Source organism: Micromonospora sp. NPDC051924, from assembly GCF_055586005.1.
Map to the genome: position 1 here is coordinate 114,735 of NZ_JBVJJA010000010.1, position 55,155 is coordinate 169,889.

Genomic DNA, 55,155 nt, shown 5'->3' on the forward strand with positions numbered 1-55,155 from the left:
TTCCTCCGTCGACCGGGCCGCCGCGCGGGTCAGCGACCCTGGAGGGCGTCCAGGCCGACGGCCATGGCGATCACCAGTCGCCGGTCGATCTGCGGGTTCTGGATCTCGACGACGTACCGGTCGCGCAGGCCCCACTTCTTGACGACCGAGAACACCGGCTGGCCGCCGGCGACGAAGTCGAAGTGGTACGGCAGCCAGGAGAGCGAGTCGACGAACCGGCGCAGCAGCGCCACCGGCAGGCTGCGCTCCTGCCCGGTGATCTGGGGCAGGCCGGCCTGCTCGACGTGCCAGGTCGATCGCAGCAGCGACTGGGCGAAGTCCTTGCGGAACAGGCCGATCGGGTTCCCGGCGTGGTCGGTCACGTCGTACGTGGCGCCGAGGTCGAGCCGCTGGCGGGCCTTGAAACCGAGCAGCGGGTACTGCTTGGAGTCGTCGGTGTAGATGGTCACCTGCTCCTTGAACGCGAGGCGCTTCTGCTGCGCGAACGCGAGCAGCGGGCCCTCGGTGCCGTCGGGCGCCACCGCGCGGACCTCGTACTGGTTGACCATCATCCGGATCCGCTGCCGGACGAAGAACTGGTGCTGGGTCTGCAGGCTGTCGAGCTGCATGGGATCTCCTTCAAGGGGTGAACGCCGGAGTCTCGCACAGCTCGACCCTCGGCGTCCGCCCCCGCAGGCCGGTGTCCCATCGATCGACACCGACGCCGGCGCTGACACCGGCGGGCCCGGTCAGCGTCCGCCGTCGACGGTCGCCTTCATCGCCCAGGCGTTGAGCACCTGGTGGATGCCACGCAGGCGTTCGTTATCTGCTCCAGGCGCTCGGCCTGGGCAAGGTTGGCCAGTGCGCTGCCCAGCGCGATCAACTGATCGGGGGTGAGGTTCTCGGGAAAGGATCTCAAGGTCGTCTCTCCGGGGAGAGGCGGGGGGTTCGGGAGACGCGGCCCCGTCGGATTCAGTCGGTGACGATGCCGTCGGGGGTGGTTAGTCCCGACACCCGCCCGTCCTGTCGGGGCAGCGGTGCCCGCGCCGACCCGTCCGCCACCAGATCGGCGGAGCGACGGGGCGTGGCGCCGGGGACCGCCGCGGTGCCACCCGAGCCCGAGGGAGGGGTGGCGGTGTCGGGCAGGTTGGCGAGCACCACGTCCAGGACCTTGACCGCGTCCGGCTTGGAGAGCGGGTTGTTGCCGTTGCCGCACTTCGGGGACTGGACGCAGGACGGGCAGCCGGTCTCGCAGCCGCACTCGGCAATCGCGTCGCGGGTGGCGCGCAGCCAGGCCGCCGCCGTCCGGTACGCCCGCTCGGCGAAGCCCGCCCCGCCGGGATGGCCGTCGTAGACGAAGACGGTGGGCGCCTCGGTGTCCGGGTGCAGCGCGGTGGAGAGCCCGCCGATGTCCCAGCGGTCGCAGGTGGCCATCAGCGGCAGCAGGCCGATCCCGGCGTGCTCGGCGGCGTGCAGCGCCCCCGGGATGTCCGCCGCCTCGATCCCGGCCGCCGCCAGCGACCCGGGGGAGACGGTGAACCAGACCGCGACGGTCCGCAGCTCCCGCGCCGGCAGGTCCAGCGGCCGGGTGTCGATCACCTCGCCGGTGGCGATCCGCCGCCGCTGGTACGACACCACCTGGCTGGTCACGTCCACCTCGCCGAGGAAGAGCCCGACCGGGCCGGCGTCCATGTACGAGCGGACCGACACCACGGACAGCGAGGTGACGTCCCGGGCGTGGGTGGACCAGTCCGGTTCCTCGGCGTGCACCAGCGCGCACCCGTCCGCCAGGTCCAGCGAGTCGACCACGTACGAGACGCCCTGGTGCAGGTAGACCGCGCCGGGGTGGAGCAGGAAGTGCGACGAGCCGCCGTCGACGGTGCCGAGCAGCCGGCCGGTGGACGCCTCCACCACGCAGACCGGTGCCCCGTCCTCACCGCGCAGGTCGACCTCGGGGCGTTCCCGGTGCCGCCAGTACCAGCCGGTGGGCCGCTGCCGCAGCGCCCCGGCCGCCACCAGCGAGTCGACCGCCTCCTTCGCGCCCTCGCCGAAGAGTTCGAGGTCGGCCGGGGTGAGCGGGGCCTCGTGCGCGGCGCAGGCGAGCTGCGGGGCGAGCACGTACGGGTTGGCCGGGTCGAGCACGGTCGCCTCGACCGGCCGCCCGAACAGCGCCTCCGGATGGTGCACCAGGTAGGTGTCCAGCGGATCGTCCCGGGCGACCAGCACCGCGAGGGCCTCGTCACCGGAGCGGCCGGCCCGGCCGGCCTGCTGCCAGAGCGACGCCCGGGTGCCGGGCCAGCCGCAGATCAGCACCGCGTCCAGCCCGACCAGGTCGACGCCCAGCTCCAGAGCATTGGTGGAGGCGAGCCCGAGCAGGTCGCCGTGCAGCAGGGCGCGTTCCAGCTCGCGCCGCTCCTCGCGCAGGTAGCCGGCCCGGTAGGCGGCCACCCGGTCACCCAACCCGGGCACCGCCTCGTCCAGCGCCCGCCGGGCGTTCGCGGCGACCACCTCGGCCCCGCGCCGGGACCGGACGAAGGCCAGCGTGCGGACCCCCTCGACGACGCTGTCGGTGAGCAGGTCGGCGGTCTCCCGCAGTGCCGACCGCCGGACCTGGAGAAGATCGGCATCGGGGGAAGGGGCATCGGAGGGAGGGGGCAGCAGTGGCGGCTCCCAGAGCGCGAAGGTCACTCCGCCGCGCGGCGAGGTGTCCTCGGTGACGGCGGTGACCGGCAGGCCGGTGAGCCGCCCGGCCGCCGTCGCCGGGTCGCCCGACGTCGCCGAGGCCAGCACCAAGACCGGGGTACGTCCGTATTTCGCGCACTGCCGGCGCAGCCGGCGCAGCACGTGAGCCACGTGCGAGCCGAACACCCCCCGGTAGGTGTGGCACTCGTCGATCACCACGTACGCGAGCCGGCGCAGGAAGCCGGACCAGTGCGCGTGCCCGGGCAGGATGCCGTGGTGCAGCATGTCCGGGTTGGTCAGCACGAACCGGGAGTGCCGGCGGATCCACTCGCGCTCGGTGCGGGGGGTGTCCCCGTCGTAGGTGGCGGGGCGTACCCCGTCGAGTTCCAGTCCGGCGACGGCGCGCAGCTGGTCGGCGGCCAGCGCCTTGGTCGGGGCCAGGTAGAGCACGGTCGCGCGCGGGTCGGCGAGCAGCGTGGCCAGCGCCGGCAGCTGGTACGCGAGGGACTTGCCGGAGGCCGTCCCGGTGGCGACCACCACGTGCTCACCGGCGTACGCCAGCTCGGCGGCCTCGGCCTGGTGCCGCCACGGGGCGACCACGCCGCGCCGCGCGAACGCCGCCCGCAGCTCCTCCGGGGCCCAGTCGGGCCACGGCGCGGGCTCCCCGGCGCGGGCCGGCACCCGCTCGACGTGGGTGACCGGGTCGGCGGCGTGCCGGGCCCGGAGCCGGCGCAGCAGCTCGGCCGGCGGGCGGGCGGGCGCTTTGCGCGCCGGTACGGTGGCGGCGGACGACGGCTTCCGGTCGTGCGACAGTTGCGCCGAGCTGGAGTCGTCGAACGTCACGTCCTGCACTCTCGCACTGGTGTTCGGAATTGGGAACCCGGGGGCCGGGGTATGGGGAAGCCTCCGCCGGTGACCCGGAAGGGTCGCGCGTGGAGATGGTTAGATGCCCAGGAGAGCCTACCGAGGAGGGACCGATGGAGCTGTCGCTGGCGACCCGCACCGTGGGGGAGCACACGGTGCTCGAGGTCGGCGGTGAGGTGGACGTCTACACCGCGCCGCGCCTGCGGGAACGGCTCCTCGAACTGATCGACGGCGGTGCCCGCCGGGTCGTGGTCGACCTGGGTCGGGTGGACTTCCTCGACTCGACCGGCCTCGGCGTGCTGGTGGGCGCGCTCAAGCGGCTCCGCTCGGCCGGTGGTTCCTTCGCCCTGGTCTGCGACAAGGAGCCGCTGCTCAAGATCTTCCGGATCACCGCGCTGGACCAGGTCTTCCCGCTGCACCCCACGGTCGATGCGGCGATCAGCGCCGACCCGACCGGCACCGGCGCGTGATGGCGACCGTCAAGCTGTCCTTCTCGCCGGCGCCGGTGCACGTCCGCACCGCGCGCCTGGTCGGCGTGGCGGTGGCCCGCCGGGCCGGGGTGCGCGAGGACCTGCTCGACGAGGTGCGCCTGGCGATCGGTGAGGCGTGCACCCGGGCGGTGGCCCTGCACCGGCAGTACGGGCTGGCCGATCCGGTGTACGTGGAGATGTCCGACAGCGGGGCGTACACGGTGCGGGTGGTGGACCGGGCCCCGATCGAGGCGAGCATCGGGCTGGCCGCCCTGCCCCCGGACGAGCTGGCCAAGGAGTCGCTCAGCGAGGACGCGCTGACCACCGGCGTGGGCTTCGCCCTGCTCGCCGGCTTCGTCGAGGACCTCCAGGTGCGCCCGGTCGAGGAGGGCGTCGGCACCGAGGTCCGGATGGTGTGGCCGGTCCGCCGCTGACCTGACGAACACCCGCCCAGGCCGCGTTTCCCGTCGGGGAGCGCGGCCTGATCGTGTTGGCCGCCCTATATATCAGATTTCTTCGCATAGCACAGCGACGAAGATCATCGAGGCCGGGTGCCCCCTCGGTGTGACCCTCAACACGTCAGAGGGCTACAGTACGCGAGTTGTCAGCAAGTGACCCGTCCCGTAGCCAGCGGGAACGGGTGTTCATCGCTGGTCCGCCGGGGTGGGTTGGCGCGCGCTTGCGAGTTCGCATCCAGGCGTCGGCCCGTGCGTCTCCACGGACCGGCGCGAGTTGTTCGGTACAGGAGGACATAGATGTCCGGGACCTTGGCCGCCGACGGCGGCGCACTGTCCCTTACCGGAGCCAACGTGACGTACGTCGTCATCGCCGCGGTCATCGCGCTGGTGGCGCTCGTCTTCGCCGCCGCCTTGACCAGGGCGGTGCTGGCAGCCGGTACGGGAACCACCAACATGCAGGAGATCTCCGGGGCGGTGCAGGAGGGCGCGTCCGCGTACCTGCTGCGGCAGTTCCGTACCCTGGCGATCTTCGTGGTCATCGCCGTCGTGCTGCTCTTCCTGCTGCCGGTGCACGACACCGACGGCAGCGTGCTGCTGGTGAAGATCGGCCGCTCGGCGTTCTTCGTGGTGGGCGCCCTGTTCAGCGCCTTCATCGGGGGCGCCGGCATGTGGCTGGCCACCCGCGCCAACCTGCGGGTCGCCGCGGCCGCCCGGGAGCGGGAAGGCGGGCGCGAGGGCGCCATGAAGATCGCCTTCCGGACCGGTGGCGTGGTCGGCTTCCTCACCGTGGGCCTCGGCCTGTTCGGTGCGGCGCTGGTCGTCCTGCTCTTCAAGGGCGACGCCCCGACCGTGCTGGAGGGCTTCGGCTTCGGCGCCGCGCTGCTCGCCATGTTCATGCGGGTCGGCGGCGGCATCTTCACCAAGGCCGCCGACGTCGGCGCCGACCTGGTCGGCAAGGTCGAGCAGGGCATCCCGGAGGACGACCCGCGCAACGCCGCCACCATCGCCGACAACGTGGGCGACAACGTCGGTGACTGCGCCGGCATGGCCGCCGACCTCTTCGAGTCGTACGCCGTCACCCTGGTCGCCGCGCTGATCCTGGGCCGCGCCGCGTTCGGCGAGACCGGTCTGGTCTTCCCGCTGATCATCTCCACCATCGGGGTGCTCGTCGCGATCGTCGGCGTCTTCATCACCCGGCTGCGCGCCTCCGACCGCAACGGTCTGACCGCGATCAACCGGGCCTTCTACCTCTCCGCGGCGATCGCCGCGGTGCTGGTGGCGATCGCGGCGTTCGCGTACCTGCCGGCGACCTTCGCCGAGCTGGAGGGCGGGCTGACCGACGTCGACCGCAACCCGCGGCTGGTGGCCATCGGCGCGGTGGTCATCGGCATCGTGCTGGCCGCCGCGATCCAGGCGCTGACCGGCTACTTCACCGAGACCAACCGGCGCCCGGTGCAGGACATCGGCAAGAGCTCGCAGACCGGTGCGGCCACGGTCATCCTCGCCGGCATCAGCGTCGGCCTGGAGTCGGCGGTCTACTCGGCGCTGCTGATCGGCGCCGGCGTCTTCGGCGCGTTCCTGCTCGGCGGCAGCTCCATCACGCTGTCGCTGTTCGCGGTCGCGCTGGCCGGCACCGGCCTGCTGACCACCGTCGGCGTCATCGTCGCGATGGACACCTTCGGCCCGATCTCCGACAACGCCCAGGGCGTCGCGGAGATGTCCGGCGATATCGACGAGCACGGCGCGCGGACGCTGACCGAGCTGGACGCCGTCGGCAACACCACCAAGGCGATCACCAAGGGCATCGCGATCGCCACCGCGGTGCTCGCCGCGACCGCGCTGTTCGGTTCCTACACCGACACGCTGCGCTCCTCGTACGCGGACGCGGGCGTGGGCGACGTCGGCCAGGAGATCCTCAACGCGCTGAACGTGGCCAACCCGCGCAACCTGGTCGGCCTGATCGTCGGCGCGGCGGTGGTCTTCCTCTTCTCCGGCCTGGCCATCAACGCGGTCTCCCGCTCGGCCGGCGCGGTGGTCATGGAGGTCCGTCGGCAGTTCCGCGAGCTGCCCGGGATCATGGACCGCACCCAGCGCCCCGAGTACGGCAAGGTGGTCGACATCTGCACCCGGGACGCGCAGCGCGAGCTGATGACCCCCGGCCTGCTGGCCATCATGGCGCCGATCGCGGTCGGCTTCGGCCTCGGCCCCGGCGCGCTGGCGTCGTACCTGGCCGGTGCGATCGGGGCGGGCACCCTGATGGCGGTCTTCCTGGCCAACTCCGGTGGCGCCTGGGACAACGGTAAGAAGCTGGTCGAGGACGGCGCGTTCGGCGGCAAGGGCTCCGACTCGCACGCCGCGACCGTCATCGGCGACACCGTCGGTGACCCGTTCAAGGACACCGCCGGCCCGGCGATCAACCCGCTGATCAAGGTGATGAACCTGGTCTCGCTGCTGATCGCGCCGGCCGTGGTGGCCTGGAGCGTGGGCGACGACAAGAACAATGCGCTGCGCATCACGATCGCCGTCGTGGCCGCGCTGGTCATCGTGGCGGCCGTGGTGTTCAGCAAGCGCAAGGGCGTGGCGATGGCCGAGTCCGACAGCGACGCCGGCACGCCCGACAAGGAGGCGGAGCCGGTCAACGCCTGACGTGTCCGGTAGCACGGTTCCCGGTCGGCGGCTCGCCGGCCGGGAACCGTGCCGTCCGGGGGGACGGCTCCAGGTCGTGGCGCGGCGTCAGACGCGCCGAGCTGGAGTTGTCGCACGTGCACGAAACCTGACCGGTGGCACTTCCACCGCGAGGCCGTACGCTGCTTCGCATGCGTACGCGGGGGGCGGGAACCGCCGGAAAGCTCACGGTGGTCCTGGCCACGCTCGTTCTCCTGGTCGCCGGCTGTGGCGGTCCCAGCCCCCGGGCCTGGGCCGCGTCGGTCTGCGAGGCGCTCACCCCGTGGCGCGCCGAGATCAACAAGCTGACCAGCAGCACCCAGCAGCAGATGACCGCGCAGACCACCCCGGCGCAGGCCAAGGAGAACCTCGTCCGTCTCTTCGCCGGGGCCGAGCAGGCCAGCGAGACCGCTCGGCGCAGGATCGAGGAGGCCGGCGTGCCGGAGACCGACCACGGCGAGGAGATCTCCGCCGGGTTCCGCGCCTCGCTGAGCAAGGTGCGGGACGCGTACGGTCGAGCCCGGGACACCATCGACGGGCTGGACACCGCCCAGGCCGGCCCCTTCTACGACGGGGTGCGGGCCGCGGTGGACACCCTGAACAAGGAGTACGACGCGAGCTCGCTGGACACCAGCCGGCTCAACTCACCCGAACTCAAAGAGGCCTTCGACGAGGTCCCGGAGTGTCGCTGACGCCCCCTTCCCCGCATCCGGTCCGCCAGCCCTCGCTGTTCTCCACCGAGGCGGCCGATCCGTCGTTGGCGGACCTGGCCGGCCTGCTGGCCGGGCCGGGGGAGGTGGTGCGGATGGGCGGCACGGCCCGGCTCGCGGTGGTGGTCGACGCCGCCTGGCGGGTGCACGTGCTGGTGGCCGAGCTGGCCGACCGGGGGGTCCCGGCGAGCTGGGAGCCGACTGAGGACGGCCAGCACCTGGTCCGCACCGCGTACGCGACCACGCTGGCCCCGCTCGCCCGGACGTGGCTGCGGGGCACGGCGAAGCGGCCCCCGGCCGGGTTCCACCTGAACGGGCGGCGGCTGCGGCTCTGGGTCGCCGCCGCCGGGGCGGCCGATCCGGCCGGCTTCCTGCTCCGGCTCGGCGCCGGCGACGAGGACTGCTGGCCGGCGGTGCGGGCGGCGCTGGCCGTGGTGGGGCTGCCGGGGGCGTTCGTGGAGCCGGCCGAGGGCGGGCCGGCGTACCGGATCGGGGGCCGGCGGCGGCTGGCCCGGCTGGCGGAGCTGGTGGGCGAGCGCCCGACCGCCGCCCCGGCCGCGGGGTGGCCGGGCGCAGAAGGCTGACCGGGCGGGGCGCAACCCCACCGGCTGTCCGATCCCGGACACCTCCGGGCGGTGGTTTGCCCAAGAAAACGGACCGGCGGCGCTCGGCCGTGGGTGTGTGATCGTCACAGTGACCCGCTCGGTGCCCTACTCACGGTGTACGGTGGCGCCGTCCGGCGGGTGTCGCCGCGCGCACCGGCCGGGTGGTCGCCGAAACTGATCGTTTGCCGCCCACGAAACCCGGAACGCGGACGGCGCGTTACGTTGGACATCCGGACCGCCGATGGCCCGGCAGGTGAAACACGGCCCGAAACGGGCATTGGTGTAGGAGTGAGGTCGGAGAGAGACGTGCCGAGCAACGCTGGAACCACCCGTCTGGTCATCGTCGAGTCACCGGCGAAGGCCAAGACGATCTCGGGCTACCTCGGCCCGGGGTACGTCGTGGAGGCCAGCTTCGGCCACGTCCGGGACCTGCCCCGCAACGCGGCCGACGTGCCGGCCCGGTACAAGGGCGAGCCGTGGGCGCGGCTCGGGGTGGACGTCGACAACGGCTTCCACGCCCTCTACGTGGTCTCGGCCGACCGCAAGCAGCAGATCAGCAAGCTGACCAAGCTGGCCAAGGAGGTCGACGAGATCTTCCTGGCGACGGACGAGGACCGCGAGGGCGAGGCGATCGCCTGGCACCTGGTGGAGACGCTCAAGCCCAAGGTGCCGGTCAAGCGGATGGTCTTCCACGAGATCACCAAGCCGGCCATCCAGGCCGCGGTGGCCAACCCGCGCGAGATCGACCGGGACCTGGTCGACGCGCAGGAGGCCCGGCGCATCCTCGACCGGCTGTACGGCTACGAGGTCTCCCCGGTGCTGTGGAAGAAGGTCATGCCGAAGCTCTCGGCAGGCCGGGTGCAGTCCGTGGCGACCCGGATCGTGGTCGAGCGGGAGCGGCAGCGGATGGCCTTCCGCACCGCCGAGTACTGGGACATCCTGGCCACCCTCGCGGTGGTGAACCCGGGCGAGGGGCCGCGCAGCTTCAACGCCACCCTGATCGCGCTGAACGGCGACCGGATCGCCACCGGCAAGGACTTCGAGCCGACCACCGGCCGGGTGCGGGCCGGCGCGGGCGTGGTGCACCTGGACGAGAGCGGTGCCCGGGGGCTGGCCGCCCGCCTGGAGGGGCGGCCGTTCACCGTCACCCGGGTCGAGGAGAAGCCCTACCGCCGCCGCCCGTACGCGCCGTTCATCACCTCCACGCTCCAGCAGGAGGCGGCCCGCAAGCTGCGGTTCTCGTCGCAGCAGACGATGCGCACCGCGCAGCGGCTGTACGAGAACGGCTACATCACCTACATGCGTACCGACTCGGTGAACCTGTCGGAGACCGCCATCGCGGCGGCCCGCCGGCAGATCGTCGAGCTGTACGGCGAGCGCAGCGTGCCGCCGGAGCCGCGCCGCTACACCGGCAAGGTGAAGAACGCGCAGGAGGCACACGAGGCGATCCGCCCGGCGGGCGACAACTTCCGCACCCCGGGCGAGGTGGCCAAGGAGCTCTCCGCCGAGGAGTTCAAGCTCTACGAGCTGATCTGGCGGCGCACCATCGCCTCGCAGATGACCGACGCGGTCGGCTCCAGCGTCTCGGTGCGCATCCGGGCGCTCACCTCCGCCCAGGAGGAGGCCGACTTCGGGGCGACCGGCAAGACCATCACCGACCCGGGCTTCCTGCGGGCGTACGTCGAGTCGAGCGACGACGAGAACGCCGAGGCGGAGGACGCCGAGCGGCGGCTGCCCACCCTGGTCAAGGACCAGCCGCTGACCGCCGAGGAGTTGGCCGCGCAGGGGCACCACACCCAGCCGCCGGCGCGCTACACGGAGGCCTCGCTGGTCAAGGCCCTGGAGGAGCTGGGCATCGGCCGCCCGTCGACGTACGCGTCGATCATGCAGACCATCCAGGACCGCGGCTACGTGTCCAAGCGCGGCCAGGCGATGATCCCGTCGTTCCTGGCGTTCGCGGTGATCGGGCTGCTGGAACGCCACTACCCGCGCCTGATCGACTACGACTTCACCGCCAGCATGGAGAACGAGCTGGACGAGATCGCCGGCGGCGACCACGCCGCGGTCGACTTCCTCACCTCCTTCTACTTCGGCAGCGCCAACGGCACCGGCGACCAGGCGATCGCGCACGCCGGCGGCCTGAAGAAGCTGGTGACCGAGAACCTCAGTGACATCGACGCGCGCAGCGTCAACTCGATCCCGCTCTTCACCGACGACGAGGGGCGCGAGGTCGTGGTCCGGGTCGGCCGGTACGGGCCGTACCTGCAGCGGGCCCTGCCGGGCGAGCAGCCGGCGCCCGCCGGCGAGGGCGAGGAGGGCGGCGCGCCGGGCGACCGGGCGCCGATCCCCGAGGGGCTGGCGCCGGACGAGCTGACCCCGGAGAAGGTGCACGAGCTGTTCCTCGGCGGCGGCGGCGAGCGCAAGCTCGGCGACGACCCGGCCACCGGCGAGCCGATCGTGCTCAAGTCCGGCCGGTTCGGCCCGTACGTGGCCAGTGGCGAGCGGAAGTCCTCGCTGCTGCGGTCGCAGTCGCCGGACTCGCTCACCCTGGACGAGGCGCTGAAGCTGCTCAGCCTGCCCCGGGTGATCGGCACCGACCCGGAGGGCAACGAGGTCGTCGCCAACAACGGCCGCTACGGCCCGTACGTCAAGCGCGGTGACGAGTTCCGCTCGCTGGACTCGGAAGACAAGATGTTCACCGTCACGCTGGATGAGGCGCTCGCCCTGCTGGCCGCCCCGAAGACCCGGCAGCGCCGGGCCGCCGCGCCGCCGTTGCGGGAGATGGGCGCCGACCCGCTGACCGAGAAGCCGCTGGTGATCAAGGACGGCCGGTTCGGGCCGTACGTCACCGACGGCGAGACCAACGCGTCGCTGCGGCGCGCGCAGACCCCGGAGGCGCTGACCCTGGAGGAGGCCTCCGAGATGCTCGCCGAGAAGCGGGCGAAGGGTCCGGCCCCGAAGAAGGCGGCGGCGAAGAAGGCCGCCCCGGCCAAGAAGACGGCGGCGAAGAAGACCGCCGCCGCCAAGTCGACGGCCGCCAAGAAGACCACCACGGCCAAGGCGACGACCGCGAAGAAGGCCCCGGCGAAGAAGGCGGCCCCGAAGAAGGCGAGCAGCACGGCCGAGTGACGGTCGGTGGCGCGCCACCCCGAACGGGCTAATCGTCCCTTTCGGGGGCCGCCGGCTCGGCGGCTGCCACCTAACGTGAGGGCATGTCGGTACGCGCAGTGCCGCGTCGGGTGCTCCTCGGCGTCGGCGTGGCCCTCGTGCTGCTGGTGGCCGCCGTGCTCGGCGCGTGGGCGCTGGGCCCGGCCGACCCGGTGGCCCGAAACGCGGGGCCGTCGTCCGGGCCCGCCACCGCGGCCGCGCCCAGGCCGACCAGGGAGACTCCGCACCCGCGGGTGCTGCGCCTGGTGGCCGCCGGCGACGTGCTGGTCCATCCGGAGGTGACCGCGCAGGCGCGCCGGGACGCCGGCCGCTCCGGCCGGCCCGGCGGCCTGGACTTCGCGCCGATGTTCGCCGGGGTGGCGCCGGTCGTCGGTGGCGCCGACCTCGCGCTCTGCCACCTGGAGACACCGCTGGCCGACCCGGCCGGTCCGTTCTCCGGCTATCCATCGTTCAACGCGCCGCCGCAGGTGCTCGACGGGGTGCGGCAGGCCGGCTTCGACGGTTGCTCGACCGCCTCGAACCACACCCTCGACCAGGGGCCGGACGGGGTGACCCGGACGCTGCGGGCGCTGGACGCGGCGGGTCTCGGGCACACCGGCAGCGCCCGGAGCGCCGCCGAGGCGGCCACCGCGCGGATCTACCAGGTCGGCGGGGTCCGCGTCGCGCACCTGGCGTACAGCCTGAACTTCAACGGGCTGGCCCGCCCGCCCGGCCGGGAGTGGCTGGCCAACCTGATCGACCCGCCGGAGATCCTCGCCGCGGCCCACCGGGCGCGGGCCGCCGGCGCCGACATCGTCGTGCTCAGCCTGCACTGGGGTACGGAGTACCAGCACCTGCCCGACGCCGACCAGCAGGATTGGGCCCGGCAGCTCATCTCCTCGCCCGACGTGGACCTGATCCTGGGGCACCACGCCCACGCGGTGCAGCCGTTCCAGCGGTTCGGGGACAAGTGGGTGGTCTTCGGGATGGGCAACGAGTTGGCGCGGCACGCCGAGCCGGTCGCGGACAACCGCGAGGGGGTGATGGCCCGGGCCACCTTCACCGAGGTGCGCCCCGGGCACTGGACGGTGACCCGGATGGAGGCGTTGCCGACCTGGACCGACCTCGCGCCGGACCTGCGGCTGGTCGACCTGACGGCGGCACTGACCCGGCCCGGCGCCGCCGCCCGGCCCGACTACCGGGCGGCGTACGACCGGGTGATGGGGTACGTGGGGGCGCTCGGGGCCGGCACTCAGGCGGTCGCGCCGGACGGCGCCCCGCCGAGCACCCGGTCGAGGTAGGCGTTGGCGAAGACCCGCCCCGGGTCGAGGCGGTCCCGGACGGCGAGGAAGTCGCCGAACCTCGGGTACGCGGGGGCGAGCGAGGCCGCGTCGCGGTAGTGCAGCTTGCCCCAGTGCGGCCGGCCGCCCAGGTCCGCCGCCACCTCCTCGAACGCCCGGAAGTACGGCTCGTACGGCGCGCCGACGTACTGGTGGATCGCGATGTACGCGGAGTCCCGCCCGTATCCGTGGGAGAGCCAGATGTCGTCGGCGGCGGTGAACCGCACCTCGACCGGGAACTGCACCTTGAACGGCAGGCCGTCCACGATCCGGCGCAGCTCCTCCAGCGCGGTGGGCAGGGCGGCGCGGGGGAGGCCGTACTCCATCTCGACGAAACGGACCCGGCGCGGGGTGCAGAACACGCGGTCGGAGCGGCCGGTGTAGGTGCGTTCGGTGAGCGCCCGGGCGGAGACCGCGCTGATCCCCGGGACGAGCGCGGGCACCGCCCGGCCTAGCCGGCAGGCGCCCGCGAAGACGGTGTTGGCCAGGAACTCGTCGTCCAGCCAGCCGCGCCAGCGGGGCAGCGGCCGGTTGTCGGCGGCCACCCGGTCGTTGGTCTTGACCTGCACCCGCGCGGTGTACGGGAACCAGTAGAACTCGACGTGGTCGTGCCGATCGACCAGCTCCGGCAGCTCGCCGAGGACCTCGGCGAGCGCCGCCGGCCGTTCGTGCGCCCGGAGCACGAAGGCGTCGACGCAGCGCAGGGTCAGCTCGACCAGGACCCCGACCGCGCCGAGCCCGACCCGGGCGGCGGCGAACACGTCCCGGTGCTCGTCGGCGGAGCAGCGCAGCACCTCGCCGGTCCCGGTCACCAGGGTCAGCCCCACCACGAAGGTGGAGAGGCAGCCGAGCCGCCCGCCGGTGCCGTGGGTGCCGGTGGAGAGCGCCCCGGCCACCGTCTGGGCGTCGATGTCGCCGAGGTTGGGTAGCGCCAGGCCGTGCTGGGTGAGCAGTTCGTTGAGCGCGTGCAGAGTCATCCCAGCCGGTACGGTGACCAGTCGACGGGTGGTGTCGACGTGGACACCGGTGTCCAGGTCGGTCAGGTCGATCCGGTGCCCGTCGGTGAGGGCCGCCCCGGTGAACGAGTGCCCGCTGCCCGCCGCCCGGATCGTCCGGCCGGCGTCGGCGGCGGCGCGGACCGCCTCGGCGACCTCCTCGACGGTCCGGGGCCGGACCACGAGGGCGGCGGTGCTGCGCTGGTTACCGGCCCAGTTGGACCACACTGCTGGCGTACCGGACATGCACGCTCCTCGACATGAATATGAACTGACTTCATATCAGGAACGTTGTGCCTGGTAAATACCGCAATCGGTGCCCGCTCGTTGTACCGGTAGTCACGGTCTCGTGACGTGCAGATATGTTCATCCGTCGAGAGGGGGTGCGCTGAGTGTCCACACCAGCCGCCACGACCGGGCCGCTGCGCCGGGTGCCGGTGCAGGGTCGAAGTGTCGCGCGCGTCCAGCGGATGCTGGACGCCTGTGCCGAGCTGGTCGACGAGGTGGGGTACGAGGGGCTGACCACGACTCTGCTCGCCGAGCGCGCCGAGGTGGCGATCGGGTCGGTCTATCAGTTCTTTCCGGACAAGCGGGCGATCGTGCAGGCGCTGACCCTGCGCACGATGGAGTCCTACCTCCAGCGGCTCGACGAGCGGTTCGCCTCGGACGACCTGACCCACTGGTGGGACGGCGTCGACGCGGCGATCGACGAGTACATCTCGATGCATCGCACCGTCCCGGGGTTCCGTACCCTGCACTTCGGCGACGTGGTCGACATGCACCTGCTCGATGAGCAGCGGGACAACAACGGGGTCATCGCCGACCAGCTCGCCCGGGTGCTCACCGAGCGCTTCGGTCTGGCCGGCGTGCCGGACCTCCGGTTCCATCTGGAAATCGCCGTGGAGGCGGCGGACGCCCTGATCAAGCTGGCGTTCCGGCGCACGCCGGACGGCGACGAGCGGGTGCTGGTCGAGGCGAAGGCGCTGATCCGGGAGTACCTGCACCGGCAGGTCGACGACCGGACCGAGGTCGCCCGGCCGAGTTGAGCGGTGCGGTCGCCGCCGTGGTGCCGGCGGCGACGAAGGAAAGGTGCGATGCCCGGGGTGCGACCGGGGCAGGACGACGAGCGGCGGGTTCCCGAGGTGCGCCGGGGCCCGCCGTCACCGTTTCCTACAGAAAGGCGTGGCCCTCGCCGCGGTAGGTCGGCACGGTGGCGACCACCGACTCCCCGTCGACCAGGTGCAGCTCGTTGACCCGCTCGCACAGCTCGCCGGCCTTGGCGTGCCGGAACCAGACCCGGTCGCCGACCCGCAGAGCCGTCGCCGCCGCGCCGGCGAGCGGGGTCTGCACCTCGCCCGCGCCCTCGGCCCCGAGCAGCTTCAGGCCCGCCGGCAGCCACGGCCGGGGCAGCCGGCTGTCGGCGGCCGGGCCGGAGGCGATCCAGCCGCCGCCGAGCACCGTGGCCAGCCCGGGCCCCGGCCGGCGGACCACCGCGCAGGCGAAGAACGCCGCCGGGGTCGGGCGCCAGGCCCGGTACGCGTCGAAGAGCGTCGGCCCGTACAGGCCCGATCCGGCGGTCACCTCGGTGACCGCCGGGTCGGCGCTGGTGGCGGCCACGCTGCCGGTGCCGCCGCCGTTGACGAACTCCAGGTCGGCGTGCTCGCGTACCGCGTCGACCGCCGCCGCGCGCCGGGCCAGCAGTTCCCGGTACGACCCGCGCTGGGCGACCCGGATCGCGGTGCCGAGCACCGCCTGGCCGGGCGGGGCGTCGCCCAGCCCGGCGATCTGTGCCTCGTACGACATCAGCCCGACCAGCCGGAAGCCCGGCCGGCCGGCGACGGCGGCGGCGAACGCGCCGGCCGCCCGGGGGCTGTGCACCGGGGACCGCCGGACGCCCACGTGCACCCGGCCGCCCATCGGCCGCCAGGAGGCGTCCAGGTCGAGGCAGACCCGCAGCGGTGGCCGTCGACCGGGTGGGCACACCCGGTCGACCAGGTCGAGCTGGGCGGTGTCGTCGACCATCAGGGTCACCGCGCCGGCGAGCGCCGGGTCGGCGGCCAACTCGGCGAGCGCGTTCCGGTCGGCGGTCGGGTACGCGACCAGCACGTCGTCGCTGACGCCGGTGCGGGCCAGCCAGACCGCCTCGGGCAGGGTGAACGCCATCACGCCGCGCCAACCGGGGCGGTCCAGCACCCGGGTCAGCAGGTCGCGTACCCGGACGGACTTGCTGGCGACCCGTACCGGCTTGTCGGCGGCCCGGTTGACCAGCGCGTCCGCATTGGCGTCGAAGGCGGCGAGATCGACCACGGCGTACGGCGGGTCGAGGTGAGCGGTCGCCCGTTCGAGGCGATCGCGAAGTTTGTCACTGTCGGTGGCCACGTTTGCACGCTAACTGTCTGGGCGTCAATGCGAAATACCCTCGCGTCTGTCCGGGCTGCGGCCGGTGGTGCCGGCGGCCTAGGCTCAGCGAGCAGGCGAATGTCGCGGAGGGGGACGCTTCTCGCCGCGACTAGAGTGTTCCACCGGAGAGGCCCAACGCTGGGCCGGCACGTGGAGGTACCGCCATCGAAAGCCAGAAGAACGGCGAGTCGTCCGGCGTGTCGGCGTCCGGGGCCCAGGCCGACCGGTCCGGCGCCGCCGCCATCCGCTCGGTGCTGCGCATCCGGCCGTTCCGTCGGCTCTGGATCGTGCTCGGCGCGGCCTCCTTCGGCGACTGGCTCGGCCTGCTCGCCACCTCGGTCTTCGCCGCCGCCCAGGTCTCCGGCAGCACCGCCAAGGGTGCCGCCTTCGGCAGCCTGATCGCGGTCCGGCTGCTGCCCGCGCTGCTGCTCGGCCCGGTGGCCGGCGTCCTCGCCGACCGGTTCGACCGGCGCTGGACGATGGTCATCTGCGACCTGCTGCGCTTCCTGCTCTTCGCCTCCATCCCGCTGCTCGCGCTCACCGGCGCCAGCGGCGGCGTGGTGGTCAGCTGGGCGGCGATCGCCACCTTCCTGATCGAGACGATCACCCTGCTCTGGATCCCGGCCAAGGAGGCCGCGGTCCCCAACCTGATCCCGCGTGCCCGGCTGGAGACGGCCAACCAGCTCACCCTCATCACCACGTACGGCCTCACCCCGGTGCTCGCCGCGGTCAGCCTCTCCGTGCTGGACCGCAGCGTGCGCGGGCTGACCGGCGGGGAGATCCCCAACTGGGCCGAGCCGGCCCAGCTCGCGCTCTGGTTCAACGCGTTCTCCCGGCTCGCCACCGCGATCGTGGTGGCCTTCGGGATCAAGGAGATCAGCCAGGGCCAGGCGGACGAACGCGAGCGCACCGAGCAGAGCATGATGCGCCAGTTCACCGAGGGTTGGACGTTCATCCGGCAGACGCCGCTGGTCCGCGGCCTGGTGCTCGGCATCTTCGGGGCGTTCGCCGGCGGCGGCATCGTCATCGGCACGGCCAAGTTCTTCGCCGCCTCGCTCGGCGCCGGTGACGCCGCCTTCTACCTGCTCTTCGGCGCGATCTTCATCGGTCTCGCGGTCGGCATCGGGGCCGGTCCGCTGATCGTCCGGGACATGTCCCGGCGGCGCTGGTTCGGCATGAGCATCGTGTTGGCCAGCGCCTCGGTGCTGGTGCTCGCCTTCGCTATCCACCTCTCCATGGCGATGGTCGGCGCGATCCTGGTCGGCGCGGGCGCCGGCATGGCCTTCCTGGCCGGCACCACGCTGCTCGGCGGCGAGGTCGCCGACGAGGTGCGCGGCCGGGTCTTCGCGGTGGTGCAGATCGGCACCCGGCTGGTGCTGATCCTCGCCATCGCGCTCAGCAGTCTCCTGGTCGGCGTCGGCGGCTCGCGCAAGCTGACCATCGCCGACCTCGGCATCTCGGTCTCCTCGACCCGCCTGCTGCTGCTCGCCGCCGGAGCGGCCGGCATCTTCGCCGGGATCAGCGCGTTCGGCCAGATGGACGACAAGAAGGGCGTGCCGGTCCTGGCCGACCTCTGGGGCTCGATCCGCGGTCGTCCGCTGATGCCGGCCGAGCACTTCGTCTCCAGCGGGCTCTTCGTGGTCTTCGAGGGGGGCGAGGGTGCCGGCAAGTCCACCCAGTTGACCGCGCTCGCCGACCGGCTGCGCGAGCAGGGCCGGGACGTGGTGGTCACCCGGGAACCGGGCGCCACGCCGGTCGGCGAGCGGATCCGTTCGCTGGTGCTGGAGAACGCCGGCGACGAGGCCCCGTCACCGCGCGCCGAGGCGCTGCTCTACGCGGCCGACCGGGCACACCACGTCGCCACCGTGGTCCGGCCGGCGCTGGTCCGCGGCGCGGTGGTGGTCAGCGACCGGTACGTCGACTCGTCCCTGGCCTACCAGGGGGCCGGCCGTACCCTGCCGGTGCAGGAGGTCTCCTGGCTCTCCTCGTGGGCCACCGGCGGTCTCAAGCCCGACCTGGTGGTCCTCCTCGACGTCGACCCGCACACCGGGCTGTCCCGCGTCGAGTCCCGCAACCAGGGCGCCGACCGCCTGGAAGCCGAGTCGATCGCGTTCCACGAGCGGGTCCGGTACGCCTTCCTCGACCTGGCCGCCGCCGACCCCAAGCGTTACCTGGTGCTCGACGCCTCCCGGCCGGCCGAGGAGATCGCCGAGGCGGTGGCCCGGCGGGTGGAGGAGTTCCTGGTCGACCCGGCCGGCATCGTGCATCCCCGCCCGGCCCAGGGGCCGGACACCACGGTCCAGCCGGAGTTATCCGACGCGGAGCTGGTGACCATGGAACGCCCCAACTGATGGCGGACGTCTTCGTCGACCTGGTCGGACAGGACGAGGCGGTGGCGACGCTGCGCCGGGCCGCCGCCTCGGCCGGCGCCCTGCTGCGCGCCGCCGCCGGCGCGCCGGTCGGCCGGCCCGCCGGCCCGGCCGACGGCGGGAACGACGCCTACGACGAGCTGAACGCGCTGGCCGAGGAGTTCGACGCCGAGTCGGCCGCCGGCCCGGGAACGGCGGGCGCGGCCCCGCCCGAGGCGACGAGCGCGGGTGGCGACCCCGGCGCGGGCATGACCCACGCCTGGATCTTCACCGGCCCGCCGGGCTCGGGCCGCTCGGTCGCCGCCCGGGCCTTCGCCGCCGCGTTGCAGTGCGTGCACGGCACCGGCTGTGGCACCTGCCCCGGCTGCCACACCACGATGACCGGCACCCACGCCGACGTCCGGCTGGTGGTGCCCGAGGGGCTCTCCATCGGCGTCGGCGAGATGCGCGCCCTGGTGCTGCGGGCGGCCAGCACGCCGTCCGGCGGGCGCTGGCAGATCGTCATCATCGAGGACGCCGACCGGCTCACCGAGGCGGCCGGCAACGCACTGCTCAAGGCGATCGAGGAACCGCCGCCGCGGACCGTCTTCCTGCTCTGCGCCCCGTCCACCCACCCGGACGACATCTCGGTGACGATCCGGTCGCGCTGCCGGGTCGTACCCCTGCGGCAGCCGCCGGCCGGCGCGGTGGCCGAGGTGCTCGTCCGCCGCGACGGCGTCGCACCCGACGTGGCCGGCTGGGCCGCGGCGGCCGCGCAGGGGCACGTGGGTCGGGCCCGGCGGCTGGCCCGCGACCCGGAGGCCCGGCAGCGCCGGGACGCGGTGCTCGCCGTGCCGCGCCGGCTGAGCGGGGTGGGTGCCGCGTTCGACGCCGCGTCCGCGCTGATCGAGGCGGCTGAGGCGGAGGCCGCCGCCTCGGTCGCCGAGGTCGACGAGGCGGAGCGGACCGCGTTGCAGACCGCGCTCGGGGCGGGCGGCACCGGCCGGGGCGCGGCGGGTGCCATGCGCGGCGCCGCCGGCCAGCTCAAGGACCTGGAGAAACGGCAGAAGTCGCGGGCCACCAGGGCCCAGCGGGACGCGCTCGACCGGGCCCTGGTCGACCTCGCCGGCTTCTACCGGGACGCGCTGACCATGGCGCTGCGGGCGCCGGTCGCCCCGGTGCACACCGACACCGCGGCGCTGGCCGAGGCCGGCGCGCAGCGATGGGACGCCGAGGGGGCGCTGCGCCGGCTGGAAGCCGTGCTGGAGTGCCGGGCGGCGATCGAGGCGAACGTCAAGCCGCGGATCGCGGTGGAGGCGATGATGCTCGCCCTCTGGCGAGGCTGACCACCGCCCTCCGGGGTTGTGCACAGGGCATCGACATGCGTTTTGACGTGCGGTACGGTCCGGTGTGCCGCGGTGACGGCGGCAGCACGCTCAGTGAGGGGCCAGCCGGGAGGAGACCGCCGATGCCGCGCGGGGAGATCGACGAGGCCTGGATCGAGGAGGCGGTGCGGCGCTACCGGCGCATCGAGACCCTGCAGGCCGAGTTCGACCAGGCGGTGGCGACGGTCGAGGTCACCGTCCGTTCGCCGGACGGGTTGGTCGAGGTGGTGGTGACGGCCGGCGGCCGGATCACCGACGTGCGTTTCCTCGGCCCGCTGCACCAGCGCAGCCCGCGTGACGTCGCCGGATCGGTGCAGGCCGCGGTCACCGCCGCCGCCGACGCGGCCCAGTGGGCCCGGGAAAAGCTGCACAACGAGACCTTCGCGGCGTACCGGCCGCTGGCGGGAGCCTGACATGGAGACGCTCCGCGCCCTGGCCGCGCGCCTCGACGAGGCCAGCCTCGCCCTCGCCATGTTGTCCCGCACGGTGACCGCCACCGACCCGGCCCACCCCGCCTTCGGCACCCACGCCGCCGGCCGGCCCGGCGAGGTCGGCCGGGCGCTACACCGGCAGTGGGCCACCGCCACCGGCGACCGGGCCCGCGAGGCCGGCGCCGCCGCCGCCCGGCTGGCGGCCGCCGCGGCCGCCGTGCGCAGCGCCGCCGACCGCTACGCGGCGTCCGACGAGTCCGCCCGGCTCCGGTTGCTCCGGGAGGCGTGATGGACGCCCTGGACCGCCTCGCCGAACCGGGGCTCGACCTGCTCGCCCGGGTCGACACGCTGCTCGCCGCCGGCGCGCCCGAGGGGCACCGGTTCTGGCCGCTGCTGCGCCGCATGCAGGTGCTGCCCGGCGAGGCGGTGGGCGAGTTCCTCGAGCTGCATCCGGCACCGCTGGCCGGCGCCGGCCACGCGGTGCGCCAGCTCGTCCGGGGATACGACGACACCTGCGCGATGCTCGCCGAGCCGGTGTCCTGGTCCGGCCCGGCCGCCTCGGCGTACGACGAGGCCCGGGGCGCGCTGCTCCGGCACCTCGACGAGGGGCCGGAGAGCCTCGTCGGGCGGCTGGAGTCGACCGCCGGCTACGCGGACGCGCTGGCCGACTGGGTGGAGGGCAGCCGGCTCGCGCTGGCCCGGGCGCTGGCCGACGTGCTGCGCTCGGCCGAGGCGGTCACCGTGCACGCCGCCACGCGGCCCGGGTCCGAGGCCGGGCGGGCCGGAGGGCTGGCAGCGGCCGAGATCGCCACCCGGGTGCTGGGGACCCTCGGCGTGGCGTACGACGGGGCGGAGAACCTGCTGCGCCAGTGGGCACCCAGCCTGGCGGAGACGACCTGGCGGGACCGGCCGGTGGCCGGCGCGCCCCACCTGGGCGGGGCCACCCGGATCGGCCACTGACTCCCCGGGCGCCCGCGCGCCGGCGACCGGGCCCGATACGGGCCACGGCGTCGCGCCGAACCGGCCGTGGCCGGGCTCCGGCGGCGACGCCGTGGCCTTTCCCTGCACCCCCCGCAGGTCTGTCTTCACTCAACGCGGTCGGCCGCCGTTTGTCCTGCGGCTCGCTCAGGTTTCAGCCGTCCGGGCGAGGGTCAACGGCACGCCGGGCCGGAAATGGTTCGGTCGAGTCGACAAACATGGATTGCTGCGCCGGGTGACCGGACGGCGACGGCCGGCAGGCCCGGAACCGCTCGAAGGTCGTAGGGTGAAGGGCATGGGCATGCTCTGCGCGGTCAGTTTCAACCGGTACGGGCGCCTCTACTACCTCGACCCGGGCGAGCTGCGCCCGCAGGTGGGCGACAAGGTGCTGGTGCCCACCGACGAGGGCCCGGAGGTGGCCGAGTGCGTCTGGGCCGCGCAGTGGGTCAGCGAGGACACCGCCGGCTTCGCCCGGCTGGCCGGGCTGGCCGAGGAGGAGGACCTGCGCCGCGATGAGCTGCTGCGCCGGCGCAAGGCGGACGCCAAGGTCGCCGCCAAGCGGCTGATCCGCGAGCACGGGCTGCCGATGAAGGTGGTGGCCGTCGACCACGTCCTCGCCACGCCGGAGACCGGCAGCGACCGCACCACCATCTACTTCACCGCGCCGCACCGGGTGGACTTCCGCTCCCTGGTCCGCGACCTGGGGGCGACGCTGCACTGCCGGGTCGAGCTGCGGCAGCTCTCCGCCCGCGACTCGGCCCGGGTGCAGGGTGGGATCGGCTCCTGCGGCCGGGACCTGTGCTGCGCCACCTTCCTGAACGACTTCGAGCCGGTCACCATCCGGATGGCGAAGGACCAGGACCTTCCGCTGAACCCGCTGCGCATCTCCGGTGCCTGCGGCCGGCTGATGTGCTGCCTGAAGTACGAGCATCCCCTGTACTCCAGGTTCCAGGAGTCCGCCCCGGCGATCGGCGCCCGCGTCACCACGCCGGAAGGGGAGGGCCGCGTGGTCGGCCACAGCGTCCCCAGAGACGCGGTGACCGTCCGCCTGGACGCCGACGGCTCGCGCTCCATGTGCTCCCGCGCCGACGTCTGCGGCTCCCGCCGCGCTTACGAAAGCCGTGACCAGTCGGGCCCGGAGGGTGCAGCGCGGTGATCGGCTTGCCTCGTCGCTCACGGCTGTGATCCCGCCTCAGGCGGCCGCGCCTCAGCTCCGGTCAGCGGAGGACGATGGGGGGTTCGGCCAGGCGGGGGGTCAGGGGGGTCTTGGGGAGCAGCCAGGAGGCGGTGGGGGAGTTGTCGGGGTTCAGCTGCCAGGCGTGGGAGACCTTGTCGAGGGCGATCGGGTAGATGGTCAGGCTGCCGTCGGGGTCGAACCGGAAGCGGAGGAACGCCTTCGAGTCCTCGATGCCCTGGGCGGCGAACAGCTCGTTGAGGTTCACCCCGAACGAGCCCGCCACCAGCAGGTAGAGCGCGACGAGCTGGCTGGAGACCAAGCCGATCACCGGGCCGTACAGCACCGCGGCGGCGGCCGCGGGGAGCGGCCACGGCCAGTCGTAGAAGGGCAGCTCCAGCCAGAGCCAGGTGCCGGCGGCGGCCAGCGCCACGTGCGCCAGGCCGTGCGAGACGCCGAGGAGCCAGTGCCGGACGTGCCGTTTCCCCCCGGCGCTGGGCGGCTTGGCGAAGAACGCGGCGCTCAACATGGTCACCACCACCATGATCACCAGGGGGACGCTGAGCAGCCGTTGTTCGGTGGTGCCCACGTGATTCGCCGTTACCCCGGCCATGGCCAGCATCAGCAGCGTGTGCAGGGTGCCGAGCAGCGTGGTGAAGCCCGGGTTGCGGAACGGCAGCCGGGCGAAGATCCCCCAGCCGTAGCGGCGCGAGCGGGCCTTGTCCGGGTAGCGGGCCGCGAGGGCGTACTCCTGGGTGCGGCTGGCGCGGCGGGCCAGCGTGTCGCGCGGCGGCACCTCCAGCCGCTCCGGCAGCTCATGCGTCGGGTAGAGGTAGGCGCCGCCGCCTCCGCAGGTGATGAGCTGCCGCTCCGGGCCGGTGTAGCGGGCGTAGTGGTGCAGGTCGCCGGAGATCAGCAGCCGCACCTGCGCGCCGGTGGGGGCGATGATCGTACGGATGAAGTAGTCGATCGAGTCGTACGCGGTCGGGTGGTCGACGGCCTTGACCCAGGTGGGCGCCGGCACGGCGAGAATGACCTTCGCGTGCGGGGTGAGCTTGCGGGCGACCTCGTCGAAGTAGGTGAGCTGCGGGTCGTCCAGGTACGACCCGGACTGGTCGTCGAGGCCGAGCAGCCACCAGTCGGCGGGCAGCTCCACCGCGAAGTACGAGCGGGACTGGCCGGTGCCCCAGCCGGCGAAGTGCCGGTCCCGGGAACGGACGAAGAGCCGCAGGAACGCGGTCAGGCCGTCGTACCAGTCGTGGTTGCCGGGGACCGCGAAAAGGGTCGGCCGCTCGGGCGGCGACAGCGGCAGTGCCGCCTGGTACGGCCCCTTGCACCGGTCCTCGTACGCCTCGTAGGACGCCGACGGGTAGACCTCGTCGCCCCCCATCACCAGGGTCTGTGCCCGGGGCAGCCGGTGCCCGTTGATCTCCAGCTCCGGCTGGGCTAGCAGGTACGCGACCGAGTAGGTGGCGTCGAAGCCGTCGCCCAGGTCGGCCACGTAGTCCAGCCACAGCCCGCCGTCCGGCCCGACCTGCCGGAATGTGCCGTCCCCGAAGGCGTTCTGCAGCTCCCGCTTGTCCAGGTACGCCCCGAACAGCATCGCCAGCAATGTCCGCAGGCCGGTCTGGATCAGCAGCAGTGGCGCGAGCCAGGGGACCGGTTTCCGTGGGGTGAATCCCAGCTCCAGGGGGTCCAGGCTGCGCGGCCGCCGGGAGGCCCGCTCGCCGGGGTGCGCCTCGGGGATCGACTGCGGTGGTGGCACGTGGTCGTCGCTCACCCGCCGCAGGGTAGTCGTCCCCGAACGCGAACGCCCTCCCCGGAACGTATGGGACCGGCCTTGATGTCCGGATCCCGTGGTAGGGGGATCCCGTTCGGCTTCCGGCGGGCGGTGCCGTACACTTGACGATCGTTGCCGCCTTAGCTCAGTCGGCTAGAGCGACGCACTCGTAATGCGTAGGTCGACGGTTCGATTCCGTCAGGCGGCTCGGTACAGAAGCCCAGGTCAGTGGCCTGGGCTTCGCCGTTTCCCGAGGTCGACAACACCGCCGCCGGCCGTGCCAGTCCGCAAATAGTCCGCATCCCGCGCCGCGAACGCCTCATCCAGCCGGGTGGCGACCGCGTCCAGGTCGTCACCGAAGAGGCCGGCGTACACGTCCAGCGTCATCGACGCCGAGGCGTGCCCGAGCATGCGCTGCACCGCCTTGACGTTGGCCCCCGCCGCCACGGCCAGGCTCGCCGCCGTGTGCCGCAGATCGTGCGGAGTCAGCCCCGCCAGCCCAACCGACACCGCAGCCGGCGCGAAGACGCGAGCCCGGAAGTTGGTGTTGCGGAGCGTCCCGTCTATCAGATCAAGGCGGCCCGCAAAGCGGGCCGCGCCGGCCCGGCCCCGGCCTGCTGGCGACCCCCGGCCGGCATCGGCTGGGCCGGCCGGCCACACTGCGGGGAGTCATGAACGAGAGGCTGAGGCGGGACGATCGCCATCGGGGTTGCTCTCCATGGAGGTAGGGGTGATCGCTGCCGCGCAGCAGAGCTGCTTGCCCCCGAGTCTTGCGGGCGCTGTCGGCGGCCGGATGAGACGAGGACCAGGGCGTGACCCATCCCCCTGCTGCCCGATCCTCTACGCCACCCGGACGGCGTCAAGGGCGCTGCGCGTCGGCACGCCGATGGCCTACGGCCACCCTTGACCCCGACCGGGCGCCGCAGTCTTTGGCACCTATCCGGGGGATGGGAGCAGTGTGGCGGAACCTGCCGCGGCAGGGGGCAGTCGACCTCACAGCTTGAGCCGTCGAGGCGTCCCGGCCACCAGATCCTCAGCGCGTCTGCGACGGAACTCCATTAGGGTCAACGCCGTGGCGATCAGCGGTCCCAGGGGCAACACGATCGCAAGGTAGATGGCCCACGGCCTCTCTCCCAGGAGGAGGCCCGCAAGGAGCGGCACAATCCAAGACCAAGCCAGCAGGCCCGGTCCCCAGAGCCGCCACGGCGATGCACCTGGTACGGCCTCCCGGAGGTCAAGCCGGCCGAGGCAGGCACCGATCACACCTGCCCATGTAACAAGCAGGAGCAATACCCACAGCAGGTAACCGAGCGCTTCCACGGCGGGAGTGTGCGCTTCCGTACGAGCCAGAGACAAGGCCCCGACCAGCAGTCAACCAAGGCCGTGACGGGCCACCCACGGGCCAGTAACCGTGGCGCGCAGCGGTCATGAACGGGCACGAGAGGCACCCAGCGCTGCCGCCGGCCGCAGGCGTTTCGGGCATCACGGCCCGTTGAGCGCGCTCTTCCAAACTGCGGCTACGACCCGACGGTGGGCCAAAACTCGTCGTCCTCCTCGTCTGGCGACGAAGGGGCGTACTGCCGCAGAGCGCCGTTGCGAATCATCCAGACGCGGAAGAAGCGCTCCTCCTGGTCCATCACGAAGAGCTGCACTGCATTGGGGTTGTGCCAGGCCAGGGAACCGAAATGCTCCACAACAGCAGCGAGGTCGGCGTGGTTGAGCGCCCCGGCGAACACCTCACATTCGGGGTTCTTGTGTCCGCCCCACTGGTTGTCGGCAGCGGTGATCAGGCGCAGGTTGCCGCAGCTACCCGGCCTCATGCCTAGCTCACGACGGGGGCACTCGTTGTCGAGCCACCCGCTGAACGCCTCAGCGTTGAGGCGGTCCTCCGGACCCACCGACAGCATCACGTTGGCAACCCAGCTCACCGCATCCCCCAATCCACGGCAGTCGACCAGCCAGCCCGGATCTTCTTCTAACCCGCAGGCCGCGGGTCGTTGCTTGGCGCTGTGCCACCGCACGTGATGTCATCTGCGCCATGAGTGTGCCGCAGTCGGTTGAGGCGCTGTGCGACGAGCTACGTCGGCGCGCAGGGTCGGGCCATCACGTAGACCTTTGGGTGCCCGACGAGCTGTCGCTTGGGGGCACGGCAGTACCAATGGAGCCGACCGGCATTGCCATGGCCATCATCTGCGACACCGCGTTGTCGCTCGACCTTTGGCCAGAAGGCTTCACCCAGGGAGGAGGCGGGCGTACATACCACTACAAGGCCAACGACTCCTCACGTTGAGCGCACGGCTTGGGAGCCAAACGTGGGAGCCACCGGTGCGAACGGAGCCGGACGAGCCCGGACCGATTCAGTTGCCGAGAGCGCGGCGACCAGGGCGACGCGAACCTTGCCGAACGGCTGCGGAGTGGTCTTGGGAATCTACGGGTCAGAAGGTCGATCTCTTGATCCTGGGGCGTGTACCGCCTTCCACGCTGAGGGCCCCGGTAGTCCTGCCCCGTCCCGCCAAGGATCTGGCTCGCGTGGTCCCGTTGCGAGCCACCGAGTGATCTCCTGGACAGCGGCGGCGAAGGACCGGGCCAGCGCCGGGCCGCTGCCCACCACCCATTCCCGCCGCTCGACGGCGTGCATGTTGTGATCATCCACGCACCAACAGGCCACCTCGACCGCTGCGGCCACTTCGAGCAACGACGGCGTATCGAAGGCCACCAGAAGCGAGAGCTCCAGCCAGTCCTCGCCGGTGTTGACCAGGGATACCGTCGCCGACAACACCAGCAACTGGGCGCCGACCGCTGGCGGGGGCAGAGCACGCTCGTGTGTGTACGACTCCCACGCCGGCTGCACGCCGGGCATTCCGGCCGACTGCAACGCGTCAGCGGCGGCACACATGCGGTCGTACATGGAGCTGTCCAGGCCGAACGGCAGCCCCTGGATCTGAAGATCAGCAAATCGGTCGGTGCGGGATAGCAGCACGACAGCATTGTTGCCGACCACCCAGTCCTCATCCAGTCCGCAAGAGTTCGAACCTCGTCGGCTGACAGTGAGAGTTGCCGAGAGGCTCTTCCGCAGGTCAGGCGCCGTTTGACCAGTTAGACGACCTCATCATTTTGATCTCGTAATGCGTAGGTCGACGGTTCGATTCCGTCAGGCGGCTCGGTACAGAAGCCCAGGTCAACGGCCTGGGCTTCTCCATTTCGCCAGAAACGGTGCAGTGCTGGCCACCAGCGTGGCAGCCAGAGTCCAGCCATCCATGAGGGCAGAGTACTGACGGCGGTACAGCCATCCGTACAGCCAAGCCCGTCCGTCGGCACCGACGCTGCCCGACAACCAGAGACGGGCTAGTCCCGTGATGAGTGCGAAGATCGCCTATATGTAGCCAGCCAGGAACCTGTGGTGGCAGACAGCAAAGACGCCGAAGCAGGGTTTCCTCATGGGAGGCGTCTGGCTCTTCCTGGCCGTGGGGTGGGTGGACGGACAGTCGGAGCCGAACGAGCGGACAATGCATCACAGGCTGTAGCGGCTGGTCCGGAATGTCTGGTACGTCAATCGCGGACCCGGGTACGCGGCTGAGATCGGGCAAGGCGGGCCAGCCACTGGGCATGCCGACGAATGCGGGATGGGTCGTCGGAGAAGCAGCTTTCCCACTGGTGATCCAGGTTCATCCAGGCGACGGGCTGGCCGGGCTCGGCCACCAGCGGAACAGCCCGGTCGACAATCGCGGCATACGACAGTCCCAGTGTCGCCGGATGATCGGGATGGTATGAGCGGACGCAGACAGCGGCCGGCCGGGTGAGGAGTTCGGCCACGACACCCGTCTCTTCAAACAACTCACGGCGGGCTGCCTCACGAGGTGTCTCCCCGGGTTCGACTCTCCCTCCGGGCGGAACCCAGCCCCGCCACGGATGGCACACCAACAGCACCTGGGTCAGATTCGTGTCGAACACCCAGACCTCAGCCCCCAGCGGGTCGACCGGACTGCTACCGGCGGCGGCCAGCCAGCCGGCGACGCCCTCGAATTCGACGACTGCTGTCTCAACGTCGCCCAATGCGGCCTCGAGCGACTGCCGCTGCAACTCATCACGACCCATGGGCCGGAACCTAGTGCGCGAGTGCGACATTGCCCGGCCCGGGATCTCGGGCCCAACTCATCACGGTCGGTGACTGCCATCAAGGCCCGACCGTCGTGTCCGTCCACGAGGACATTCCCGTGTCCGCTGTCAGGCGGTAAGCCAGCTCGGTGCAGAAGCCCAGGTCAACGGCCTGGGCCTCACCGTTTCCCGAGTCCGACCACGTCGCCGCTGGCGGGTCGAGTCCTTGACTAGTCCTTGCCCCGTGCGGCGACCGCCTCGTCAGGACCGACTGGTCGGTGGCGTACTGCTCGGGTAGCGGCCTTTGGTGCCGCTCAGTGGGAGAAGGCCCGTGTCGAGCTGGCACCCGGGCATGCCTCGGGCACTGCTTCTAGCTGATCGAGACCGGCTGCCTCGCGGCGTCCAGGTCGGGTCGACAGCCGGCGTGGCACTGCGCCGCGGTGCCCGGGGCGTGCCCTGTGCACCTGTAGAGCAGCCACGGACGACAGGACGAGCAGGCCACCCGCTACCTGCACGGGGGTGAGGATCTCGTCGAGCGTGAACGCCGCCAGCGTCGTGGTGACGACCGGTTCGAACGTCGACAGGATGGCTGCAGTCGAAGGGCCCGTCCGCCGCAGGCCGGCGAAGAAGGTCAGCATCGCCAAGACGGTGGAGATGACCGCGATGCACGTGAGCCAGAACCAGCCCTGTAGCCCGAAGCTGAGGTCGACCCCGCCCCTCACGAGGACACGTGCGGCCAGGGTGAGCGCGGCCCCTGCCATCACCAGCGCGGACAGCATCACCGGTGGCAGCCGGTGCACGACGGTGTCAGCAACGAGGATGTAGACGGTGTAGGTGACAGCGGCGCCGAACGCCAGGGTTGCCCCGAGCGGGTGGAAGTCCATACCTCCGGTCCCGAGGAGAACGAGCAGCGTCCCGGAGGAGGCGGCCACCAGTGCGGCGCACCGGCCAGGTGTCAGGCGGTCCCGGCCCAGCAGGACGGCCGTGAGGGTGACCAGCAGCGGGTAGGTGTAGAAGACCAGGGACAGCAGCGAGGCGTCCATCAGCTCCAGGGCCGCGAAATACAGGGACGCCTGGGTGGCGTATCCGACGGCGCCCAGGCCGAGGGCCGTCACCAGCAGACCCAGGGTCACTCGAGCGGGACTCGTCCTTCGGTCTGGGCTGGCAGTGTCGCGCTGCAGACCCGGTCGCAGGAGCAGCAGCATCGCCAGCAGGACGGCGGCGAAGCCGAAGCGCACCAAGAGCAGCGCTCCAGGCGAGACGCCCGCGGCGTACGCGAGCTTCCCGAAGATCGCCATGGCGCCGAAGCACGCGGCTGACAGCAGGCACAGTGCGGGACCCATGTCCAAGAGCATCGGCGCCCACACACTCCAGGTCCAGTGACGATATGTGGACCTGAATCGTTAGTCTTCCTGCATGGTCACGCTGGATCTTCGTCGGCTCCGTCTGCTCCGCGAGCTCGAGGAACGAGGGACCCTGGGCGCGGTGGCCTTGGCTCTCGGCTACAGCCCATCCTCGGTGTCCCAGCAGTTGAGTGTTCTGGAGAAGGAGGTCGGCGCGCGCCTGCTCGAGAAGGCCGGCCGTGGTGTGCGGCTCACTGACGCCGGACGTCTGCTCGCACAGCACGCCCGAGTCCTGCTGACAGCAGCCGAGGCGGCGTCAGCCGATCTGGCTGCGCTGGCCGGTGAGGTGCGCGGCACCGTGCGCGCCGGCGGCCTGCAGTCAGCGGCCCGTCGCCTGCTGGTTCCCGCAGTGGCACGCATGATGGTCGAGCACCCGCAGGTGCGCACCGAGGTCTCCGAGCTCGAGCTCGAACAGGCGCTGCCGGGACTGCGGCTCGGGGCGGTCGACCTGGTGATCAGCGACGAGTACGACGGTCACCCACGCCCCCGGCCGGCAGGGCTGCGGTTCACGCTGCTGCACGAGGAGCCACTGAAACTGGTCCTGTCACCCGGGCATCCGCTGGCCAAGCATGGAGGACCCATCGCATTGTCCATGCTGCGGGAGGAGGTCTGGGTGGCCTCCGCCGTGGGGACCGGCCATCACGACATGGTCGTGGGAAGCTGCCGGTCCATCGGCGGCTACGAGCCCGACGTGCGGCACCGGTCCAGCGATGCGGACGTCCAGCTCGAGCTCGTACGCACCACCGGAGCCGTCGCGCTACTGCCGACGTTGACCCTGCCCGCAGCAGACCCAGCCCTTGCGATCCGTGACGTCGCCGAGGAGAAGCTCGGACGTCGACTGGTCGTTGTCCTCCGAGACGGCCCCCCAGCTCCCGCGCTCGCGACCTTCCTAGCCGTCGTTACCGACCAGGCCCGCAATCTGGAGCAGAACCCGAAGCCGAAGAGGCATGAAGAAGCTGGGTAGCTCGTAAAGCCGAGTTCGTCACGACGACGGCCGTCCCAACCGTCGACGAGGAGATCCGCCGCAACAAATGGGTCAGGCGCCCGGCCCGTCCCGGGAGGCCGTGCGGGATTGCTCGTAAGGCTCCGGACATGGGGAAAGGCGTCCTACGCTCTCGACAGATGGGGCCGCGTGCCCCTGCTGGCCTGGCGCAAGTTCGGGCGGCGCGCCTTCCACCGAAGCTGCCCCTCGGGAGGCAGGCGCCGGGGCATGCCATCTGTCTGCGGTAGGCGGGCGGAGACCATCCGCTCGACCTCAGAGGCGTTCAAAGCAGAAGGGAGGCCTGCGTGGCCGTCAAGACGGAAGCGCGAACGGGCGCCGCAGAAGTGCGGCCATTCGAGATCGAGGTCCCCGAGGCGGACCTTGAGGATCTGCGCGCGCGCATCAGGGCCACGCGGTGGCCGAACAAAGAGACCGTCAAGGACGACTCGCAGGGCGTGCCGCTCGCGCTCATGCAGGATCTCGCTCGCTACTGGGCGAACGACTACGACTGGCGCAAGTGCGAGGCGCGACTGAAGGCCCTCCCCAACTTCGTCACCGAGATCGACGGTCTGGAAATCCACTTCATTCACGTCCGCTCGAAGCACGAGGACGCGCTCCCGCTGGTCGTCTGCCACGGCTGGCCCGGGTCGATCATCGAGCAGCTGAAGATCATCGCCCCGCTCACGGATCCCACGGCGCACGGCGCGAACGCGTCGGATGCCTTCCACGTCGTGATCCCGTCGATGCCCGGATACGGGTTCTCCGGCCAGCCGGCCACGACCGGCTGGGATCCCGTACACATCGGGAAGGCCTACGTCGAGCTGATGAGGCGTCTCGGGTACACACGGTTCGTCGCGCAGGGCGGCGACTGGGGCGCGATCGTCGTCGACGCGATGGCCGGCGGCCGCGCCGATCCGAAGGCCGCCGAGCCGGCGCCGCCGGAGCTGATCGGCATCCACACCAACATGCCGGGGGCGGTTCCGCCGGAGCTCTTCCTCGCGGCCTTTGGCGGTAGCCCGGCGCCGGACGGTCTCTCCGACGAGGAGCGGGACACGTACGAGCAACTGCTCAAGTTCTTTGGGTCGCACGTGGCGTACGGGCTGATCATGGGGACGCGCCCGCAGACGCTCTACGGCCTGGCGGACTCACCCATCGAGCTCGCCGCGTTCATGCTCGACCACGGTGACGGGAGCGGTCAGCCCGGCCTGGTTCAGCAGGTCCTCGAGGGACGTCTGCAGAGGCCGAGCGACCTCACGCGCGACGACATCCTGGACAACATCACGCTCTTCTGGCTGACCAACAGCGGGGTGTCCTCGGCGCGGCTGTACTGGGAGAACAAGCTCCCCTTCTTCGCTACCAAGGGCGTGACGATCCCGGTCGGCGTGAGCATCTTCCCCGACGAGATCTACCGGGTTCCGCGCAGCTGGGCGGAGCGGGCATACCCCAACCTCGTCCACTACAACCGGCACGACAGGGGCGGGCACTTCGCGTCCTGGGAGCAGCCGCAGCTGCTCTCGGAAGACCTCCGCGCGACGTTCCGATCGCTGCGCTAGCCCTTTCGCAGTGTCCAGGCTCAGGCGGTGTGGCTCGGGAATCTACGGATCACAAGGTCGTGGGCGTGCCCCGTCCCAGTCCTCATCCAGTCCTCAAGAGGTCGAGCCCCGGCCGCTGGCGCTGAGCGACGCCGAGAGGGGTTTCCGCAGGCCAGGCAGGGTTGGGGCAGGTAGACCCTGCTGGACAACTTGATCTCGTAAGGCGTAGGTCGACGGTTCGGTTCCGTCAGGCGGCTCGGTAGCGAAGTCCAGGTCAAACGGCCTGGGCTTCGTCGTTTTCCAAGGTCCATCACGCCGCCGTCGGTGGTGCGGGTCCGCACGCGGTGCCGGGGAACCCACGCTGTCAAGCGACCTGCCGAAATGCGCAAGCGCCATAGGCCCGGATGCCTAAAGATCCGTAGCTTTCAATGCGTGGACCTCGGAGGAGGTTCCACCTTTCAGGCAGGATCTTGGAGGAACCGTGAACCGTCGCAGCAGTATCCCGGTCGCTGGTAAGAGATGGCACAGAAGCAGGATCGCGGCTTTCGTGATGATGCTCGTCGCGAGTGTCGTCTGGGCCTTCGGCGCGAGCCCCGCTCAGGCGCACACGCTCAACGAACTCGCGCCGTCCGGCGTCTCGCCATGGCTGTACTCGCAGTCGTGGGCCCTCACGGGCTACGGGTACAACACCCCGCCGACCCACGTCGACTACTGGACCGACCCGTCCAATGGCGTGACATATCACCTCGCCGACAACTACGCCCTGGACATGACGCCGACCGGCGGGCTGAGCGCCTGCGGGCAGCCCATCTACCCCATCTGGGACAACATGACGGTCTACGCCATCTCCTCCGGGACCGGCGGCATGTACCTGCGCAAGACGATCAACGGGTACGTCTACGAACTCAAGCTGCTGCACATGAAGAACCTGAAGTACAGCGTGGGAGCCACCGTCGGCACCCAGAACATCGTCGGGTACAGCAGCAACACCGGGGCGGACTCCTGCCACCTCCACGTCGCGGTCCACAAGATTCTCAGTGGCACCCGCTACGCGGTGCGGCCGGTCTTCTGCGGCAAGGAAGTGACGGTTCGCAACTACGGCTACAAGGGCTGCTGACACCCCTGGCCGGTCCGGGCGCACCGTGGGGCCACGCCTCGGGGTGCGCCCGCCTCAACTCGAAGGAGAGACGATGGGTAAGCGAGTACTGGCGAGGTTGGCCTCGGCGGCATTCGTCGTGACCGCCCTGCTCGGTGTCGCGGCCACCCCCGCCGCGGCCTCGACGACGGTCGCCGCGGACACCGGGGGGACCACGCTGACCACCTACCACCCGCCCGACAACTGCTCGACCAGTTGGAACTTCACCGACCGCTGGGGTCGTCGGGGCACCTTCAAGTGCAGCAGCCACGTCATGTTGATCAACTGGTGGGGCAGCGGCCGCCTCGAATACTTCGGCGTCGCGCCCAACCGGACCATCTGGCACTCCTGGGCGACCAGCGGATGGGTGGAGATGCCGAACAACGGCCGCGCCGACGACGTGGACGGCGCGCAGACCCCCGGCGGGGCGACGCGCATCGTGTGGGTCTACGTCGCCGGCAGCGGCATCTGGACCAGCACCGACTACGGTGACGGATACAGTTGGCGCCCCTGGAAGTTCCTCTACTAGGGCCTCACCGCCGCATGACCCAGATGTCCAGCGGTGCGCTCAGGCTGCGGACGACCTGCCAGCCCGCGCGGCGGTACACCTCGACGTTCGCCGGGTTGCTCGTCTCCAGGACCGCCGGCAGGCCGTCCGCCTCGGCCCGGCGCAGCCCGGCCCGCATGACGGCGTGTCCCCAGCGCCGGCCAGCGTGGTCGGGGTGGGTGCCCAGGACCCCGAGGTACCAGAACGGGTTGCTCGGCAGTGCGGCGTGCACGGCGTCCTCGTAGGCGCGCACCCGGGCCAGCGCGTCGGCCGGGAGTTGGGCCGCGAGGGCGTCGTCGGGCCAGCCCGCCCCCGTGGCGGGAGGTTCCCAGATGGCGACGGAGGCCCCGCCCCCGACCGTCCAGATCGTCCCTCGGTGCACCCGCTTGTCGAAGAGGTGGCCGAAGAAGGCGGCGGCGTACCGCGGGTAGGTGGCCTCGTCCGGGAAGAGGTGTCGCAGCACCGGGTCACGGCTGAACGCGGCGACCAGTGAGGCGACGACCCGGGGCCGGTCCGCCGCGGTGGCGACGGTGATCTCCGGTGTGCTCACGCGCCCGACGGTAGCGCGCCCGGCAGCCCGGACGGCCAGCCGCCCGGGTCCCGGCGTCGCGACGGGTCGTACGACGAAGTGGGCCCGGCGGGACGGCACTCGGCCGACCCACCGGGCCCACTCCGGCAGGGAGAGGAACGGTCAGAGGTTGCGGCGCGGGTCCGCCGGATCGGCCGGGTCGGCCGGGAACGCGCCCGTGGTCCGCTGCGCCGGCAGGTCGGTCACCACGTACCCGGTCTCGGTCTCCGGCGCGGGCTCCTCGTCACCGTCCACGCGGTGCTTGGCCATCGCGGCGGCGCCGGCCGCCGCCACGCCCGCGGCCGCCGCGCCCGCCGCCACCGCCTTGCCGGAGACGCCGGCCTTGCCGTCGTCGCCGCGCGAGCCGGCGGCGTGTTCCACCCCGGGGGTGCCGAGGGTGCGGCCGTCGTCGATCGTGCCGCGCCAGGCGCCCGTCTCGACGCCCTGGTTCTCGATGTACGACTTGAACTTCTCCAGGTCGGCCTCGGCCCGCTTCTCGACGATGTGCAGCTTGTCGCCGGTCTTCTCGACCAGGCCCTCCGGCTCGTACTCGAGGGAGAGCCGGACCTGCGTCCGGTCGGTGCCGATCGGCTGGAAGTAGACCGCGCCGGCGTTGGTGGCGCCGCTGGTGGCCGCCCAGGCCACCTTCCGGTCCGGCACCTGCTCCAGGACCTTGGCGTCCCACTCGCGCTTCACGCCCGCGATCTCGGCGACCCAGTGCATCCGCTTGTCGTCGAGCTGGCGTACCTCCTGCACGCCGCCCATGAACCGGGGGAACTCCTCGAACTGGGTCCACTGGTTGTACGCGGTGCTGACCGGCACGTCGACTTCGATGGACTTCTCGACCTTGGTGGTCATCGATCCTCCTCGTCGTTCTTTCGTCCGCAGCTGAATCCGTACCCGGGGAAATCCGGCTCAACCACGACGAAGGCCCGCAGCCGGGTGCTCCCCGGTCGCGGGCCCGCGAACAGTCGTTTCTCGCTCGGTGCCTCCCCCGCCAGCTCCGTGCCGAGCCGGCCGATCAGGCGCCGGTGCTGGTGCCGGAGTTGGCGGCCAGGATGAAGACGAACGCGATCCAGAGGATGCCGAGGATCGTGAAGATGTAGCTCAGGACGAGACCGGCGGTGGCCAGGCCGCTGCCCTGCTCACCGGTCTGCCGGATCTGCTTCTTGGCGATGTGGCCGAAGACGATTCCGACCGGGGAGAAGACGAAGGCGAAGACCAGGGACAGGATCGCCATCACGTTGGTGCCGCGAACCGCGGGCGCCGCGCCGGGGTGTTCCGCGTACGACGGTTGCTGAGTCATCGGACCCTCCACAGTGAAGTTGTTGGGACCTCCCTGATAACCGGGCGGCCACCTGCCGAAACGTCCCTTGGGCGGGCCGGATGGCACCGCCCGGCCGACGTCAAGTTTGTTGCGGAAATCAGCAACCGGCCTCGGCGCGGTCCGTCCGGTCGGCCACAGTGGGGACCCGCCGGTGCGGAGCAGCGGCGACGATGAAGCGGCGGTCGAAGGGAACACACGGATGCGACGACGGATGCGGGCGGTGCTCACGGTTCTGGCCCTGGCGGTGACCTCGGTGCTGGTGGCACCGCAGGCGGCCCAGGCGGCCAACGGTTGCGGCGGGGTCTACCAGGGTTCGAGGACCCTGACCGAGCGGGCGATCGTGGACGTCTACCTGGAAAACGGCACCACGAACTGCGTGGCCCTACGGACCGTGGGCAGCTGGTACGGCAAGGCGACCTGGATGGGGGTGGGGATCGGCGGGGAGAACTCCGTCTCGACGTGCAACTATCCGGACACGATCAACGTCAACCAGGTCGTTTGCGGCAACTACCACTACTGGGTCGGCGGCGCCCGCCAGTACGCGCCCCACTCGTGCATCAGCATCTGGGCCCGGGTGCAGTTCACCGACTACGGCTACTACGCCACCTGGTGGAACCAGTTCTGCGCGTGACGGGGGACGGTCAGGAGTAGAGGGTCTTCAGGTACTCCGGCCCGTAGTGGCGTTCGAGGTGGTCGAGGCTCTCCACGGGAGCCTCGACCTCCTTGATCAGGCGGGCGCGGGACGGCAGCAGTTCCGGCCGCCAGGTCTCCGGGCGCCACAGCTCGGAGCGGAGGAACGCCTTCGCGCAGTGGTAGAAGATCTGCTCGATCGCCACCTCGACCGCCAGCACCGGGCGGTGCCCCTTGACCGTCATGTCGTCGAACCACGGCGCGTCGCGGATCAGCCGGGCCCGGCCGTTGATGCGCAGCGTGTCGGTGCGCCCGGGGATCAGGTAGACCAGCCCGACGTGCGGGTTGGCCAGGATGTTGCGGTAGCCGTCGGCGCGCCGGTTGCCGGGCCGTTCCGGGATCGCGATGGTCGTCTCGTCCAGCACCAGGGTGAAGCCGGGCGGGTCGCCCTTCGGCGAGACGTCGCAGCTGCCGTCCGCGCCGGCCGTGGCGACCAGGCAGAACGGCGACGCGGCCAGCCAGTCCCGGTCCCGGACGTGCAGCGTCGTCCGCTCCTTGGTGAGCGCCCGGGGCATCGGCGCCCCCAGCAGTTCGCGCAGCTCCGCCTCGCTGGTGATTTCCGTCGTCACGTCTTCCTCCCCCGTCCGTTGACCATGACGGCGTTTCCGGCGCGCGAGCTGCCGGTTTCCGCCATCGTCAGCCTAGGAGAGCGTGCCGATCGCGAGGTTTGCCCCCGGGGCCCCCGGGTACCGCCTCACTCGCAGCGCGCCCGGACGATGGAGGCGGAGATGGAGAGCCGGCTGAAGGTGCTCGGTCACCCCGTGCATCCGATGCTGGTCATGTTCCCGGTGGCGCTCCTGGTCACGGCGGTGATCTTCGATGTGATCGACACCGTGGGCGGGCCGAAGTTCCTGGGCGAGGTCGCGTACTGGAACATCCCCGTCGGCCTGATCGGTGGCCTGCTGGCCGCGGCGGCCGGCACGGTCGACCTGCTCGCCCTGCCCACCGGCACCCGCGCCAAGCGGGTCGGGCTCACCCACGCCGCCGCCAACGTGGCGGTGATCCTGCTCTTCGCCGCCGTCTGGGTGGTCCGGCTCAACGCCGACTCCCGGGCCGCCGGGGGCGCCCTGATCGCCATCGAGGTGGTCGCCGTGGCGATCCTCGGGATCAGCGCCTGGCTCGGCGGCGAACTGGTGGACCGGCTCGGCGTCGGCGTGGACCCGGAGCACGACCTGAATGCCCCGAGCTCGCTGCGACCCCCCTCGACCCACCAGCGGATCGGAGACGTGCGATGACGGAACAGAGCGGCGGTCGGGGCTGGCGGGGACGCCAGCAGGGCTGGGACCCGATGGGCGAACTCCAGTCGCTGCGGGCCGAACTGAGCCGCCTGGTCGGTGGCCGTTCCGGCGGTACCCAGGACGTCGAGCTGACCGAGGTCGCCGACGGCTGGGAGGTGATCGTCCGGCTGCCCGGCGTGGCGCCGGAGGAGGTGGCGGTCGAGCTGGACGACCGGGAGCTGTGCGTACGGGCCCGCTCGGAGGCCGAGGTCAACGCCGACCACGGCATCCCGGGCGGCTTCGAGACGCGGGGCTTCGAGTACCGGGTGGACCTGCCGTCCCGGGTGGACCCGGACCGGATCGACGCGGTGATGGACCACGGCCTGCTCCGCGTCCGGCTGCCCCGGGCGGCCCGGCCCACGCCGCGCACCATCACCGTCGGCCGCACCGGCCCCCGCGGCACCCCCACCGGGGGTACGCCGATCCTGGCCGACCCGGCCGCCGACCGGGAGCTGCACCACCCGGACACCACGGTCGACGAGATCGACCGGCCCTAGGAGTCCCGTGACCACCCCGGGCGACAACACCAGCTCGGCGCGTCTGTCGCCGCGCCGCGACCTGGAGCCGTCGTCCGTGCTCGGCCCGGTGGGCGAGCGGGTGCCCGACGTGGCGCGGATCGCCGTGCTGCGGGCCAACGCGCTCGGCGACTTCATCTTCACCCTGCCGGCGCTGGAGGCGCTGCGGGCCGCGTACCCGGAGGCGGAGATCGTGTTGCTCGGCGCGCCCTGGCACGCGGAGTTCTGGCGCGACCGCCCCGGCCCGGTGGATTCGGTCCTGGTGGTGCCGCCCGCGCCCGGGATCCGCGACCCCGGGCCGGACGAGTCGCCGGCCGAGCTGGCCGACTTCCTAACGGGGGCCCGCAAGGAGCGCTTCGACCTGGCGTTGCAGCTGCACGGCGGCGGGGGCAACTCCAACCCCATCGTCGCGGGGCTGGGCGCCCGGGTCACCGCCGGCCTGCGGGCCGAGGACGCGCCGCCGCTGGACCGCTGGATCCGGTACGTCTACTACCAGCACGAGGTGATCCGCTACCTGGAGGCGGTGGCCCTGGTCGGGGCACCCGCCACCACGATCATCCCGGCGCTCGAGGTGACCGACGCGGACCGGGCCGAGGCGCGCGAGGTGCTGGGCGAGGCAGCCCGGCCCCGGGTGGCGCTGCACCCCGGCGCGACCGACACCCGGCGGCGCTGGCCACCCGAGCGCTTCGCCGAGGTCGCCCGCGCCCTGGCCGGCGACGGGTACGAGGTGCTGGTCACCGGCACCCCGGCCGAGCAGGAAACGGTCGACGCGGTGATGGCGGCGGCCGGCGTGCCGGTCCGCCCGCAGGTCGGCACGCTCAGCCTCGGCGGCCTGGCCGCCTGCTACGCGGGCTGCGCGCTGGTGGTCTCCAACGACAGCGGGCCGCTGCACCTCGCCGGCGCGGTCGGCACGGCGACGGTGGGTGTCTACTGGATCGGCAACCTGATCAACGGGGCGACGCCGCTGCGCGCCCGGCACCGGCCGATCGCCTCCTGGACCACCCGCTGCCCGGTCTGCGGCATCGACTGCACGCCCGGGATCTACCCGCACCGCCCCGGCGACGGCGACTGCCCGCACCGCGACTCGTTCGTCGCCGACGTGCCGGTGATCGAGGTCGTGGAGGCGGCCCGGGAACTGCTGGCCGGCTGACCGGTCAGGCCGGCTGCTCGGTGACCACGACCTCCCACGCCTCCATCTCCCGTTCGGTCACCGTGGTCGGCGACTCCAGGTGGTAGGCCCCGCTGGGCAGCACCCCCGCGCCGCCGTGCCGCTCCAGCACGGCGATCTGCGCGGCGACGTCCTCGCCCTGGTGCCGCTCGTGCACCCGGCGCCAGAACTCGAAGCCGCCCGAGTCGATCAACTTGGCCCGGTCGTACAGCACGCACCCGCCGATCCAGGAGACCTTGTACGCCCGCCACGCCCCGGCCGGCAGGCGCAGCTTCTCGGTCACGTGCAGCAGGTTCGCCGCCGGGTGGATGGCCGCCCGCTCCCACTCCGGCGTGCCCGGGCGGACCCGCTCGGGCACCGGCGGCCCGTGCCACTCCTCGTAGTGGGCGTGGGACGCCGGTCGGACGTCGTCGGCGTACGAGAGGCCGTGCACGGCGTTGCCGACGAAACCGCAGCCCAGCTCCCGGATCGCGGTGACCAGCCGGGCCAGGGCCCCCGGTTCCAGCCAGACGTCGTCGTCGAGGCAGAGCACGTACCGGGCCGCCGACTGGGCGAGCAGGTAGGCCCGGTGCTCGGCCAGGCCGCGCCGGGGCAGCCGCCGGGTCAGCAGCACCGGGTGACCCCGGTGGCGCAACGCCCGGGCCATGGTGGCCGCCGCCGGGTGCGCGTACGCCGGCCCGTCGTCGGACTGGTCGCTCACCACCACCCCGAAATCGGGGACGCCCTCCTGCGCGGCCAGCCCGGAGAGGGTGACGGCCAGCTCGGCCGGACGGTTGCGGGTGGGGATCAGCACGTCGAGCTGCCGGGGCCGCCGGAACCCGTCCGGCGTCCCCAGGTCGAGCGGTCGGTTCACACCGGCCTGCCCGTACCCTCGCCGACCGTCGGGTTGGCCGACTGCGCCCGGATCCGGTCGATGATCGCCGAGGTGGAGCGGTCCGGCACGTACCCGAGGGTGCGGACCTGCCCGCCCAGCCGGCGGACCAGCGGCGCCTCCGGGACCATCTCGGGCGGGTAGTCGCCGCCCTTGACGTAGACGTCCGGGCGGACCGCCTCGATCAGCCCGGCCGGGGAGTCCTCCTCGAAGACCACCACGTGGTCGACGCATTCCAGCGCGGCGAGCAGGGCGGCCCGGTCCTCGACCGGGTTGACCGGCCGGTCCGGGCCCTTCAGCCGACGTACGCTGCCGTCCGAGTTGACCGCCACGACCAGCAGGTCGCCGAGCGCGCGGGCCTGGGTCAGGTAGCGGACGTGCCCCGGGTGCAGCACATCGAAGCAGCCGTTGGTGAAGACGATCGAGCGGCCGACCCGCCGTTGCTCCGCGACGATCGCGGCGAGTTCCTCGGCGCCGACCAGGGTGGGGTGGTCGGCCTCCTCCGGCCCGGTGCCGAGCGCGCCGAGCAGGTCCTCCCGCCGGCACACGCAGGTGCCGGTGTCGGAGACCGTGATGGTGGCGGCGAGCTGCGCGAGCTGGGCGGCGGTCGGCAGGCTCGCCGCCGCAGCCAGCGCCAGGGTCATCGCCGCCAGGTACGCGTCCCCGGCGCCCACCGCGTGGCTGGCCGGGACCGGGGTGCTGTGGCTGCGCCGGGGCTCGCCGTCGGCCCCGCCGACCACCGCGCCCTCGGTGTCCAGGGTGACCGCCACCACGTCCGCGCCGGTGTGCGCGCGCAGCTCGGCCAGGCGCGACTCGGCCAGCACCGCCCGGTCCACGCCCTCGCCGGCGGTGGCGCTCACGGTCACGCCGGTGCCGGTCACGCTGAGCCCGTCGCCGGTGAGCGCGACCCGCTCCTCGCCGGGGGTCGGCTCGCCGGTCGGTCCGGGGGACCCGCCCGTCCCGCAGGTGGCCGGTGCGCCGGACGCCGGATGCGGGGTGCCGGGCCGCCGGCTGCCGGAGGCCGGGCCCGGCCCGCTGCCGTCACCGGGTGTCCGGACCGCCGGGTGTTCACCGGCCCCGCCGGGCGCCGCCCCGACGACCAGCTCGGACGGCCCGTCACCGTCGTCGGTCCCGTGGTCGAGGTGCAGGCCGCCGGCCGGCGCCGGAGCGCGGCTCGCGGTGTTGAAGCCGGCCGCGGCGCGAGCCAGCAGCCGGGTCGCCTCGGCGAAGCTCGGGGTCACCACCGTCGGGTTGAGGCCGCGCCAGTCGGCGAGGTCGTGCGCGTCGAGGGCCACCGTGGCGTAGCGGTCCCGGTTGGCGACCAGCCAGGCGCGGACCGGCCCGGGCAGCGCGCCGAGGCCGTAGTCGCAGACGACCAGGGTGAGCGGCGAACCTTGCGCGGCGGCCCGCAGCTCCTCGGTGGCACAGTGCAGCGCCGTGAGCAGCCGGGCCACCCCGTCGTCGTCAAGCCCGTCCTCCGGGTCGCCGGAGTCCTCGCGGAGCAGGATCTGGTTCCCGGCGAGCATCCGCCGCTTCACCGGCGTCGGCCGGCCCGGCTGGTTCACCGTACGGTCCCAGACGCCGGCGCGGTCGAGGCAGTCGTGCAGTTCGTCGCCGGCCACGTCGGCGCCGACCGGGGCCACCAGCGCGGCCCGGCCGCCGAGGGCGGCGATGTTCACCGCGGTGTTCGCCGCGCCACCGGCGGCGGAGATGCGGCGGCGCAGGGTGAGGACCGGCGCGGGGGCCTCCCGGCAGAGCCGCTCGGACTCCGCGAACCGCCACTCGTCCAGCATGGCGTCGCCGACGACCAGCACGGGACGCCCCTGCCAGCTCGCCACGACGGTGGCGAGCCGGCGCTCTTCCGCTGCTGCTGCCATGTCTCTCCGGGTCCCCCGAGCCGGTCCGGCCAAACCTGTCCCCTTTCGGGGCCGGCGGTGCGGCCCAGGCCACCCGGGACGTCCGGTTTTGGCCCGCCGGCCCCGGGAACGGGACCAGGTGACCCCGGAGAGGAGAAACACCATGGCAGCGACACTGCAGGGCAAGCGGATCGCTTTCCTGGCCGCCGACGGCGTCGAGGAGGTCGAGTACACCAAACCCCGCGAGGCGGTGGAGAACGCCGGCGCCCGCGTCGAGCTGGTCTCGCCGAAGCCCGGGTCGATCCAGTCCTTCAACCACCTGGACCAGAGCCGGCAGTACCCGGTCGACGTGACGACGCAGGAGGCGGACGTCGGGGCGTACGACGCGTTGGTGCTGCCCGGCGGCGTGGCCAACCCGGACTTCCTGCGGACGGACCCGGAGGCGGTCCGGTTCGTGAAGTCGTTCTTCGACGTCGGCAAGCCGGTCGGGGTGATCTGCCACGGCCCGTGGACGCTGGTCGAGGCGGACGTGGTGCGCGGTCGCCGGATGACGTCCTGGCCGAGCCTGCGCACCGACCTCACCAACGCCGGCGCCAACTGGGTCGACGAGCAGGTCGTGACGGACAACGGCCTGGTCAGCAGCCGTAAGCCGGACGACCTGCCGGCGTTCTGCGAAAAGATCGTCGAGGAGTTCGCCGAGGGGAAGCACGCCCCGCGCTGAGTTTCCGACGTTCCTTTCCCACCGGGGGCATGATCCGCTCCCGGTGGGAAAGGAAGCGGAATGACTGCCCAGGCCAACGGTCGTCCCGTGCTGCACGCCCGCCAGATCCGCCTGCTGATGTTCGGTCTGATGACCGGGATGCTGCTGGCGGCGCTCGACCAGACCATCGTCGGTACGGCGCTGCCCACCATCGTCGGCGAGCTGGGCGGGATCAACCACTACTCGTGGGTGGTCACCGCGTATCTGCTCGCCTCGACCGCTTCCACCCCGCTCTACGGCAAGATGGCCGACCTGTACGGCCGCCGCCCGGTCTTCATCTTCTCGATCGGTACGTTCCTGCTCGGCTCGCTGCTGGCCGGGTTGTCGCAGAACATGACCCAGTTGATCGTCACCCGGGGCGTGCAGGGTCTGGGCGCGGGTGGCCTGATGACGCTGGCGTTCACCATCATCTCGGACGTGGTCTCACCCCGGGAGCGCGGTCGCTACCAGGGGCTCTTCGGCGCGGTCTTCGGCCTGTCCTCGGTGGCCGGCCCGCTGGTCGGTGGCTACTTCGCGGAGACGAACTGGCGCTGGATCTTCTACATCAACGTGCCGCTGGCCATCCTCGCCATCGTGGTCTGCTATCACGTCATGCGGCTCATCCCGTTCCAGCGGCGCGAGCACGCCATCGACTGGCTGGGCGCGGGGCTGCTGGTGGCCGGGGTGAGCTGTCTGCTGCTGGCGCTGAGCTGGGGCGGCAACCAGTACGCCTGGGGCTCCGGCGTGATCATCGGGCTCTTCGTGGCCGGCGCGGTGCTCGGGGTGCTCTTCGTGCTCCAGGAGGCCCGGGTGCCGGAGCCGATCCTGCCGCTGCGGCTGTTCGGCAACGGCACCTTCTCGCTGGCCAACCTGGCCGGGTTCGTGCTCGGTCTGGTGATGTTCGGGTCGATCATCTTCATCCCGCTCTATCTCCAGATCGTCAAGGGCGCCTCGCCGACCCGCAGCGGTCTGCTGATGCTGCCGATGATGGCCGGCATCATCATCACCTCGATCCTCACCGGCCGGGCGATGAGCCGGCGGGGGCGGTACAAGTGGTTCCCGGTCGCCGGTTCGGTGGTGCTGGTGGCCGGCATGCTGCTCTTCCGGCAGCTCCAGGTGGCCACGTCGCTCTGGGCGGCCTTCGGCTACATGGTGGTGATCGGCATCGGGCTGGGCCTGTGCATGCAGTCGCTGATCCTGGCCGTGCAGAACGCCGTGGACCCGCGGGATCTGGGCGCGGGTACGTCGTCCGCGACGTTCTTCCGCTCGCTGGGCGGTTCGTTCGGCGTGGCGATCCTCGGCGCGGTGCTGTCGTCCCGGCTCACCAGCGAGCTCGCTGCCCGGCTGCCGGCCGCGATCGCGCAGCTCCCGCCGCAGCAGCGGGCGGCGGTGGCGGCCAGCGGCGGCGCCAGCATCTCGATCAACGACCCGAAGACGATTCTCGCCCTGCCCGGCCCGGTCCGCGCCGCGATCCAGGCGGCGTTCGTCGAGTCGCTGCACCTGGTCTTCCTGACCACCGGGTTGATCGCCATCCTCGCCGTGCTGGTCACCCTGGCCATGCCGAACCGCGAGCTGCGCGGCACCGGCCCGCAGGGCGCGACCGGTGGCGCGGACCCGCTCGGCGGCAAGGCCCCCGCCCCCGGCGGCAAGCCGCTGACCAAGGAGTCGAAGGAGGAGGCCGCCGCCGACATGGAGGCCAAGTCCCAGACGATGCTCTGACCGACCGTTCGTGGGGTGATCCCGCCCGGCGTGGTCTCCGGTCAGCTCGCCGTGCCGGGAGCGGGCGGGTTGCCCCGCGGCGGATTCGGGTGGCCGGTGAGCAGGTCGAGGATCAGCGCCAGCGGCGGCCAGGCCGCCCGACCGCGGCGGGTCACGGCGTACGCGCGCAGCACGGCCCGCGGTCCGGTGAGGGACAGCAGGCGGACGCCCGGCGCGGTCGGCTGGTTAGCGGGGAGCAGACCGACGCCGAGCCCCGCGACGATGAGGTCCTGGACCAGGTCGAGGCTGTCCGCGCGGTGCACGATCCGGGGCTCGAAGCCGGCCATCGAGGCGATGGTCCGGATCACCACCTCGTCGGCGGTGTTGCGCGAGTTGACGATCCAGTCCTCGTCGCGGAACCGGTCGAAGACCGCCGGCGCGTCCTCCGCCGGGCCGGGCGGCGTGTCCGCCGGCGTCCCGAGGTGCCAGGCCGCCGACCACAGTGGCGTGGCCTCCAGCGCGCGGTCCACGGAGGCCGGGGCCAGGTTGTAGTCGTAGGTCAGCGCGAGGTCGACGTCGTCGGCCGCGAGCAACGCGTACGCCTCGGCCGGCTCGTGCTCGTGGATGCGGAGGCGCACCTGCGGGTGGTCGGTCGCCAGCCGGGCGGTGAGCGGTAGCAGCGAGCGCCGGACGGCGGTGGCGAAGCCGGCGACGCGTACCGTGCCGGCCGGTTCGGCCCGTGGGTCCAGGTCGAGCCGGGCCGCGTCGATTGCGGCGAGGATCGTCACGGCGTGCTCGGCCAGCCGGCGTCCGGCCGGGGTGAGCCGGACGCGGCGACCGTGTGGCTCGACCAGCTCGGCGCCGACTTCCCTGGCCAGCGCTGCGAGCTGCTGCGACACCGTCGAGGTGGTGACGTGCAGCTCGTCGGCGACCTGGCGCATCGAGCCGAGCCGGGCCAGTTCGCGCAGCAGGCGCAGACGACGTAGGTCCACGAGGCAATTGTTCACGATTGCCGAATGGTTAGTCCAGAAAAGTCACGTGGACGCGAACGGTGTGGACCGGCTCTACTGTCCGCATGACCACCGTGACCTCCGCCCGTGCCGGCACCGCGATGGCGGTCGCCTCGATGACCTGCGTCCAGCTCGGGCTGGCCGCCTCGGTCGGACTCTTCGACCGGGTCGGCCCGGAGGGTGCCGCCTGGCTGCGCCTGGCCTGGGCCGGGGTGCTGCTGGCCGTCGTGGTCCGGCACCGCCCGTCGGCCTTCACCCGCTCCGCCCTGCGGGCCTGCCTGGCGCTCGGCGTGGTCACCGCCGGCGTCACCATCCTGTTCATGGCGGCGGTGGCCCGGCTGCCCCTGGGTACGGCCAGCGCGCTGGAGTTCCTCGGGCCGCTCGGCGTGGCCGTGGCTCTCGGTCGGGGCGGCGCGAAGCGCTGGCCGGCGCTCGCGGCGGTCGGGGTGCTGCTGCTCACCGAGCCCTGGCACGGCGGCGCGGACGTGGTGGGCGTGGCGTACGCGCTCGGCGCGGCGGCCTGCTGGGCCGCGTACATCCTGCTCACCCAGCGGGTGGGCGACGAGGTCTCCGGCATTCGCGGCCTGGCGGTCTCCATGCCCGTGGCCGCCGTGGTCGCGACGCTGGTCGTCGGTCCCTCGGTGTTCGGTGACCTGACCTGGCAGGTGCTCCTGGCCGGCCTCGGGCTGGCCGTGCTGTTGCCCGTCGTCCCGTTCGTGCTGGAACTGCTGGCGCTGCGCCGGCTCACCACCGCCGCGTTCGGCACGCTGATGAGCCTGGAGCCTGCCATCGCGCTGGTCGTCGGCCTGGTCGCGCTGGGTCAGGTGCCGGGGTTCGGCGCGGTGGCCGGCATCGCCTTCGTGGTGATCGCCGGGATCGGCGCGGAACGTTCCGGTGCCCGGCCGGGTGTCGGGCGGGGCGACGACGGAGTGTCCGGCGAGCGGCCCACCGAGGTCGGCGCCGCCGTCACTTGAGGATCAGCCGGTTGGTCTGTTCGAAGACGTCGAGGTCGGCGAGGGTCTCGATCACGCTGGAGGAGAGCGGGGCGGGCAGTTCCTCCGGGTGGAAGAAGCCGGCGTCGATGGTCTCGTCGGTGATCCGGGCCAGGTCCCCGTCCCACTCCTCGACCCGGAACGCCGTGGTGAAGACCTGGTACGTGTGGCCGTACATGTTGGTGTGGGTGCGGTCCGGGCCGGTGTAGAGCGCGAACGCGCTGACCCGCAGGGCGCGCAGCCCGGTCTCCTCGCGTACCTCCCGGACGGCGCAGTCGGCGATCGACTCGCCCAGCTCCATGGCGCCGGCCGGCAGCGCCCACTGGCCGTTGTCGGAGCGCTGGATCAGCAGCACCCGGGCGGCGTTGTCCCGGACCACGGCCCGGGCGCCGACGAACATCAGGGTGCGGTCACCGGCCAGGGCGCGCAGCTGCCCCACGTACGAGTCGGCCCACGAGATGCTCACCGGGATAATCTACGCAGGTTCGCCGGTCGGGTCGGCCGTTCCGGGGCTTCCGGTGTGTGACCGGCGCCACTAGCTTGTTACCCATGCGTAGCACGATGATGGACGCCCCCCTCCAGGTTGCCCGGATCCTCGAACACGGCTCCACCGTGCACGGCACGGCGGAGGTCGTCACCTGGACCGGCGCCGAGCCCCGCCGGATGTCGTACGCCGAGGTCGGCCGGGCCGCCGCCCGGCTCGCCCACGCGCTGCGCGACGAGTGCGGGGTGACCGGTGACGAGCGGGTCGCCACGTTCATGTGGAACAACAACGAGCACCTGGTGGCGTACTTCGCCGTGCCGAGCATGGGCGCGGTGCTGCACACCCTCAACATCCGGCTCTTCCCCGACCAGGTCGCCTACATCGCCAACCACGCCGATGACCGGGTGGTGCTGGTCGACACCACGCTGATCCCGCTGCTCGCCCGGGTGCTCGGCCAGATGACCACGGTCCGGCACGTGGTGGTGGTCGGTGGGGGCGACCCGGCCCCGCTGGTGGCGGCGGCCGGCGACCGGATCGCCGTACACCACTGGGACGCCCTGCTGGCCGACCGGCCGGACCGCTACGACTGGCCCGAGGTGGACGAGCGGGACGCCGCGGCGCTCTGCTACACCTCCGGGACCACCGGCAACCCCAAGGGGGTCGCCTACTCGCACCGCTCCATCTACCTGCACTCGTTGCAGGTCTGCATGCCGGAGGGCTTCGGGCTCGGCCCGAAGGACCGGGAGCTGGCCATCGTGCCGATGTTCCACGCGATGTCGTGGGGCCTGCCGTACGCGTCGTTCCTCTCCGGCGCGTCGCTGATCATGCCGGACCGGTTCCTCCAGGCCGAGCCGATCGCCGCGATGATCACCGCCGAGCGGCCCACCCTGGCCGGCGCGGTGCCGACCATCTGGACCGACCTGCTGGCCTGGCTGGACAGCCACGACGTGGACACCTCCTCGCTGAAGGAGGTGATCGTCGGTGGCTCGGCCTGCCCGCCGGCGCTGATGCACGCCTTCCAGGACCGGTACGGGATCGAGGTCATCCACGCCTGGGGGATGACCGAGATGTCCCCGCTGGGCTCGGTCTCCCGGCCGCCGGCCGGAGCGACCGGCGAGGCGGCCTGGCGGTACCGCTACACCCAGGGCCGGATCCCGGCCGGGGTCGCCGCGCGGATCGTCGGCCCGCTCGGCGAGCCGCTGCCCGCCGACGGGACCTCCGTCGGCGAGCTGGAGGTCCGGGGGCCGTGGGTGACCTCCCGGTACGTCGGCGACGACACCCCGGACGAGGAGAAGTTCCGGGACGGCTGGCTGCGTACCGGGGACGTGGGCACGCTTTCGGCGGACGGCTACATCACGCTGACCGACCGAGCGAAGGACGTCATCAAGTCGGGTGGGGAGTGGATCTCCTCGGTCGAGCTGGAGAACGCCCTGATGGCCCACCCGGCGGTGCTGGAGGCGTGCGTGGTGGGCGTGCCGGACGAGCGCTGGGACGAGCGGCCGCTGGCCACCGTGGTGGTCCGGGAGGGCGCCTCGGTCAGTGCCGAGGAGCTGCGGGAATTCCTGGCGAAGTCGGTGGCGCGCTGGCAGTTGCCGGAGCGCTGGGCGTTCATCGACGCGGTCCCGAAGACCAGCGTCGGCAAGTTCGACAAGAAGGTGGTGCGCTCCCGGTACGCGGAGGGCGACCTCGAGGTACGCGAACTGACCGCGCCGTAACACTTTCCGGCGTACCGTCGCCAACACGGGTAAGGGACCAGCTTCCAAAAGCATCCCTCCCCAGAGGGCGGCCCCGGCGTTCGCACCGCGCCGGGGCCGCCCGTCCATGCGGGGCGACCCGCACAGTCATTCTCGCGAAACTTGTTCGCCTCTGTCCTGATGTCGGAGAAATCCGTTTCGCGCTATCCGGCCTCACTCGTGGACACCAACACCTTGCCGACCGCGCCGTCCTGCACCGCCGTGTGCGCCGCCGCGGTCGTGGCCAGCGAATAGTGGTGCAGCGGCAGGCCCGCCTCCTCGCCGACCCGGATCGCGCCCTGCGCCACCGCCGCCGCGATGTCAGTCACGGCCTGCGCCTTGCGCGCCTTCGGCGCGGTGTAGATCAGCACGAACTGCCAGCGGGCGTTCGGCACCATCAGCGGCCGGATCGGCAGGGTCACCTCGTCGCCGCCGTCGTCCGCGTAGACGCAGACCGCCCCGCCGGTCCGCAGGATCTGCACGTCGGCGGCGGCGTTCCGGGCGGCGGAGACCTCGACGATCGTGTGCACCCCGTCGGGCGCGATCTTGCGGACCTCCTCGACCAGGTCCTGCTCCCGGTAGTTGATCACGAAGTTGGCGCCGGCCGCCGCCGCGAGCTGCGCCTTCTCCGGGGTGCTCACCGTGGCGATCACACAGGCGTCGGCCCAGCGGGCCAGCTGGATCGCCGCGTTGCCCACCGCGCCGGCCCCGCCCTGCACCAGCACCACGTGGTCGCTCAGCGCGCCCGCGTGCAGCTTGTCCGGCATGAACTCGCCGGCCGTGAGGCAGCGGTGCGCGGTCATGAACGGGATGCCCAGGCAGGCGCCCAGGTCGAACGAGGCGGAACCCAGCCGGACCGTGTGCCGCACCGGGACCACGGTGTACTCGCTGGCCGTGCCCCAGGGCCGCTGCCAGGCCGCCTCCCAGATCCACACCCGCGACCCGATCAGGATCTGGTCGACGCCCTCGCCGACCGCCTCGATCACGCCCGCGCCGTCCTGGCCCGGGATCTGCCAGCCCTCCGGCAGCGGCCAGTTGTGGCGGGCCTTCCAGTCCGTCGGGTTCACCCCGGCCACCGCCGTACGCACCAGCACCTCGCCCGGGCTCGGCTCCGGCACGGGCCGCTCGACCAGCTGGAGCACCGAGGCGTCCCCGTTGCGCTCGTACACGATCGCCTTCATCGCCGTCCCCTCGCCGTCACCACGTGCGCCACCGGGTGCGCTACCCGGCCGCTCCCTGATCATTCCGATCCGGGCGCCCCTGGGAAACGTACAACCCGGTAGTCGGCGGCAGGAGGGCGGCATGTGGGACGTACCGGTGGTGGAACGCCGGGCCGCGCGGACCCGGGCGGCCACGGCAGACCCCGGCACCGCACCGGGCCGGGGCGGACCCGACGATCCGGCCCGGCCGGACGAGGAACCGCCGGCCGGCGAGCCGCCACCCCGGCCGTTCCTGCCCAGGTCGAGCCGGAGCCGGGCGATCTGAGCCGCCGCCTCCACTCCCGCGCGCCGCTCCGCCCCGCGCGCCGGGCGTCTCGCCCCAAGATCCGCGCATTTTCAAGGAAAGAGTGGCCTCACGAGCCGCCAAGGCCACTCTTTCCCTGAAAATGGCCCTCGCCGCTGGGCGGGGCGGCGCGGGAGTGCAGCCGCGGCCCACCGAGCGGTCCGAGCGGCCGGCCGAAGAGCGTCGGCTCAGCCGGCCGCGACCGACCGCTTCACGTAGTCGATCAGCTCCGGGGACGGTCCGCCGAACTGGCGGGCGATGTCCGCGCTGTTCTCGGCCTGCATCCGGTAGAGCGAGTCCCGCAGTCCCGGGTCCCCGCCGTGGAACGCCTCCAGCAGCTCCATCCAGCGTTGCGCCAGCGCCCGTACCCGCGGCTCCGCCGGGTCCGTCCCGGCGTCCAGCTCCGCCTGGACCTGGGCGATCAGCCCGGGCCACTCCTCCTGTACGCCGCGGATCGCGTCCTCGCCGAGCCGCTCCCGCCGCTGCGCCAACGCGGCGAGCTGCTCCTCGGTGAAGTAGTTCCTGATGGTGTCGTCCACCGTGGTCACCTCCTGGATCAGGGCGAGCAGGTCGAGGGACGGGGCACCCCCGGCGGCGCGTACGGCCGGCACCAGCGCGGCCAGCCGGTCGCGCAGGCCGCCCAGCGCGGCGAGCTGCCGCTCCACGTGCGCCAGGTGCTCGCCGAGCAGCTCGGCCAGCGCCGGCCCACCCGTGCCGCCCCCGTCCAGCAGTGCGCCGATGGTCTCCAGTGGCAGGCCGAGCTCGCGCAGCGCGACGATCCGGTACAACCGGTCCACGTCCCGCTCGGCATAGAGCCGGTGCCCGGACGAGGTGCGCGCGGACGGCCGCAGCAGCCCCACATGGTCCCAGTGGTGCAGGGTCCGGACGGTCAGCCCGGTACGCCGGCACAGCTCGCCGATCCGCCAGGTGGACGCCACGTCCCACTCCCTCTCGCGTCACCGCACTCTGCGGCGCCGGGGACCGACGCTATGACCTGACGTCGCGTCAGGAGCAAGTCGTTCAGTCGAGCCGCTCCACCACCGTCGGGGTGAGCGCGTCGATCGAGGGCAGCAGCGCCGCCGCGAGCTGCTCGGCGTCCGGGTCCAGCGGGTACGACCCGTGCGGCACGGCCACCACCCGCATCCCGGCGGCCGCCGCTGAGCGGACCCCGTTGGAGGAGTCCTCGACGGCCACGCACCGGGCCGGGTCCACCCCGAGCCGTTCCGCCACCGCCAGCCAGACGTCCGGCGCGGGCTTGCCCCGGGCGGTCTCCTCGGTGGAGAGTGTCGCGCCGAACGCGTCGGCCAGGCCGGTGGCCGCCAGCGCCGCCGCGATCAGCCGGGTGGGGGAGGAACTGGCCAGCCCCAGCGGCCACCGCGCGGCCATCCGGCGCACCACCGCGTCCGCGTCGTCGATCAGGGGTACGCGTTCCGCGTACCGCCGGGTCATCTCCGCCACCACCTCGGTGGCGACCTGCTCGGCGGACCGGTCGACGCCCAGCTCGCCGCTGAGGTAGGCGGCCCACTCGCCGGTGCTCATCCCCATCAGCCGGCGTTGGGTGTCCGGCTGCCAGGTGCCGCCGTGCGCGGCCACGTACGCCCGCCGGACCTCCTCCCAGACCGGCTCCGAGTTCACGATCACGCCGTCCAGGTCGAAGAGCACCGCGTCCACCATGCCGCCCATCCTGCCCGAACCGCGGGCCGGCCTCAGGTCAGGAACGGTGCCCACTCCTGGACCCGGACGACCTCGACCCCGGGCGTGGTGAAGTACGCGTCGGCGGCGAGCAGGTCGTCCAGCGCGGCCCGGTCCGGCACGTCGAAGATCAGCACGGCGCCGGAGTCGTCGGCCAGCGGCCCGGACATCGGCACCTTGCCCTCGGCGTGCAGGGCGGTGAGCAGCTCGCGGTGGGCGGGCCGGGCGGCGAGCCGTTCCGGAGCGTCGGTGAAGGCCAGTTCCACGATCCACATGCCGCCCATCCTGCCCGACGGGCCCGCCGCCGGGTCAGCCGGCCGGGGTGGTCGAGCGCTGCGCGGGCAGGCCGATCGGGGCCTGCGGCGGGATGATCGTGCGGCACCGGGTGGCGATCGGCTCCAGCAGCTCCCGCACCCGCGCCGTACGCTCCGCGCCCAGCGCCCGCCACGGGCCGGCGGCGGCCCGGTCGGTGGCCTCCTCGACGGCCCGGAACGTCGCCGTGCCGTGCTCGGTCGGCCCGCCGTCGACGGTCAGCCAGTCCTTCTCGACCAGGCGCTGCTCGGCGGCGACCCACTCCTGATCGGTCCAACCCCGGGCCCGCTGGTGGAACTCGCGGGACTGGTCGACCCGGCACCGCCAGGCCACCACCTCGACCGGATCCAGCCCGGTGGTGACCAGCGCCGCCACGTGCCCGTCGCCCCGGTGCTCGCGCAGCGTCGTGGCGGCCTGCCAGAGCCGGGCCAGCGGGTACTCGCCCCGGGGCAGGGCGGCGTTGACCGCGCCGAGCACCCGGCCGGCGATCTCGACCCGCCCGGCCGCCTCCTCCAGCAGGTCGGCCGCCTCGGCCAGGTGCGCCTCGGGCAGCTCGTAGGTGAACTCGGCGAGCGCCTGCACCGCGCCGGTGAGCCGGGCGCGCAGCGCCTCCTCCGGGCTGGCCAGCCGCCACACCGAGGGCAGCGCCCGGGCCACCATCGGCGGCGCGAAGCTGAAGAACGCGGCGATCACGGCCGGCGCGTCGACCGGTCCGAGCGGGGCGGCCCGGCCGGCGAAGTAGCCCCGCCAGTAGCCGCGCAGCCCGACCGCCTCGTACGCGGCGCGGGCGCGCGGGTGGAAGTAGGTCACCGCGTGGACCGGTTCGAAGAGCGTCCACATCACCCGGGCGAACCGGGGATCGTCCAGCGCCGCCACGTGCACCTCCGCGTCGGTCGGTCAGGTCATCGCGGGCGGGGGCCACCCGCGATGACCATGAACCTACTGCCGGTGGGTGAACGGGCGGAAGCCCAGTGTGACCTACTGCGCGGCGAGCACGTCCACGACGAAGCGCAGCGGACCGGCCGGGCGGCCACCCGACGCGTCGTTGCCGTACGCCAGCTCGGCCGGGATGTCGAGCTGCACCCGGCTGCCCACCGGCACGCCGACCAGGCCCTGGTCCCAGCCCGGGATGACCTGCCCGACGCCGATCGGGAAGGTGGCCGGCTGGCCGTTGTTCCAGGAGGCGTCGAACTCCTTGCCGTCCTTGTAGAACACGCCCACGTAGTTGGTGGTGATCTGCTGGCCCTTCTGCACCGCGGGGCCCTTGCCCTTGATCAGGGTGGTCACGGTGAGCTTCTTCAGCTCGCCCTTGCCCGCCTCGACCTGCGGCCGGGTGGCCAGCGCCGGGTCGGCGCCCTCGGGCAGCGCCGGGGCGGCGACGCTGGGCTCGACGATCGAGCTGGCCGACGGGCTGGCGTCGGCCGCCGGCTTCTTGTGGTCGTCACCGTTGTTGAGCCAGACGATGCCACCGATCAGCGCGGCCACCGCGAGGACACCGACGAACGCGCCGAGCATCGACTGCCGGCGACGCCGCGCCTCGGCGGCCTTCTTCGCCGCCAGCTGGGCGGCCAGCCGCCGCTCCGCCTTGGTGCCCGGGCCCTGGCCCGCCGACCGGTTCTGCACGCGCTCGCTCACGTCGACTCCCTGCTGAGTGGGGTGGGTGCGCCCCCGGCGGGCCGCCGCCGAGGCCAGCGCACACGGTACCCGGCCGGACGCCCCCCGTGCTCCTACGGCCGGCCCGGATGGGACAGGAGACGGGTCGGTGGCGGTTTCCGGGAGTAGTTTCACGACCATGGCGATCCTCACCGAAGAAGACCTGGCCCTGCTCTCCGAGCCGCAGCTCGCCCACGTGGCCACCGTCGAGGCCGACGGCAGCCCGCACGTCACCCCGGTCTGGGTGGACACCGACGGCGAGCACATCGTGTTCAACACCGCCAAGGGCCGGCAGAAGTACGTCAACATCGCCCGTAACCCGGTGGTCGCCGTCTCGGTCGTGGACAAGGCGAACGACTTCCGCACCCTCTGGGTGAAGGGCAGCGCCGAGCTCGTCACCGAGGGCGCCGACGAGCACATTGACCGGATGGCGCAGAAGTACCTCGGGCAGGACACCTACCCGTTCCGCCAGCCCGGCGAGGAGCGGGTGATCGTCCGGATCACCCCGACGGAGAAGCTCGGCCGGGGCTGAGAGGAAGGGCCCCCTGTCAACGCTTCGCGTATGAAAGGGGGCCCTCCTAACAGCCTCAGGCGGTCTTGCGGGGGGCCGCCTTCTTCGCGGGGGCCTTCTTGGCCGGGGCCTTCTTGGCGGCGGCCTTCTTCGCCGGCTCGGCCTTCTTCGCGGCCGCCTTCTTCTCCGCCGCCTTCTTGGCCAGGGCCTTCTTCTCGGCACCCTTCTTGGCGGGCGCCTTCTTCGCCGCCTTCTGCGCCGAACGGGCCGCCGAGATCGGGGTCGGCTCGGCCCCGGCGCCGGCCGGCGCCTCGCCCCGGGCCGCCCGGGCCCGCTCCACCGACGCCTTCAGCGCGGCCATCAGGTCCACCGCGGCGGCCGGGGCGGCCTCTTCCTCCTCCGGCTGGACCACCTCGCGGCCCTCGATCTTGGCGTCGATGACCTCCTGCAAC

Annotated in this window: 53 protein-coding genes, 1 tRNA gene and 1 pseudogene (1 of these 55 cut by a window edge); 30 read left to right on the forward strand and 25 right to left on the reverse strand. The window is 72.4% G+C overall.

Annotated elements, in window-relative coordinates:
- Positions 1–29 precede the first annotated feature (29 nt).
- Together ACZ6S5_RS10815 and ACZ6S5_RS10820 are read right to left on the reverse strand one after the other, a co-directional pair.
- On the reverse strand, positions 30–608 hold the full coding sequence (locus ACZ6S5_RS10815; protein WP_465999777.1) for an LURP-one-related family protein: 579 nt from the start codon (positions 606–608) through the stop codon (positions 30–32).
- A 343-nt stretch (positions 609–951) separates the two neighbouring features.
- Positions 952–3,504: a DEAD/DEAH box helicase gene (locus ACZ6S5_RS10820; RefSeq protein ID WP_465999778.1), complete on the reverse strand. Its 2,553-nt coding sequence runs from the start codon at positions 3,502–3,504 to the stop codon at positions 952–954.
- A 134-nt stretch (positions 3,505–3,638) separates the two neighbouring features.
- Here ACZ6S5_RS10820 and ACZ6S5_RS10825 point away from each other — a divergent pair, with 134 nt between their 5' ends.
- From ACZ6S5_RS10825 to ACZ6S5_RS10855, 7 genes are all read left to right on the forward strand, one after another.
- On the forward strand, positions 3,639–3,995 hold the full coding sequence (locus ACZ6S5_RS10825) for an STAS domain-containing protein (protein WP_265009090.1): 357 nt from the start codon (positions 3,639–3,641) through the stop codon (positions 3,993–3,995).
- The gene (locus tag ACZ6S5_RS10830) at positions 3,995–4,429 is read left to right on the forward strand and encodes an ATP-binding protein (protein WP_123238815.1); all 435 of its coding nucleotides are present in this window, start codon (positions 3,995–3,997) and stop codon (positions 4,427–4,429) included. Before ACZ6S5_RS10825 ends, ACZ6S5_RS10830 begins: the two co-directional genes overlap by 1 nt.
- A gap of 321 nt (positions 4,430–4,750) precedes the next feature.
- A complete protein-coding gene (locus ACZ6S5_RS10835; RefSeq protein WP_465999779.1) occupies positions 4,751–7,099 on the forward strand; it encodes a sodium-translocating pyrophosphatase in 2,349 nt (782 codons plus the stop codon).
- Positions 7,100–7,269: 170 nt separating this feature from the next.
- A complete protein-coding gene (locus ACZ6S5_RS10840; RefSeq protein ID WP_465999780.1) occupies positions 7,270–7,809 on the forward strand; it encodes a hypothetical protein in 540 nt (179 codons plus the stop codon).
- Positions 7,800–8,411, forward strand: coding sequence for a hypothetical protein (locus tag ACZ6S5_RS10845; RefSeq protein ID WP_465999781.1), 612 nt, complete (start codon positions 7,800–7,802; stop codon positions 8,409–8,411). Before ACZ6S5_RS10840 ends, ACZ6S5_RS10845 begins: the two co-directional genes overlap by 10 nt.
- 327 nt (positions 8,412–8,738) lie before the next feature.
- A complete protein-coding gene (gene topA / locus ACZ6S5_RS10850) occupies positions 8,739–11,561 on the forward strand; it encodes a type I DNA topoisomerase (protein WP_465999782.1) in 2,823 nt (940 codons plus the stop codon).
- A gap of 83 nt (positions 11,562–11,644) precedes the next feature.
- Positions 11,645–12,880 carry a CapA family protein gene (locus tag ACZ6S5_RS10855; protein WP_465999783.1) on the forward strand — a complete coding sequence of 412 codons (1,236 nt, stop codon included), beginning with the start codon at positions 11,645–11,647 and terminating at the stop codon, positions 12,878–12,880.
- On the opposite strand, the gene ACZ6S5_RS10860 is transcribed toward ACZ6S5_RS10855, so the two are convergent.
- A complete protein-coding gene (locus ACZ6S5_RS10860) occupies positions 12,832–14,160 on the reverse strand; it encodes a D-arabinono-1,4-lactone oxidase (protein ID WP_465999784.1) in 1,329 nt (442 codons plus the stop codon). The two genes, ACZ6S5_RS10855 and ACZ6S5_RS10860, sit on opposite strands and share 49 nt — an antisense overlap.
- A gap of 224 nt (positions 14,161–14,384) precedes the next feature.
- On the opposite strand from ACZ6S5_RS10860, the gene ACZ6S5_RS10865 reads away from it, so the two are divergent.
- A complete protein-coding gene (locus ACZ6S5_RS10865; RefSeq protein ID WP_465999838.1) occupies positions 14,385–14,960 on the forward strand; it encodes a TetR/AcrR family transcriptional regulator in 576 nt (191 codons plus the stop codon).
- Between the two features lie 124 nt (positions 14,961–15,084).
- On the opposite strand, the gene ACZ6S5_RS10870 is transcribed toward ACZ6S5_RS10865, so the two are convergent.
- The gene (locus ACZ6S5_RS10870) at positions 15,085–16,293 is read right to left on the reverse strand and encodes an amino acid deaminase/aldolase (protein WP_465999785.1); all 1,209 of its coding nucleotides are present in this window, start codon (positions 16,291–16,293) and stop codon (positions 15,085–15,087) included.
- Positions 16,294–16,565: 272 nt separating this feature from the next.
- Here ACZ6S5_RS10870 and tmk point away from each other — a divergent pair, with 272 nt between their 5' ends.
- From tmk to ACZ6S5_RS10900, 6 genes are all read left to right on the forward strand, one after another.
- Positions 16,566–18,665, forward strand: coding sequence for a dTMP kinase (gene tmk, locus ACZ6S5_RS10875; RefSeq protein WP_465999839.1), 2,100 nt, complete (start codon positions 16,566–16,568; stop codon positions 18,663–18,665).
- Complete coding sequence (locus ACZ6S5_RS10880; RefSeq protein WP_465999786.1) at positions 18,665–20,008, forward strand: DNA polymerase III subunit delta'; 1,344 nt, start codon at positions 18,665–18,667, stop codon at positions 20,006–20,008. The genes tmk and ACZ6S5_RS10880 overlap by 1 nt, the downstream gene beginning before the upstream one ends.
- Before the next feature lie 122 nt (positions 20,009–20,130).
- Entirely contained in the window at positions 20,131–20,460 is a 330-nt protein-coding gene (locus ACZ6S5_RS10885; protein ID WP_099162865.1) for a YbaB/EbfC family nucleoid-associated protein, read from the forward strand.
- A 1-nt stretch (position 20,461) separates the two neighbouring features.
- The gene (locus ACZ6S5_RS10890) at positions 20,462–20,767 is read left to right on the forward strand and encodes a hypothetical protein (protein ID WP_465999787.1); all 306 of its coding nucleotides are present in this window, start codon (positions 20,462–20,464) and stop codon (positions 20,765–20,767) included.
- Positions 20,767–21,438: a hypothetical protein gene (locus ACZ6S5_RS10895; protein WP_465999788.1), complete on the forward strand. Its 672-nt coding sequence runs from the start codon at positions 20,767–20,769 to the stop codon at positions 21,436–21,438. The genes ACZ6S5_RS10890 and ACZ6S5_RS10895 overlap by 1 nt, the downstream gene beginning before the upstream one ends.
- Positions 21,439–21,751: 313 nt before the next feature.
- Positions 21,752–22,612 (forward strand): PSP1 domain-containing protein, encoded by an 861-nt coding sequence (locus ACZ6S5_RS10900; RefSeq protein ID WP_465999789.1) that lies wholly within the window; start codon positions 21,752–21,754, stop codon positions 22,610–22,612.
- Between the two features lie 61 nt (positions 22,613–22,673).
- Here the strand turns inward: ACZ6S5_RS10900 and ACZ6S5_RS10905 are convergent, their stop codons facing one another.
- Positions 22,674–24,410 carry a metallophosphoesterase family protein gene (locus ACZ6S5_RS10905; protein WP_465999790.1) on the reverse strand — a complete coding sequence of 579 codons (1,737 nt, stop codon included), beginning with the start codon at positions 24,408–24,410 and terminating at the stop codon, positions 22,674–22,676.
- A gap of 134 nt (positions 24,411–24,544) precedes the next feature.
- Here ACZ6S5_RS10905 and ACZ6S5_RS10910 point away from each other — a divergent pair.
- Positions 24,545–24,618, forward strand: a tRNA-Thr gene (locus ACZ6S5_RS10910).
- A 17-nt stretch (positions 24,619–24,635) separates the two neighbouring features.
- Here ACZ6S5_RS10910 and ACZ6S5_RS10915 read toward each other — a convergent pair.
- Both ACZ6S5_RS10915 and ACZ6S5_RS10920 read right to left on the reverse strand, forming a co-directional pair.
- Complete coding sequence (locus ACZ6S5_RS10915) at positions 24,636–24,920, reverse strand: tyrosine-type recombinase/integrase (RefSeq protein WP_465999791.1); 285 nt, start codon at positions 24,918–24,920, stop codon at positions 24,636–24,638.
- 1,007 nt (positions 24,921–25,927) lie between these two features.
- Positions 25,928–26,431 (reverse strand): squamosa promoter-binding protein 15, encoded by a 504-nt coding sequence (locus ACZ6S5_RS10920; protein ID WP_465999792.1) that lies wholly within the window; start codon positions 26,429–26,431, stop codon positions 25,928–25,930.
- A gap of 17 nt (positions 26,432–26,448) precedes the next feature.
- On the opposite strand from ACZ6S5_RS10920, the gene ACZ6S5_RS10925 reads away from it, so the two are divergent.
- The gene (locus ACZ6S5_RS10925) at positions 26,449–26,700 is read left to right on the forward strand and encodes a hypothetical protein (protein WP_465999793.1); all 252 of its coding nucleotides are present in this window, start codon (positions 26,449–26,451) and stop codon (positions 26,698–26,700) included.
- 138 nt (positions 26,701–26,838) lie between these two features.
- On the opposite strand, the gene ACZ6S5_RS10930 is transcribed toward ACZ6S5_RS10925, so the two are convergent.
- The 3 genes from ACZ6S5_RS10930 to ACZ6S5_RS10940 form a co-directional block, all read right to left on the reverse strand.
- Positions 26,839–27,411 carry a hypothetical protein gene (locus tag ACZ6S5_RS10930; RefSeq protein WP_465999794.1) on the reverse strand — a complete coding sequence of 191 codons (573 nt, stop codon included), beginning with the start codon at positions 27,409–27,411 and terminating at the stop codon, positions 26,839–26,841.
- Between the two features lie 548 nt (positions 27,412–27,959).
- Positions 27,960–28,505: an NUDIX domain-containing protein gene (locus ACZ6S5_RS10935; protein WP_465999795.1), complete on the reverse strand. Its 546-nt coding sequence runs from the start codon at positions 28,503–28,505 to the stop codon at positions 27,960–27,962.
- Positions 28,506–28,819: 314 nt separating this feature from the next.
- Positions 28,820–29,848 (reverse strand): DMT family transporter, encoded by a 1,029-nt coding sequence (locus tag ACZ6S5_RS10940; protein ID WP_465999796.1) that lies wholly within the window; start codon positions 29,846–29,848, stop codon positions 28,820–28,822.
- Positions 29,849–29,921: 73 nt separating this feature from the next.
- On the opposite strand from ACZ6S5_RS10940, the gene ACZ6S5_RS10945 reads away from it, so the two are divergent.
- From ACZ6S5_RS10945 to ACZ6S5_RS10960, 4 genes are all read left to right on the forward strand, one after another.
- Entirely contained in the window at positions 29,922–30,872 is a 951-nt protein-coding gene (locus ACZ6S5_RS10945; protein ID WP_465999797.1) for a LysR family transcriptional regulator, read from the forward strand.
- Positions 30,873–31,195: 323 nt separating this feature from the next.
- Entirely contained in the window at positions 31,196–32,443 is a 1,248-nt protein-coding gene (locus ACZ6S5_RS10950) for an epoxide hydrolase family protein (RefSeq protein ID WP_465999798.1), read from the forward strand.
- Positions 32,444–32,969: 526 nt separating this feature from the next.
- Entirely contained in the window at positions 32,970–33,539 is a 570-nt protein-coding gene (locus ACZ6S5_RS10955) for a M23 family metallopeptidase (protein WP_465999799.1), read from the forward strand.
- 73 nt (positions 33,540–33,612) lie between these two features.
- Positions 33,613–34,086 carry a hypothetical protein gene (locus ACZ6S5_RS10960; RefSeq protein ID WP_465999800.1) on the forward strand — a complete coding sequence of 158 codons (474 nt, stop codon included), beginning with the start codon at positions 33,613–33,615 and terminating at the stop codon, positions 34,084–34,086.
- Between the two features lie 4 nt (positions 34,087–34,090).
- Here the strand turns inward: ACZ6S5_RS10960 and ACZ6S5_RS10965 are convergent, their stop codons facing one another.
- The 3 genes and pseudogenes from ACZ6S5_RS10965 to ACZ6S5_RS10975 all read right to left on the reverse strand — a co-directional run bounded on the left by ACZ6S5_RS10965 (position 34,091) and on the right by ACZ6S5_RS10975 (position 35,978).
- Complete coding sequence (locus ACZ6S5_RS10965) at positions 34,091–34,654, reverse strand: GNAT family N-acetyltransferase (protein WP_465999801.1); 564 nt, start codon at positions 34,652–34,654, stop codon at positions 34,091–34,093.
- Between the two features lie 426 nt (positions 34,655–35,080).
- Positions 35,081–35,530 (reverse strand): annotated as a pseudogene (locus ACZ6S5_RS10970) (SRPBCC family protein); the annotation flags it as partial.
- Positions 35,531–35,693: 163 nt separating this feature from the next.
- On the reverse strand, positions 35,694–35,978 hold the full coding sequence (locus ACZ6S5_RS10975; protein WP_465999802.1) for a DUF4190 domain-containing protein: 285 nt from the start codon (positions 35,976–35,978) through the stop codon (positions 35,694–35,696).
- Positions 35,979–36,198: 220 nt separating this feature from the next.
- On the opposite strand from ACZ6S5_RS10975, the gene ACZ6S5_RS10980 reads away from it, so the two are divergent.
- Positions 36,199–36,630, forward strand: coding sequence for a hypothetical protein (locus ACZ6S5_RS10980; RefSeq protein ID WP_465999803.1), 432 nt, complete (start codon positions 36,199–36,201; stop codon positions 36,628–36,630).
- A gap of 10 nt (positions 36,631–36,640) precedes the next feature.
- Here ACZ6S5_RS10980 and ACZ6S5_RS10985 read toward each other — a convergent pair whose 3' ends face one another.
- On the reverse strand, positions 36,641–37,258 hold the full coding sequence (locus ACZ6S5_RS10985) for a pyridoxamine 5'-phosphate oxidase family protein (RefSeq protein ID WP_465999804.1): 618 nt from the start codon (positions 37,256–37,258) through the stop codon (positions 36,641–36,643).
- Between the two features lie 159 nt (positions 37,259–37,417).
- On the opposite strand from ACZ6S5_RS10985, the gene ACZ6S5_RS10990 reads away from it, so the two are divergent.
- The 3 genes from ACZ6S5_RS10990 (at position 37,418) to ACZ6S5_RS11000 (ending at position 39,631) form a co-directional block, all read left to right on the forward strand.
- A complete protein-coding gene (locus ACZ6S5_RS10990; protein ID WP_465999805.1) occupies positions 37,418–37,924 on the forward strand; it encodes a DUF2231 domain-containing protein in 507 nt (168 codons plus the stop codon).
- Positions 37,921–38,463: an Hsp20/alpha crystallin family protein gene (locus tag ACZ6S5_RS10995; RefSeq protein ID WP_465999806.1), complete on the forward strand. Its 543-nt coding sequence runs from the start codon at positions 37,921–37,923 to the stop codon at positions 38,461–38,463. Before ACZ6S5_RS10990 ends, ACZ6S5_RS10995 begins: the two co-directional genes overlap by 4 nt.
- Before the next feature lie 61 nt (positions 38,464–38,524).
- Positions 38,525–39,631, forward strand: coding sequence for a glycosyltransferase family 9 protein (locus tag ACZ6S5_RS11000; RefSeq protein ID WP_465999840.1), 1,107 nt, complete (start codon positions 38,525–38,527; stop codon positions 39,629–39,631).
- A gap of 4 nt (positions 39,632–39,635) precedes the next feature.
- Here the strand turns inward: ACZ6S5_RS11000 and ACZ6S5_RS11005 are convergent, their stop codons facing one another.
- Positions 39,636–40,502, reverse strand: a complete 867-nt coding sequence (locus tag ACZ6S5_RS11005; RefSeq protein WP_465999807.1) for a glycosyltransferase family 2 protein — start codon at positions 40,500–40,502, stop codon at positions 39,636–39,638.
- Entirely contained in the window at positions 40,499–42,397 is a 1,899-nt protein-coding gene (gene rfaE2 / locus ACZ6S5_RS11010) for a D-glycero-beta-D-manno-heptose 1-phosphate adenylyltransferase (protein ID WP_465999808.1), read from the reverse strand. Before rfaE2 ends, ACZ6S5_RS11005 begins: the two co-directional genes overlap by 4 nt.
- A gap of 142 nt (positions 42,398–42,539) precedes the next feature.
- On the opposite strand from rfaE2, the gene ACZ6S5_RS11015 reads away from it, so the two are divergent.
- A complete protein-coding gene (locus ACZ6S5_RS11015; protein WP_465999809.1) occupies positions 42,540–43,097 on the forward strand; it encodes a type 1 glutamine amidotransferase domain-containing protein in 558 nt (185 codons plus the stop codon).
- Positions 43,098–43,157: 60 nt separating this feature from the next.
- Positions 43,158–44,834, forward strand: a complete 1,677-nt coding sequence (locus ACZ6S5_RS11020) for an MDR family MFS transporter (protein ID WP_465999810.1) — start codon at positions 43,158–43,160, stop codon at positions 44,832–44,834.
- A gap of 41 nt (positions 44,835–44,875) precedes the next feature.
- On the opposite strand, the gene ACZ6S5_RS11025 is transcribed toward ACZ6S5_RS11020, so the two are convergent.
- The gene (locus ACZ6S5_RS11025) at positions 44,876–45,805 is read right to left on the reverse strand and encodes a LysR family transcriptional regulator (RefSeq protein ID WP_465999811.1); all 930 of its coding nucleotides are present in this window, start codon (positions 45,803–45,805) and stop codon (positions 44,876–44,878) included.
- 83 nt (positions 45,806–45,888) lie between these two features.
- On the opposite strand from ACZ6S5_RS11025, the gene ACZ6S5_RS11030 reads away from it, so the two are divergent.
- Positions 45,889–46,797: an EamA family transporter gene (locus ACZ6S5_RS11030; protein ID WP_465999812.1), complete on the forward strand. Its 909-nt coding sequence runs from the start codon at positions 45,889–45,891 to the stop codon at positions 46,795–46,797.
- Here ACZ6S5_RS11030 and ACZ6S5_RS11035 read toward each other — a convergent pair.
- Positions 46,790–47,281 carry an NUDIX domain-containing protein gene (locus ACZ6S5_RS11035; protein WP_465999813.1) on the reverse strand — a complete coding sequence of 164 codons (492 nt, stop codon included), beginning with the start codon at positions 47,279–47,281 and terminating at the stop codon, positions 46,790–46,792. The two genes, ACZ6S5_RS11030 and ACZ6S5_RS11035, sit on opposite strands and share 8 nt — an antisense overlap.
- Positions 47,282–47,364: 83 nt before the next feature.
- On the opposite strand from ACZ6S5_RS11035, the gene ACZ6S5_RS11040 reads away from it, so the two are divergent.
- Complete coding sequence (locus tag ACZ6S5_RS11040; RefSeq protein WP_465999814.1) at positions 47,365–49,014, forward strand: fatty acid--CoA ligase; 1,650 nt, start codon at positions 47,365–47,367, stop codon at positions 49,012–49,014.
- A gap of 182 nt (positions 49,015–49,196) precedes the next feature.
- Here the strand turns inward: ACZ6S5_RS11040 and ACZ6S5_RS11045 are convergent, their stop codons facing one another.
- Positions 49,197–50,213 carry an NADPH:quinone reductase gene (locus ACZ6S5_RS11045; RefSeq protein WP_465999815.1) on the reverse strand — a complete coding sequence of 339 codons (1,017 nt, stop codon included), beginning with the start codon at positions 50,211–50,213 and terminating at the stop codon, positions 49,197–49,199.
- Positions 50,214–50,334: 121 nt separating this feature from the next.
- Here ACZ6S5_RS11045 and ACZ6S5_RS11050 point away from each other — a divergent pair, with 121 nt between their 5' ends.
- Complete coding sequence (locus tag ACZ6S5_RS11050) at positions 50,335–50,517, forward strand: hypothetical protein (RefSeq protein ID WP_465999816.1); 183 nt, start codon at positions 50,335–50,337, stop codon at positions 50,515–50,517.
- A gap of 206 nt (positions 50,518–50,723) precedes the next feature.
- On the opposite strand, the gene ACZ6S5_RS11055 is transcribed toward ACZ6S5_RS11050, so the two are convergent.
- The 5 genes from ACZ6S5_RS11055 to ACZ6S5_RS11075 form a co-directional block, all read right to left on the reverse strand.
- The gene (locus ACZ6S5_RS11055; protein WP_465999817.1) at positions 50,724–51,473 is read right to left on the reverse strand and encodes a MerR family transcriptional regulator; all 750 of its coding nucleotides are present in this window, start codon (positions 51,471–51,473) and stop codon (positions 50,724–50,726) included.
- Positions 51,474–51,555: 82 nt separating this feature from the next.
- The gene (locus ACZ6S5_RS11060) at positions 51,556–52,209 is read right to left on the reverse strand and encodes an HAD family hydrolase (protein ID WP_465999818.1); all 654 of its coding nucleotides are present in this window, start codon (positions 52,207–52,209) and stop codon (positions 51,556–51,558) included.
- Positions 52,210–52,241: 32 nt separating this feature from the next.
- Positions 52,242–52,502 carry a YciI family protein gene (locus ACZ6S5_RS11065; protein WP_465999819.1) on the reverse strand — a complete coding sequence of 87 codons (261 nt, stop codon included), beginning with the start codon at positions 52,500–52,502 and terminating at the stop codon, positions 52,242–52,244.
- Between the two features lie 34 nt (positions 52,503–52,536).
- Positions 52,537–53,379 carry an SCO6745 family protein gene (locus ACZ6S5_RS11070; RefSeq protein ID WP_465999841.1) on the reverse strand — a complete coding sequence of 281 codons (843 nt, stop codon included), beginning with the start codon at positions 53,377–53,379 and terminating at the stop codon, positions 52,537–52,539.
- Between the two features lie 138 nt (positions 53,380–53,517).
- A complete protein-coding gene (locus ACZ6S5_RS11075; protein ID WP_465999820.1) occupies positions 53,518–54,174 on the reverse strand; it encodes an FKBP-type peptidyl-prolyl cis-trans isomerase in 657 nt (218 codons plus the stop codon).
- A gap of 157 nt (positions 54,175–54,331) precedes the next feature.
- On the opposite strand from ACZ6S5_RS11075, the gene ACZ6S5_RS11080 reads away from it, so the two are divergent.
- Complete coding sequence (locus tag ACZ6S5_RS11080) at positions 54,332–54,724, forward strand: PPOX class F420-dependent oxidoreductase (protein ID WP_465999821.1); 393 nt, start codon at positions 54,332–54,334, stop codon at positions 54,722–54,724.
- Positions 54,725–54,779: 55 nt separating this feature from the next.
- Here the strand turns inward: ACZ6S5_RS11080 and ku are convergent, their stop codons facing one another.
- Positions 54,780–55,155, reverse strand: the 3' portion of a protein-coding gene (gene ku / locus ACZ6S5_RS11085; RefSeq protein WP_465999822.1) for a non-homologous end joining protein Ku. Its footprint extends 641 nt past the window's final position; the window shows 376 of its 1,017 coding nt (coding positions 642–1,017); its start codon lies off the right edge, out of view; its stop codon occupies positions 54,780–54,782.

What these genes read in the sequence shown, in the direction of transcription:
- ACZ6S5_RS10815 (WP_465999777.1), bottom strand. Translation starts at nt 608, where the DNA reads ATGCAGCTCGACAGCCTGCAGACCCAGCACCAGTTCTTCGTCCGGCAG.
- ACZ6S5_RS10825 (WP_265009090.1), top strand. Translation starts at nt 3,639, where the DNA reads ATGGAGCTGTCGCTGGCGACCCGCACCGTGGGGGAGCACACGGTGCTC.
- ACZ6S5_RS10830 (WP_123238815.1), top strand. Translation starts at nt 3,995, where the DNA reads ATGGCGACCGTCAAGCTGTCCTTCTCGCCGGCGCCGGTGCACGTCCGC.
- ACZ6S5_RS10835 (WP_465999779.1), top strand. Translation starts at nt 4,751, where the DNA reads ATGTCCGGGACCTTGGCCGCCGACGGCGGCGCACTGTCCCTTACCGGA.
- ACZ6S5_RS10840 (WP_465999780.1), top strand. Translation starts at nt 7,270, where the DNA reads ATGCGTACGCGGGGGGCGGGAACCGCCGGAAAGCTCACGGTGGTCCTG.
- ACZ6S5_RS10855 (WP_465999783.1), top strand. Translation starts at nt 11,645, where the DNA reads ATGTCGGTACGCGCAGTGCCGCGTCGGGTGCTCCTCGGCGTCGGCGTG.
- ACZ6S5_RS10860 (WP_465999784.1), bottom strand. Translation starts at nt 14,160, where the DNA reads ATGTCCGGTACGCCAGCAGTGTGGTCCAACTGGGCCGGTAACCAGCGC.
- ACZ6S5_RS10865 (WP_465999838.1), top strand. Translation starts at nt 14,385, where the DNA reads ATGCTGGACGCCTGTGCCGAGCTGGTCGACGAGGTGGGGTACGAGGGG.
- ACZ6S5_RS10880 (WP_465999786.1), top strand. Translation starts at nt 18,665, where the DNA reads ATGGCGGACGTCTTCGTCGACCTGGTCGGACAGGACGAGGCGGTGGCG.
- ACZ6S5_RS10885 (WP_099162865.1), top strand. Translation starts at nt 20,131, where the DNA reads ATGCCGCGCGGGGAGATCGACGAGGCCTGGATCGAGGAGGCGGTGCGG.
- ACZ6S5_RS10890 (WP_465999787.1), top strand. Translation starts at nt 20,462, where the DNA reads ATGGAGACGCTCCGCGCCCTGGCCGCGCGCCTCGACGAGGCCAGCCTC.
- ACZ6S5_RS10895 (WP_465999788.1), top strand. Translation starts at nt 20,767, where the DNA reads ATGGACGCCCTGGACCGCCTCGCCGAACCGGGGCTCGACCTGCTCGCC.
- ACZ6S5_RS10900 (WP_465999789.1), top strand. Translation starts at nt 21,752, where the DNA reads ATGGGCATGCTCTGCGCGGTCAGTTTCAACCGGTACGGGCGCCTCTAC.
- ACZ6S5_RS10925 (WP_465999793.1), top strand. Translation starts at nt 26,449, where the DNA reads ATGAGTGTGCCGCAGTCGGTTGAGGCGCTGTGCGACGAGCTACGTCGG.
- ACZ6S5_RS10935 (WP_465999795.1), bottom strand. Translation starts at nt 28,505, where the DNA reads ATGGGTCGTGATGAGTTGCAGCGGCAGTCGCTCGAGGCCGCATTGGGC.
- ACZ6S5_RS10940 (WP_465999796.1), bottom strand. Translation starts at nt 29,848, where the DNA reads ATGGGTCCCGCACTGTGCCTGCTGTCAGCCGCGTGCTTCGGCGCCATG.
- ACZ6S5_RS10945 (WP_465999797.1), top strand. Translation starts at nt 29,922, where the DNA reads ATGGTCACGCTGGATCTTCGTCGGCTCCGTCTGCTCCGCGAGCTCGAG.
- ACZ6S5_RS10960 (WP_465999800.1), top strand. Translation starts at nt 33,613, where the DNA reads ATGGGTAAGCGAGTACTGGCGAGGTTGGCCTCGGCGGCATTCGTCGTG.
- ACZ6S5_RS10975 (WP_465999802.1), bottom strand. Translation starts at nt 35,978, where the DNA reads ATGACTCAGCAACCGTCGTACGCGGAACACCCCGGCGCGGCGCCCGCG.
- ACZ6S5_RS10980 (WP_465999803.1), top strand. Translation starts at nt 36,199, where the DNA reads ATGCGACGACGGATGCGGGCGGTGCTCACGGTTCTGGCCCTGGCGGTG.
- ACZ6S5_RS10990 (WP_465999805.1), top strand. Translation starts at nt 37,418, where the DNA reads ATGGAGAGCCGGCTGAAGGTGCTCGGTCACCCCGTGCATCCGATGCTG.
- ACZ6S5_RS10995 (WP_465999806.1), top strand. Translation starts at nt 37,921, where the DNA reads ATGACGGAACAGAGCGGCGGTCGGGGCTGGCGGGGACGCCAGCAGGGC.
- rfaE2 (WP_465999808.1), bottom strand. Translation starts at nt 42,397, where the DNA reads ATGGCAGCAGCAGCGGAAGAGCGCCGGCTCGCCACCGTCGTGGCGAGC.
- ACZ6S5_RS11015 (WP_465999809.1), top strand. Translation starts at nt 42,540, where the DNA reads ATGGCAGCGACACTGCAGGGCAAGCGGATCGCTTTCCTGGCCGCCGAC.
- ACZ6S5_RS11020 (WP_465999810.1), top strand. Translation starts at nt 43,158, where the DNA reads ATGACTGCCCAGGCCAACGGTCGTCCCGTGCTGCACGCCCGCCAGATC.
- ACZ6S5_RS11030 (WP_465999812.1), top strand. Translation starts at nt 45,889, where the DNA reads ATGACCACCGTGACCTCCGCCCGTGCCGGCACCGCGATGGCGGTCGCC.
- ACZ6S5_RS11040 (WP_465999814.1), top strand. Translation starts at nt 47,365, where the DNA reads ATGCGTAGCACGATGATGGACGCCCCCCTCCAGGTTGCCCGGATCCTC.
- ACZ6S5_RS11045 (WP_465999815.1), bottom strand. Translation starts at nt 50,213, where the DNA reads ATGAAGGCGATCGTGTACGAGCGCAACGGGGACGCCTCGGTGCTCCAG.
- ACZ6S5_RS11050 (WP_465999816.1), top strand. Translation starts at nt 50,335, where the DNA reads ATGTGGGACGTACCGGTGGTGGAACGCCGGGCCGCGCGGACCCGGGCG.
- ACZ6S5_RS11060 (WP_465999818.1), bottom strand. Translation starts at nt 52,209, where the DNA reads ATGGTGGACGCGGTGCTCTTCGACCTGGACGGCGTGATCGTGAACTCG.
- ACZ6S5_RS11065 (WP_465999819.1), bottom strand. Translation starts at nt 52,502, where the DNA reads ATGTGGATCGTGGAACTGGCCTTCACCGACGCTCCGGAACGGCTCGCC.
- ACZ6S5_RS11070 (WP_465999841.1), bottom strand. Translation starts at nt 53,379, where the DNA reads ATGTGGACGCTCTTCGAACCGGTCCACGCGGTGACCTACTTCCACCCG.
- ACZ6S5_RS11080 (WP_465999821.1), top strand. Translation starts at nt 54,332, where the DNA reads ATGGCGATCCTCACCGAAGAAGACCTGGCCCTGCTCTCCGAGCCGCAG.